This window comes from Micromonospora sp. DT233 (assembly GCF_049841815.1).
Lineage (GTDB): Bacteria > Actinomycetota > Actinomycetes > Mycobacteriales > Micromonosporaceae > Micromonospora.
In genome coordinates this window covers 57,672-113,040 of the sequence record NZ_JBNCLB010000003.1, presented here as the reverse complement: position 1 = coordinate 113,040, position 55,369 = coordinate 57,672, and the positions used below count along the sequence as shown (strand labels likewise).

Genomic DNA, 55,369 nt, shown 5'->3' with positions numbered 1-55,369 from the left:
GCGTTGCCACCGGCCGGCCCGCAGGGCGGCGCTGGCCTCGGGCAGGCCGCGCAGTCCCATCAGGGCCAGGGCGAGTGCGAGCTCGGCGACGCCCTGGGCGTTTGCGCCCCGGGCGGTGAGGACCTGCACGCCGGCCGCGTCGGCCGCCGTACCGTCGATGGCGTCGCGGCCGGCGCCGTTGCGGCTGATCACCTTAAGCGCGTCGGCGTGGGCGAGGATGCCCGCGTCGATCGTCTCGACGCCGGCGATCCAGCCGACGACGCCGGGCAGCGCGGCGGCGAGTTCCGCGGCGGTGGGCTGCCGCCCGGGGGCGGGGGTGACGACGTCCAGGCCGGCGGCCCGGAGCCGGTCGACGGCGGGCGAGCCCGGTGCCGACATCGACCGGGGGGTGACCAGGACCCGGGGCGCGCTCACGACCGCACCTCCTGCGGGCCGAGCAGGGTGATCAGGCGCGCGACCTCGGCCGCCATGGCGTCGCGGGCCGGCGCGACGTACTTGCGCGCGTCCAGCAGCTTGGGGTCGGCGGCGAGCCGCTCGCGCACCACGGCCGTGAAGACCTTGTTGAGGTGGGTGGCGATGTTGACCTTCGTCATCCCCCGGGTCACCACGGCCCGCAGGGTCGCGTCGTCGACGCCGGAGGAGCCGTGCAGCACCAGCGGCACCGGCACCGCCTCGGCGATCGCGGCGACCAGGTCCAGGTCGACCACCGCATCCCGGGAGGCCATCGCGTGCGAGGTGCCGACCGCGACGGCGAGGGAGTCGACGCCGGTCTCCGCGCAGAAGCGGCGGGCCTGGTCGGGGTCGGTGCGTACCCCGGGGGCGTGCACGCCGTCCTTGCCGCCGACCTCACCGAGCTCGGCCTCGACGGCGACGTCGTGGGCGTGGCAGTGCGCGACGACCCGGCGGGTGGTGGCCCGGTTCTCGTCGTCGGGCAGCCGGGAGCCGTCGTACATCACGGAGGTGAAGCCGAGCGCCACCGCCTGGTGGACCAGGTCGACGTCCTCGGCGTGGTCGAGGTGCAGCACCACGGGGACGGTGGCGGCCTCGGCGAGCGCCCGCGCGGCCAGCGCCAGGGGGCGCAGGCCGCCGTGGTAGCGCACGGCGTTCTCGCTGATCTGCAACACCAGTGGGGCGTGGGCCGCCTCCGCGCCGGCGATCAGCGCCTCGGCGTGTTCCAGCAGGGTGGCGTTGAACGCCCCCACGCCGTGCCGCGCGCTGCGGGCGGCGGCGAGGAGGGGGCGGGGATCGGCGAGGGGCACGGCGGTTCTCCTATGTCGTGGTGCGGGGCGGGTCGGTGGTCGCCGCCGCGTGGGCGCGGGTCGCCGCGCGGGCGGCGTCGAAGCGGGCGCGGGGCAGCGCGTAGGCGGCGGCGAGGTCCGGGCGCGGTTCGACGCGCAGCGCCGCGCGCCGGGCCGCGCCCAGGGGCGCGGTGTCGGCCCACGCCCCGGTGCCGAGCAGCGCGAGGGTCGCCGCGCCGAGCGCGGCGCCGTGCTGGGCGGCGTCCGGGCGGCTGATCGGCCGGCCGATCAGGTCGGCGAGGACCTGGAGCATCAGCTCACCCCGGGCCCCGCCGCCGATCGCGGTGAGTTCCGGGGCGGCGGGCACGGCGGCGAGCATCGACCGGGCCGCGTCGGCGAGGCTGAAGCCGATGCCCTCGATCAGGGCGCGGGCCAGGTGGCCGTGGGTGTGCCCGAGGTCCAGCCCGAGGTACGCGCCGCGCACGCCCGGCCCGCCCTCGGCGACGGTGCCGCCGGCGAGGGTGGGCACGCAGGTCAGCCCGTCCGCGCCGATGGGCACGGCGGCGGCGGAGTCGAGCAGGGCGTCGAGGTCGCCGTCGCGGCCGAGCACGCCGGCCAGCCAGCTCAGGCTGCTGCCGCCGCCGAAGGTCGACAGGCCCGAGATGTAGAGGCCGGGCAGGACGTGGTCGAAGACGAACGGCCGCCCGACCGGGTCGAGCACCGGGTCGGCGGCGGCCACCGTGACCCAGTTCGAGGAGCCCAGCGAGAGGTACGCGCCACCGGCGTGGTCGAGGCCCGCCCCGAGCGCCATGCACGAGTTGTCCACCCCGCCGGCGACCACGGGGGTCCCGGCGGGCAGCCCGGTGGCGGTCGCGGCGTCGGCGGTGAGTCGGCCGACGACCTCGGCGGCGGGCACCACGGTGGGCCACCACCGCGCCGGCAACCCGAGGGCGCTCAGCACGTCGGGCAGCATCCGCCGGGTACGCAGGTCGTAGGCGCCGCTGCCGGAGGCGTAGCTGGGGTCGGTGCGCTGCACGCCGGTGAGCCGGGCGTTGATCCAGTCCTTGCTGCCGAGGATCGCGGTGGTGCGGGCGGCCACGTCGGGGTGCGCGGCGCGCAGCCAGGCGGCCTTGAAGACGGTGTACATGCCGCGGGGGAAGCCGTTGCCGGTGCGCGCGTACCAGTCCGTCTCGTCGGCGTCGGTGAAGTACGCCGCCGCCGCGTCCTCGCCCCGGGTGTCCGACCAGATCGGCACCGAGTCCAGCAGGGACGTGCCGGCGTCGTCGACCGGGACCATCGCCAGGCTGTGCCCGGAGAGCCCGACGGCGACGACCCGGTGCCGGCCGGCGTCGGCGGCCAGCAGTTCCCGGGAGGACTCGACGACCGCCGTCCACCAGTGCGCGGGGCGCTGCTCGTGCCGCCCGGGGGCCGGGTAGGTCGTGGGATAGGGGGCGAACGCGGTGCCGACGACCTGGGCGGTCAGGTCGACCAGGGCGGCCTTGCAGCCGCCGGTGCCCAGGTCGAAGGCGAGTGCGACGTCGCTCATCGGCCCGCCCCGTCGCCGGTGCCGCCCTGGTGGGGCGTTGCGGTACGCATCTGCGCGAGCTGGCTCTTCATCTCCCGTACGTCGTGCAGCGCGGGCTCGCCCCGGCGCAGCAGGACCATGGTGGCGATGGTGTCGATGACGACGAGCTGGGCCAGCCGGGAGATCGTCGGGGTGTAGACGTCGGTGTTGTCGAGGGATTCGACGATCAGCGCGATGTGGCTCAGCTCGGCCAGCGGCGACGGGCCGCCGGTCATGCCGATCACGGTCGCCCCCCGCTCCCGGGCGAGCCGGACGGTGTCCAGGATCGACGCGGTGCGGCCGGTGTTCGAGATGGCCACCAGGACCGTCTGCGGGGTGCTGGTCGCCGCGGCGATGAACTGCTGGTGGGTGTCGATCGGCGCGGAGCACGGCACCCCGAGCAGCGGGAACTTCTGCTCCGCGTCCATGGCCACGATCCCGGAGGCGCCGAGGCCGATGAAGACGACCCGCCCGGCGGCGGTGATGGCCTCCACCGTGCGGTCCAGGGCATGCGGGTCGAGGTGGCGTCGCACGTGGTCCAGCGAGGTGATCGAGAAGTCGAAGACCTTGCTGACCAGGGTGGCCGTGCCGTCCTGGGCCTCGATCACGGACTGGGTGGCGGGGATGCCGAGCGCGACGCTCTGGGCGAGCTGGATGCGGAAGTCGTGGAACCCGTCGCAGCCGATCGCGTTGGCGAACCGGACGATGGTCGGCTGGCTGACCCCGACCGCCTCGGCGAGCTCGGCCAGCGTCATCCGGACCACCCCGTGCGGGTCGGCGAGGACGACGTCGGCGACCTTGCGTTCGGAGCGCCGCAGCGTCTCCAGGCCCTGGTTGATGCGTTCCAGCACCGTGCCGGCGTTCATCGGGTGGCCTCGAGGTGGCAGGTGCCGGCGTGGCGGGGCACCCGCACCGCGACGCCCCGGCGGGCGGCGGCGGTCAGGTCGAAGGTGGCCGGGTCGGCGGTGTTGAAGTCAAACATGCCCCAATGATGTGGCACCAGGGTGGGGATGCCGGCTGCCGCACAGAGCTCGACGGCCTCGGCGAAGTCGAAGTTGCCGGGCACCCCGTGGGCGAGCCGGTGGGTGTCGCGGCCGTTGACCGGCAGCAGCGCCACGTCGACGGCGAGGGCGGCGAGCCGTTCGGCCTGCCCGGCGAAGGGCACGCAGTCGCCGGAGTGGTAGACCCGGGTCCCGGCGGCCTCGACGACGTAGCCGAGGAAGTGGTCGTCGCCGCGGTCGTCGCGGCGGCGTTCCTCGTGGGCGGCGGGGAGCGCGGTGACGGTGAACGGGCCGTAGGAGATCCGGTCGCCGGCGGCGAGGCCGTCCACCCGGGACCGGTCGGCGGCGCTGCGGCGCAGCGCCTCGGCGAGGACGGCGCGGGGGCAGGCCAGCCGCAGTTGCGGCTGGGCGGCCAGCAGCGGGACCAGGGTGTCCGGGTCCATGTGGTCGGTGTGCGCGTGCGTGCAGAGCACCGCCCGCAGCGGCGGCAGCCCGGCCGGGGTCACCGGCGGCGGCAGGAGCCGGACGTGCGGGAACGTCGTGCCGGCGTACTTGTGGGCCAGCGAGTCCGACAGGTACGGGTCGACCAGCAGGTGCGCCGCGTCGTCGCCGTCGCCGACGGTGAGCTGGAACCCGGCCTGCCCGAGCCACCGCGCCCGCAGTGTCATCGCACCTCCTGGGCCGCGTCGTAGAGCCGCTCGAAGCCGGGGCCTTCGGTGGGGATGCCGAGGTCGAACACCGCGTCGATCGCCCGGGTCCAGCCGTGGACGAAGTACCGCCAGCCGTCGGCGACGGTCAGCGCGTCGGCCTCGGCGCGGCCCCGCGCCTGGCGCAGGAAGTCCAGCTCGCCCCGGTAGTTGAACTCCCAGGCGTACCCGCCGTGCGGGAAGGTGGCGTCGTCGCTCAGCGGCGAGCCGGGGCGGTCCTTGCCCATGCCGGTGGCGTTGACCACGAGCGCGCCGGGGGCCAGCGCCGCGACGAGGGCGTCGTGCGTCTCGCCGGGGGCCAACCGGTGGGTCTGCCAGGTGATCGCCGGGTTGCCGGTGGCGACCTCGGCGGCGAGGGCGTCGAGTCGCCGGTCGGCGATGTCGGTGACGACGACCCGGCCGGGCGCGTCGTCGCCGGCCCGGTGGGCGAAGTAGTCGCAGAGCGCGAGCGCGGCCCCGCCGGCCCCCATGACCAGCACGTCCCGGCCGGCGGTGTCGGGGACGATGGAGCGCAGGGCCAGCCGGCTGGTGACGGTGTCCAGGGCCAGACCGTCGATCCAGCCGTCCCGGGCCACCAGCGCGCTGACCTCGCGCAGCCGCCCGGCGTCGTCGTTGACCCGCCGCAGCAGGTCGCGGCTCGCGGCGTAGAGGTCGAGCTTGTGGGTGGTGACCAGGGCGCCCCGGGAGAGCGGGTCGTCACGCAGGTGCGCGACGACCCGCCGGTAGGCGGCCGGGTCGGCGCCGACGGGCACGTCGATGCCGACGAGGTCGACCTCGGTCAGGTCGAGCAGGGGACGCCAGGCCGCGAAGACCCGGTGGATCGCCGAGGACGCGGTGCTGACGCCGACGAAGTAGAGGGTGGGTCGGGCGGCCGGGCGCAGGTCGTCGGGGGTCACGCCGTCGCCTCCCCGGCCTGGGCGACCAGCCGGACGGCGTACGCGGTGTTGATGCCGAACCGGGTGGCCCCGGCGGCGCGCAGGGCGTGGAGCTGCTCCAGGGAGCGGATGCCGCCGGAGGCCTTGATCTCCCGGTGCGGCCCGGCGACCTCCCGGATGGCTCGGACGTGCTCGGGGGTGGTCGGCCGGGGCTGCCAGCCGGTGCCGGTCTTCAGCGAGGCGGCTCCGGCGTCGACGGCGGCCCGCGCCGCGGCGCGGAGCTGGTCCTCGTCGAGCAGGCCGACCTCGAGGATGACCTTGACGGGCACCCGCCCGTCGACGGCGGCCAGCACTGCGGCGACGTCGCGGGTGGCGGCGGCCAGCTCGCCGGAGCGGACCAGCCCGACGTTCATCACCACGTCCATCTCCTGCACGCCCGCGTCGAGCAGCCAGCGCGCCTCGGCGACCTTGACGCCGGTGGCGGTGCCGCCGGAGGGGAAGCCGACCGGGGAGCCGGCGTTGGTCTGCGAGCCGTCGAGCAGCGGGCGCAGCACGGGCAGCCAGGAGGGGAGCACGTGGGCGGCGACGAAGTCACCGCGTCGGGCGTGGCCGGCCAGCTCCTCGACGTCGGCGCGGCCGTGCTGGGCCTGCACGGCGCTGATGTCGATCATGCGGGCCAGCGCGTGGCCGGTGAGCTCAACGGGGGACATAGCTTCGGTTCTCCTCAAGCCGCCAGCCGTCGCCGTCGGCGACGGCCCGGTGCCGCATCCCGCCGGAGCGGGCGATGATGCCGTAGTCCTGGCCGGCGTCGGCCGGGTAGCAGAAGAGCGTGACCAGGTCGGTGTCGCCCAGGTTCACGCTGCGGTGGATGTGCACCGGCGGGACGTACGCGACGACGCCGGGGCGCAGCTCGGTCACGACGGTGCGCCCGTCGAGGGTCTCCATCAGCATCAGGCCGTGCCCGGCGAGGCAGTGGTAGATCTCCGTGCGGTCGTGCTGGGCGTGGATGTGCCCCCGGGTCAGGTGGAACTCCGTGCCGACCCGGCCGGGGGTCAGCGTGGAGATCCCGGTGATCAGGTCGCCGGCCCGGGTCGACGGGCGGAACTCGTCGACGTGGTAGATCACCCGGTCGGCTTCGGTCTCGAGGCGGGCGGCGAACGCGGCCTCGTCGGCGAAGAGCCCGCCGAGGTCGGCCAGCCTCTTCTCGTAGCGGCCGGTGCGGCCGAGCATCTCCCCGGGGGAGATGACCAGGCTCGGTCCCTGCTGCGGTGTGGTCACCGTGGCTCCTCCTGCTTGCGGTGCCGCAGACCGCGCGGCGCACCTCTCGACTTCGTTTGTAGCAAACTTACAGGAAGAAGTCACCCCCGCCGCCTGCCCGGCCGGGCGGTTCGTAGTGAAACAGTCCTCAATTCGCCCGATTGGTGTAATGAGCCGGGGTGCTATAACCGATATACACCGACAAGACGGACCAACCGGGGTAGCAAGGCTACTTACCTCCACCTCCTTAAGTAACGTTCGGGAAACCTCCCGTTGACAAGTGGGACGTCAAATGTAGTGTTGCTCCATCGGGTGTGCCCCAGGTCATTGACTGCCGGGACCACCGCGAACGCTCGAGGGCTGCTCCGCCGGTGCCCACGGGCCATGGCCCCCTCCGGCGGAGCACCGAGAACGCGCCGGAACGTCGCACCCACCACCCCCTGGAGGAAAGATGTCCAACCGGACACGCGGCAAGACGCTCGTCCGTGGCGTCGCCGCACTGCTGGCCGTCACCCTGGCCACCACCGCCTGCGGCTCCGACGACTCGGGCAGCACCGAGCCGGCCGACCCGATCGCCGGGCGACCCGTTCCCACCGACCAGGCGCCGGACTCCGAGGTCAAGATCGCCATGATCGGCTTCGCCAACAACCCGTACTGGGTCTCGGTGAAGGCCGGTGCCGACTACGCCGACCGGGTGCTGGGCTCGCGCAAGGGCAAGGTGGACTGGATCGTCGCGGGCGAGAACATCGACGTGCAGACGGTCTCCAGCGCCATCCGCGCCGCAGACGCGCAGGGCTACAAGGGCGTCGGGTTCTTCATCGCCGGCGAGGGCAACTGCGCCGACATCAAGAGCCTCTCCGCCAAGGGCATCAAGATGGGCGCGTACAACACGCTCTTCGACTGCGTCGGCAGCTCGGGCGGCACGATCAACTACGCCCAGGAGCAGTACAAGGCCGGGCAGACCGCCGCGCAGGAGATGATCAAGGCCGCCGGTGACAAGGCCGGCAAGGTCGGCATCATCGTCAGCCAGTTCACCGCCCCCGGCTCCGAGCAGCGCCGGCAGGGCTTCGTCGACGGCCTCAAGGGCTCCAAGCTGACCCCGGTCAACCAGGGCGTCGAGGCCAAGGACTCCGCGTCCAACACCTTCGCGGCGGCGCAGAACTTCCTCCAGTCCAGCGCCGACCTGGTCGGCATCTACGCCACCGCAGGCGGCCCGTTCGGCGCGGCCCAGGCCGTCGCCGCCGCCAACAAGCAGGATGCCGTCAAGGTCATCGGCTTCGACATCACCACCGAGAACATCGCGGCCATCAAGGACGGCTCGATGTACGGCGTGATCGGCCAGGACGCCTTCGGCCAGGGCTACAACGTCGCGATCGAACTGTTCAACGCGGCGGCGACCGGCCAGCAGCCCGCCGAGGTGAAGCAGGAGGCGATCGCCCCCTTCGTCACCAAGGAGAACCTGGCGGAGCACGACCCCTCGGTGAAGCCGCTCGGCGCCCCGGGCGCCTCCTGACCGGAAGAAGCCACTCCCCATGGAACCGACTACCCATGGCGACGACGTCAGGCCGGCGGCCCTCGCGGCCGCCGGGCTGACGAAGTCGTTCGGCGCCGTCAAGGCGCTACGCGATGTCTCGCTGGTCTTCCCGGCGGGCCAGGTCACCGGACTCCTCGGGGAGAACGGCGCCGGCAAGTCCACCCTGATCCGCCTCTGCTCCGGTCAGATGCGCCCCGACTCGGGCCGGCTCACCCTCGACGGCGTGGAGGTCTCCTTCGGCAGCCCGCTGGAGGCGATCGCCGCCGGTGTCGTGGTGGTGAACCAGGAGCCGCTGCTGATCAGCGAGCTGACCATCGCCGACAACCTCTTCCTCTACGACCTCGGCGAGCGGTCCGGGTTCTCCCGGGCCCGACGCGGGGCGAACGTCCAACGGGCCCGGGAACTGCTCGACCGGCTGGAGATGGCCGACTACCTGCCCGACCCGTCGACGCTCTGCCGCGAACTGTCGGCGGCGTCCCGGCAGATGGTCGACATCGTCCGGGCGCTCTCCCGCCAGCCGAAGGTCCTCTTCCTCGACGAGCCGAACTCCAGCCTCACCCACGAGGAGTCCGAGCGGCTCTTCGCGGTGATGGCCCGCCTACGCGACGAGGGCGTCGCGGTCGTGCTGGTCAGCCACCGGCTGGCCGAGGTCTACTCGATCGTCGACAACGTCATCGTGCTGCGCGACGGCACCTTCGTCGCCGCCGGCACGCCCAAGGAGATCGACCAGCGCCGGGCCGTCGCGTTGATGGCCGGCGAGCGGAAGCGGGCGGTCGTGGCGGAGGTCATGGCCGACCGGGCCGGGGCGATCGCACAGGCCGAGGTGGCGCTGGAACTGCGCGGGCTGACCGGCGAGGGCTTCAGCGACGTCAGCTTCGCGGTCCGCCGCGGCGAGATCGTCGGGATGTCCGGGCTGGTCGGCGCGGGTCGTACCGAGATCGCCGAGGGCGTGATCGGGCTGCGCCGGGCGACCGGCGGCACCGTCAGCGTCGCCGGCCGGCCCGTGCGCATCGGCGGGCCCGGCGCGGCCCAGCGGTTGGGGCTGGCCTACGTCGCCGAGGAACGCCGCACCGAGGTCTTCCACTCCCAGAGCGTCGGCTACAACCTCACCGTCCGGGTGCTCTCCGGCCTCGGCCGGCTCGGCTGGGTCTCCCCCCGCCGCACCACCGCCAAGGCGCGCGAGCTGACCGCACGCTTCGGCGTGAAGGCCGCCTCCACCGAAGCGCCCATCACCTCGCTCTCCGGCGGCAACCAACAGAAGGTCCTGCTCGCGCGGGCGCTGGCGGCCCAGCCGAAGGTGCTGATCCTCGACGAGCCCACCCGGGGCGTCGACGTCGGCACCAAGGCCGAGATCTACGCGACGCTGCGGGCGCTGGCCCACGACGAGGGCCTGGCCGTCTGGTTCATCTCCTCCGAGCTCGAAGAGATCATCGAGCTGGCCGACCGCGTCGTCGTCGTCCGTGGTGGACGCGTGACCCTCGACGCCCCGAACAACGCCGGACCCCAGCCCATCGTCGCCGCGGCCATGGGCACGACCGAAGGATCAGCATGAGTGCCACTCTCGCCCCACCAAGGCAGGAGCGCTCCTGGAAGAGCGGCGCCCTGTCACTCGTCAAGCGCCAGGAAACCGGGCTGCTCGGCGTGATCCTCGTGCTGGCGTTGATCGTCAGCGTGGCGAACGAGAACTTCCTGCGTAAGGACAACCTCTACAACGTCCTGCAGACCGTGGTCGTCGTCGGCATCATCGCCGTCGGGCAGACCTTCGTCCTGATCGCTAAGGAGATCGACCTCTCGGTCGGCTCGGTGCTGGCCCTCTCGGCGGTCACCGCCGGCTCGGTCTACGGCAGCGGGGCCAACCCGTGGTTGGCGGCGGCCGCCGGCATCGGCGTCGGCGCGCTGGCCGGCTTCGCCGTCGGCACCGTCGTGGTGCTCGGCCGGGTCAGCTCGTTCATCGTGACCCTCGGCATGCTCTCCATCGCCCGCGGCCTGACCCAGCTCATCACCGGCGGGCTGCCGCAGGCGATGCCGAGCGAGCTCTCCTTCATCGGCCAGGGCCGGGTCTTCGGCGGCATCCCGGTCAGCGTCATCATCTTCCTGGTGCTGGTCGTGCTCGGTCAGCTCCTGCTCACCCGCACCGTCTTCGGCCTGCGGGTCACCGCCATCGGTGACAACGACGCCGCCGCCCGCACCGGGGGCATCCCGGTGGCCTGGACCCGGGTGCTCACCTTCGTCCTGATCGGCACCCTCGCCGGCTTCGCCGGGATCGTCTTCTCGACCCAGGTCGGGGTGGCCGAGGCCCAGGCCGGCATGGGCTACGAACTGGACGTCATCGCGGCGGCCGTGATCGGCGGCGCCAGCCTCTCCGGCGGCCGGGGCTCGATCGTCGGCGCTTTCCTCGGCGCCTGCCTGCTGGGCGTGCTGCGCAACGCGTTCATCCTGCTGGCGCTGTCGCCGTTCCTCCAGCAGCTCAGCATCGGTCTGGTCATCGTCCTGGCGGCGGTGTTCGACCAGTGGCGCCAGGGCAACCTGGGCCACCTGCACCCGCGCAACCTGGGCCAGAAGTTCGCCCGCCGCAAGGCCTGACCTCCGCCCCCCGCGAAAGGACCGCACCATGAAGCCTCAACCCTTCCGCCTCCACGACCAACGGGTCGTCCGCGCGTTCGTCGAGGCCCGTCGGGGGCACACCGCGACGGAACCCCGACTGAAGTTCGGCTGGAGCAACTGGGGATTCGGCACCGAGGAGCTGGCCGCGACCGCGGCCCGGCTGGAGAAGAACGACGTGCGCCACATCGAGCTGCACGGCAACCTCTACTCCCCCGACCTCGGCTACCGGCCCGAGGAGACGCTGCGGGTGCTCGGCGACCACGGCATCACCGTCTCCGGGGTCTGCGGCATGGTCACCCCCGACCAGGAGTTCGCCCACAACCTGCCGCACGTCCGGGCCCGGGCGATCGAGTACTTCCGCCGGCAGGCGACCTTCACCCAGGCCGTCGGCGGCTCGTACCTGCTCTTCGGCGCCGGCTCGGTCGGCCGGCCCACGGTGCAGGACTCCTACGAGTTGGAGCGCTCCGCGCGTACCATGCGCCTGGTGGCCGACGACTTCGCCGCCGCCGGCATCCGGGGCGCGGTGGAGCCGATCCGGCCCGAGGAGACCAGCGTGGTGCACACCTTCGACGAGGCGCTGCGGCTGCTCGACCTGGTGGACCACCCGGCGATCGCGCACATCAACGGCGATCTCTACCACATGCTCAGCGGCGAGCGGCACATCGGCACCACGATCCTCGACCACGGCCACCGCATGATCAACCTGCACCTGGCGGACAGCAACCGGCGCGCCCTCGGCCACGGCCTGCTCGACCTCGACGTGGTGCTGATGGCCCTCTACGCCATCGGCTTCCAGCGCGGCGAGAACTACTGCTCGGCGGAGCCGCTGGGCGCCGGCGGCAACCCGTACGCGGCGATGAACCTGCCGCCGCAGCCCGAGCGGCTCGACGAGTTGGTGCGCGACACCGTGCGGACCTTCCGCGAGCGCGAGGACGAGATCCTGGGCGCCAGCGACGAGGAGCTCTACGCCCTCTACCAGATCGACTCCGAGTAGTCCGATGCCGGCGTTCACGCTGCACGTGGTCTGCCCCAACCCGGCCCTGGACCGACTCCAGGTGGTCGAGGAGTTCCGGCCGTTCGAGGTCAACCGGGTCGTCGAGGTCCGCAGCCTGGCCGGGGGCAAGGGCCTGATCGTCTGCCGGGGGGCCCGGCGGCTCGGCGCGACCGTCGCGGCGTACGGCTTCGTCGGCGGCGGCGTCGGCCAGGTGATCCGCGACGGTTGCGGCGAGCTCGGCGTGCGCGACCGGCACGTCGGCATCGCCGGCGAGACCCGGGTGACGCCGGTGGTGATCGACCGGAGCACCGGCCGGTCGACGGTGCTCAACGAGCGCGGGCCGCAGGTCACGGCCGACGAGCAGGAGCAACTGCTCGCCGGGCTCGACGCGGCGGTGGCCCCGGGGGACGTGGTGGTCGCCACCGGCAGCCTGCCCCCCGGGTGCGCCACCGACCTGCACGCCCGGGTCGCCCGGCTGGCGCTGGCCCGGGGGGCCACGGCGCTGGTCGACGCGCACGGCGAGCCCCTGGCCCGGGTCGTCGAGGACGCCGCGACCGCCCGGCCGGCGGGGCGGCTCGTGGTCAAGCCCAACGCCGAGGAACTGGCCGGCATCCTGGGCCGGCCGCTGCCGGACCGGGCCGCCACCACCGCAGCCGTACGCGAGCTGCACGCCCGCACCGGGGCCACCTTCGTGGTGACCCTCGGCACCGACGGGGCGGTCTGGGCCGACGGCGTCGCCGAGCTGGCGGTGGACGCCCCGGCGGTGCGGACGGTCAACGCCACCGGCTCCGGCGACTCGTTCCTGGCCGGCCTCGCGGTCGCCCTGGGCCGGGGCGAGGAGCCGGCGGCGGCCCTGACGCTGGCCTCGGCGATGGGCGCGGCCAACGCCGCCTCGCTCGACCCGGACGTCGACCCGGCGCTGGTCGAGCGGCTGCGTGGCACGGTGACGGTGACCGGAGGGACGATCGGCGGATGAGCCAGTTCATCGGCGTCGACATCGGCACCACCCGGACGAAGGTCGGCTGCTACGACACCGACGCCGGCCGGCTGGTGGCGCTGCGGCACGCCCCCACCGTCGTCGACCCCGACCCGTGGGGCGGGCGACGCGACGCCGACCGGCTCGCGGCGGCGGTCGGCGACCTGCTGGCCGACCTGCTGGCCGACCCGGCGGTACGCGCGGACGACCTCGCCGGGGTCAGCGTCGGCTCGGTCGGCGAGGAGGTCGTGCTCCTCTCCCTCGCCGGGGCGGTCACCGCCCCGGTGCTGGCCTGGTTCGCCGAGCACGGCCGGCAGGCCAGGGCCGCCCTGGGCGGCGCGAGCGGCTGGGCCGACGTCGACGAGACGTTCTCCGTGTTCAAGCTGCGCTGGCTGGCCGAGCACCTGCCCGACGAACTGGCGGCGGCGCGCACCTTCACCTCGCTGGCCGACTTCGTCGCCCGGGACCTGCTGGCCGACGCGGGCGCCCCGGTGTTCCTGAACGTCTCGCACGCCTCGCGTACCGGGCTGCTCGACATCCGCGCGGGCGCGCTGCGCACCGACGCGCTGCCGGAGCTGGGCCTGACCTCGCTGGCGCTGCCCGACCTGGTGGCCAGCGCCACCGTGGTCGGTCGCGCCTCGGGCGACGGGGCGCTGCCGGCCGGGGTGCCCGTGGTCGCCGGGGGCCACGACCACATGTGCGGCGCCTTCGGCACCGGCGTGCGCGCGGTCGGCGACGTGTACGTCTCGGTGGGCACCTCCGAGGCGCAGGTGCTGCTGGTCGACGAGCTGCCCGACGCGGTCGGGCCGGGCCTGGACACGGGGATCTTCGTGGCCGGCGGCCTGCGCTTCGTGCACCGCGCCACCCCCGCCGGCCGGTACTACCAGGCCTGGCACGACCTGCTCTACCCCGGCGTCGGTGACGCGACGCTCTGGGCGGAGCTGGCCCACGTCGTCGACGAGGTCGACCCGGCGGTGGTCGAGGCCGACCTGCGCCGCGTCCGGCTCGCCGCCCTGCCCATGGACGTCACCCGCGCCCACGCGATGGCCAGCCTGCTCAAGGGGCTCGCGGTGGAGGCCGAGGCGACCACCGGGCGGCTGGGCCGCCTCACCGGCGTCGAGATCACCGACGTGACCGTCGGCGGGGTGGCCGCCGGCTGGCCGACGTGGCGTCGGCTGCGCCAGGACGCCACCGGCCGCAGACTCAGTTTCGTGGACGAGCCCGAGGCGACCGTCCTCGGCGTCGCCGTCCTCGCCCAGCTCGGGGTCACCGGCCGGGCCGACGTCCCGGTGCGCCTGACCACCGCCGAACCCTCCGGAGGACACCATGAACACGCCTGACCTGCTGCGCGCGCACCGCCTGGTGCCGGTCGTCGTCCTCGACGACGCCGCGTCCGCCGAGCCGCTGGCCGAGGCGCTGGCCACCGGCGGGCTGCCGATCGCGGAGGTCACCTTCCGCACCCCGGCGGCGGCCGAGGCGATCGCCCGGATGGCCGCCCACGGCGGCGTCACGGTCGGCGCGGGCACGGTCACCAGCACCGAGCAGGTGGACGCGGCGGTCCGCGCCGGCGCCCGCTTCGTCGTGTCGCCGGGCTTCAGCGCGGCCGTGGTACGACGCTGCCAGGAGCACGGCATCTTCGTGCTGCCCGGCGTGAGCACCGCGACGGAGGTCATGACGGCCCTCGACGCGGGGGTGGACGTGCTCAAGTTCTTCCCCGCCGGCAGCTCCGGCGGCGCCCCGGCGGTCGCCGCCCTCTCCGCGCCGTTCGCCCAGGTCTCCTTCGTGCCGACCGGCGGCATCGACGCCGAGGCGGCCGGCGACTACCTGGCGCTGCCGTCGGTCCTGGCCGTGGGCGGGAGCTGGATGGTGCCCCGAGCGGCGATCAAGGCTGGCGAGTTCGACCGGGTCACCGAGCTGGTGGCGGCGAGCGTGGCGGCCGTCGCCCGCTGAGCCCGACCGGCTCCCGCCGCCTGCGCCGACGCGGCGCTAGGGTCGACACCGTGACCTACCTTGCCGCCGACGGGCGCTACCAGACCATGACGTACCGCCGGGCCGGGCGCAGCGGGCTGCGACTGCCGGCCGTCTCGCTCGGGCTGTGGCACAACTTCGGCCCGGACCGGCCCTTCGAGCGGCAACGCGACATCGTCCGGCGGGCCTTCGACCTCGGGATCACGCACTTCGACCTGGCGAACAACTACGGCCCGCCGCCCGGCGCGGCCGAGGAGGCGTTCGGCCGGCTGCTCGCCGGCGACCTACGGCCGTACCGGGACGAGCTGGTCGTCTCCAGCAAGGCCGGCTACGACATGTGGCCCGGCCCGTACGGCGAATGGGGCTCCCGAAAATACCTGATCTCGTCGCTGGACCAGTCGCTGCGCCGCCTCGGCCTGGAGTACGTCGACGTCTTCTACTCCCACCGGTTCGACCCGGACACCCCGCTGGAGGAGACGATGGGCGCGCTCGACGCCGTCGTCCGCGCCGGCAAGGCGCTCTACGTCGGCGTCTCCAACTACGACTCCGCGCAGACCGAGCGGGCCGCCGCCATCCTGCGCGACCTGGGCACGCCGCTGCTGATCAACCAGCCGGCGTACTCGATGCTCAACCGCTGGACCGAGCGCGACGGCCTGCTCGACACCCTGGAGCGGGTCGGCGCGGGCTGCATCGCCTACAGCCCGCTCGCCCAAGGGCTGCTCACCGACCGCTACCTGGGCGGCATCCCGGCGGACTCCCGGGTGCGCACCAGCGTCTTCCTGAACGAGAACGACCTCGACGAGAAGAAGATGGCCACCGTACGGGCGCTCGGGGCAATCGCCGCGCGGCGCGGCCAGTCCCTGGCCCAGCTGGCGCTCGCCTGGGCGCTGCGCGACCCCCGGATGACCAGCCTGATCATCGGGGCGAGCAGCGTCGCGCAGTTGGCGGCGAACGTCGCGGCCCTGGACACGCTCGACTTCACCGCCGAGGAGTTGGCCGAGATCGACGGCCACCTCGCCGACTGACGGTCGATTCACCCTCCGGCGGGCCTGGCGGCGCGGTTCGCGTAGGTCCAGATGTTCTGGATCATCGCCGAATTGTGGGTGTGGGCCGGCCGCTCGGTGAACAGCAGGTGCTCGAGCTCCGGCGACGGCCCCTGCTCCGCCAGCAGCCAGGCCCGCACCCGCCAGCCCCCGGCCCCGAGGATCTCCCCTCGATCGGCCCGCGCGAGGAGCGTCTCGCGGTCCAACAACAGCAGCAGATCCACCATGGTTTCGTCCAGCCGTCGCCGCGCCTGCGCCGACACCTCGGCGGCGGTGGCCTCGTCGGTGATCCGCCACTGGTCTCCGCCGGAGAGGGTGGTGAAGCCGATGCGGTGTCTCCAGAGGGCGTACACCGATCGGGGTTCCTCGGCGGCGGGCAGCCGGTAGCGCTGTCGCGCGTGTTCCCACGCAGGTGCCAGCACCAGGCCCACGTTCAGGTAGAAGAGCGTCTCCGCCCTGGTGGTGTGCTCGGACAGCTGGATCTCGACGACGAGCGCGTCACCCGCCGGGGAGTACCGGCGAAAGACGCGGCCTTTTCCCTGCGCGAAGCCGTACCCGGCCAACTGTTCCCGCAGGCCCCTGACGAAGCCGTTGAACGACATTTGCAGGGACACGGGTGAGTCCTTTCCGCCGACGCGGACGGCGACGGCGACGGCGACGGCGACGGCGAGACCTACGCGTCGGCGAAGACGGCCCAAACGCGGCGCGCGACCTCCGCACCGTGGATGCCGTGCTCCGCGAGGACCCCGGCGCGACCCTCCACACTGGTCACCCGGCTCAGGAGCGGCAGCAGCCGACCTGCAGCCGGCCGGTATTCGTCGTCGGGCGCGTGGATCGAGGCCCCCATGCCGAAGGGATCGCACTCGTAGAGCACGAGGGCCAGCGCGGCCAAGCGCCGCTGATAGGCCGACTTCATCGACACACCCTACTCAGCATGGAAGATCGGAGGTCTTGCGACCGAGCCGCCACGCGATCTCGCCCCCGGCGCAGTCGCCCTTCCGACACTCGGCGGCCCGCCCGTTGGACCACCCACGGTGGAAATATCCTCGGTGCCCCGTCAGCCCGGACCGCAAAGGAGTGCCTCATGCCGCAGCTCGCTCGACGTGCCCTGTCGGCCGTCGCCGTCACCGGTCTACTCGCCACGGCGGCCGGCGTCGCCGCCGCCCCGGCCGCCGCCGCTCCAGCCGCCCCGACGGGCACTCCGCCCGCGACGCCGTGCGTGGTCGAGACCCTGCCGGAGCCGGCGGGCATGTACCGGGCGGACGCATTGAACACCGATCCCACCGGCCGCTTCGTCATCGGCAGCGCCCTGCGGGTCACCGACCAGGGCACCGAGAACTTCATCCTGCGCTGGGACCGAGGAGAGCTGACCACCATCCCCGCGCCGACCGGGGAGAGCGCCTACGACGTCAACGCCCACGGCGTGATCGTCGGCAACCGGCAGGTCGACGGCACCAGCCAGCCTTGGGTCTACCGCAACGGCACCTTCGTCCGCCTGCCGGAGCCCGCGAACGCGCAGCAGACCTTCGTCTCGGCCATCAACCGGGCGGGCGACATCGTCGGGTACGCCTACGACGACGACACCGGCGAGGCCTCCGCGCTGCAGTGGCCGGCCGCCCGCCCGGGGACGGTCGTGAAGCTGCGCAGCACCCCGCCCGACGTCCTGGCGATGGACATCACCCGCAACGGCACCATCGTGGGCTTCACCAGGGAGGAAGAGACGGCGCCCCGGACGAGCTGGGTGCGGTGGCCCGGTGGCCGGTACGCCGCGCTGACCGTGCCGAATGCCGAATGGGCGCAGGTCGTGGCGGCCCAGGGCCGGTGGGCGGTCGGCGCGGCCAGCCTGATCGACGGTGACATCGTCGCCGTGCGGTGGAACCTGGGCACCGGCGGTTACACCAGGCTCCACCCGAACGCGCTGGGGGCCGCCGACATCAACTCGCGGGGGACGGCCATCGCCGGCCACTGGCTGATCCGTGGCAACACCTTCCGGGAGCTGCCGATGCCCGACGGCACGCGGACCGCCGCCGGTCGGGCGATCGCCAACGACGGCAGCATCGTGGGCTTCAGCAACACCAACGGCCGGGTGGCGGCGGTGCGCTGGACCGGCTGCTGACCGAATCGGCCGCGCCCCGTCAACGAGCCGTAGATATCGGGCCCGGCACCGTCAAAACCCCGTAGCGGGCGGTGCCGGGCCGTCCGCACCGGCGGCACCATCGAGTCATGGATGTTTCGCGGGTGCGGCGACGTAGGCCGCCCAACAAGCCGGTCTTCCCTGTCCCCCGGCCAGCGGCGCGCAGGTGGGCCCGATGACGCTCGGGCAGCTCCTCCCGTCGCTGCGCCCGTCGCTCTCGACCCAGCTCAGCGCCGACGTCTGGCCGGTGACCGCCCGGCGCGGCGAAGACGGCGACCTGCTGGTGGGCGGGGTCGGGCTGACCGCCCTGGCCGCCTCGCACGGCACCCCCAGCTACGTCGTCGACTCCGCCGACGTGCGGCTGCGCTGCCGGGAGTACGTGACGGCGTTCGGGCCGGGCAACGTCGCGTACACGGCCAAGGCGCTGTTGAGCTGCGGTGTCGCACGCTGGGTCGCCGAGGAGGGCCTGAGCCTCTACGCCGGCTCGGCGGGTGAGCTGCGGGTCGCGCGGGCGGCGGGCTTCTCGGGCGAGCAGATCGTCCTGTACGGCAGCGCGAAGACCCCTGAAGACCTAACCGCCGCGTACACCGGCGGGGTCGCCGCGATCGTCGCGGAGTCGCTCGGGGAGATCACCCGGCTGGCCGCGACCGCACCGCGTGGCCAGCGGGTGCTGCTGCGGGTCATCGCCGGCCCCGGGCCCGGCGTCGGGCTCGACAGCCGGTTCGGGCTGCGGATCGACACCGGCGAGGCGGAGACCGCCGTCGCCAGGATCGCGGCCCAGTCGGGGCTCACGCTGGTCGGACTCGACTGCTCCGTGGGCCACCAGGAGAACCGCTTCGGGGTGTACGAGGAGGAGCTGCGCCGGATCGTCGACTTCCTCGCCGCGATGCGCGACCGGCACGGCACCGAGCTGACCCGGCTGAACCTCGGCGGTGGACACGCCGTCGCGTACGCCGGGGGTGATCTCGGTTTCGCGCTCGCTGCCTTCGCCAACCGGATGCGGGGGGTGCTGCGCCTGCGGGCGGAGCAGCACCGCATCCCGGTGCCCCGGCTGACGGTCTCCCCCGGCCGGGCGCTCGTGTCCCGGGCCGGCGTGACGCTTTACCGGGTGCTCTCCACGGCGCACGGCCCCGACGGGCGTCGCCTGGTCGCCGTCGACGGCGGCATGACCGACTGCCCGCCCGCCGCGCTCTGCGGTGGTCACCACAGCGTGGCGCTCGTCGGGCGGACCAGCCGCGCCCAGCTCCAGCCGACGACGGTCGTCGGGCGGCACAACGAGGTCGACGACGTGGTGTCCCCAAGCGTCGACCTCCCCGCCGACGTGCACCCCGGCGACCTGCTCGCGGTCGCCGGCACCGGCGCGTACCACCACTGTCGGGCGTCCAACTACCACCTGGTCGGGCGGCCGGCGCTGCTCTCCGTGCAGGACGGACAGCTCGCCACGCTGGTCCGCCGCGAGTCGATCGCGGACCTACTCGCCCGCGACCTCGATCTCCCGCCGGACGCCGACGCCGTCCCGGCGACCGCTGTCCCCGCAACCGCCGGGCGGGGGATGGCCCGTGCCTGAGCCGGGCAGCCCCGCCGAGGCCGCCGGGGCCACAGCGACCGAAGGGACCGCAGGCTTTCCCGTCGAGGCGCCGGAGCGGCTGCACGAGGCCCTCGTCTGCGTACGGCTGGCCGCCGCGACGCCGGGCATCCGGCTGTTGGACTTCCTCCGGTCGGAGCCCTGCGCGGTGGGGGCCTGGTGGATCGCGACCGACCTCGACGCGGTGGTGCGGCTGGCGTCGCCGAGCCGGCCGGCGCTCAACCGGGCGGTGGCCGACCTGCGGCGGCGCGGCGGGGCCGAGGTGGTCGCCGTGCACACCATCCTCCGCGCCCTCGACCTGCCCGGCGTCCGGTGAGCTCTTCGTGGGCAAGGGCGGGCCGGCATGCCGGCCCGCCCTTGTGACCGGTCGATGTCCGCCCGGCTCGAACGGTTCAGACGGCGGGCGTCTCGTCCCCGTGGCCGGCCGGCACCGGACGGCGGCGGCGAGCGAGGAGCAGCATGATGCCGCCACCCGCCACCAAGGCCAGACCGGTTCCGGCGATCAGCCCGGCCGCCGGCCCGGTGATCGGCAACCCGCCACCGCCGCCGCCACCGCTACCGCCACCGTTCCCGTCGTCACCGTCACCGTTGTCCCCGCCGTCGCCGCCGTCGGCGGGCGCGGCGACCACGACGGCGTACCCGTCCTGGTTGTCGTCGGCGTCCACGTCGGCCGCGCGGACGGCGATAACGTTCGCCGGCAGCTCGGCCCGCTCCGCGGCGGAGCGCGCATCCGCCGACCCGGTCAGGCCCTCGACCTGCACGGTGCCGCCCGCCAGGGTGACGGGTGCCTTGGTGGCGGCCGGCACCGTCACCAGGTGGTGGAACTCGACGGCGGAGTACGTGCCGTCGTCCGGGTCGGTGTCCTGGCCGACCGGCACCAGCGGAAGCTTGTCGTAGGTGCAGACCGCCGACCGCTGGTCGGTGCCGACCGCGCACTCCTTCGGCGGTCGGGTGAATTGCGCGCCCTCGGGCAGCCGCAGCGTGGCCTTGATCCCGCCGACCGCCTTGCGGCCCTGGTTGACGACCCGGTACCGCACGGCGCCCGTCCCGCCCGGGTGCAACGCCCCGCTCAGCTCCAGCCTGCCGTCCGCGTCGACCCGGGCCGACTGCTTCACGTCCGGTGCCACCACCGACAGGTCGGCCTCGGGCTCGTCGACCAGCCGGAGCGTGACCCAGTCGCTGGCGGTGATCTGCACCTTCTCCCCGCCCCAGGCCATGCCGGCCTCGACGTGGAACCTGCCCTCGTACGGCTCATCACCGCGGACGTGGATGTCGAGGGGGAGGTCCACCGTCCCGCCGGGGGCCGGGAGCAGCTCCGGAGACGAGCTCGACCCGATGCGGCAGTAGAACCCCGCGGTGTCCCCGTCGCACTCCCCCGAGCCGCCGCCCTGCGGCCAGATGACATGGGCTCTGGCCTCGTCCAACTCCTTGGGCCGGACGTAGAAGAGGATCTCCGTCGGGGTCTCGTCGGTCAGGTTGGTGAGCTTCAGGTGGACCCGCTTCTTCGCGACCCCCAGCGGGATCGTCGTGTCGGGCAGGTCGAGCGCGAACGTCGGACTCGGCTCCACTGCGGAGGCGGGACCGGCGGGGGCCGCCATCCCGGCGAGGAGGAGCAGCGCGGCGGCGACTGATCGTGTCAGCCGGCGATGACCAACGGCCATGGTGGAACCCTTCGAATAGGCGGAGAGGCACGGCCGACGGGCTGACCCGTCCAGGCCGCAGGTGAGGGTCCGGGCAGCTCTGCGCCCGGGAGTGCGGCCGGAACGCTAGCTGGTCGGCGTGGCCTCTCCTTGGCGATCCGCCGGATCAGCGCCAGCGACTCCGCCGAGCCTAACGCCCGCTCTCGCGCCTCCGCGAAGGTCCCTGTCAGGGCTTCAGAAGATGTCGAAGATGTCGAGGAACGTCCGCTGCGGCTCATGCAGTGGGATCAGCAACGCCGACAGCGGGCCGAGGACGAAACCGGCGACTCCCGCCGCAGCCCCGATCACGACATCTCCGCTCTCGGTCCGTTCCAGGGCGGCGACGGCCGTGGCTACACCCCAGCCGGCCAGGCATCCGCATGGCGTGGTCAACAACGCCGGCCAGAAACGCTCTTTGGCCGCAACTATCGTTACCGCCGCCACGACTAAGACGGTGCCGCCACCGGCGGCATACGGATACCAATCTTCCTGGACATCGGTAACGATCAGGGCAAAGATCGCAACACTGTACGGCACGCCAAGCACGAAGCCCAGGAGGACGAGCAGGAAGTTCCCGAGGCGAGTCCGCATGGCTGAGGAGACTAGCGCCAGGGCGCAAGTGTCCGCTGTCGACGGTTACGGCATCAGTGCGGGATCGTTTCGATGATCGCTTTGACGGCGTCGGCCCGGAACTGCGGGCCGGACAGTCCACAGTGTTCCCGGCCTACCGTTTCCTCCCACGATTGGCCCGCCACGAGCGGGTCTCCAGCCGCACCAGGGCCATCCCGATCATCTTTGGCCGGAAGCCGTCGGGGTCGACCCCGGGCAGGGTTGCGTTCCTCCTGGCAGGGGATCTCTACCGCGCCCTTTGGAGCTGATGTCGTAGACGAATCATCGAGGTGATGTCGCAAACGACTCAGCTCCACAGCGTCCCGAACCATCCAAAGCCGTCCCGAGCACACGGCCCCGTCGGCTCTCGACGAGTTCAGCCGGATGAACGACGCCCGCGCCTCCTCGCCCACCGCCTCAGCCGGCACGCCAGGGCAGGAGTGGCACGACCAGGCACCAACCCACCTGCGGCGAGCACTCACCACCCCTTTCGCACGTGGACATCGCCGCTTGCCCAGCATGAGCTAACCAAGCCCATCAGCCCTCATGCCTGTTGACATCGTTCACAGCTACTGCTCTTATTGACGCCGACGCTTTCACCGCAGGAGGAACGATGCGCAAGACCACCACGCTCGCCCTGATCGCCACCGCCCTCGTCACCCTCGGCTGCGGCTCGGGCAGCGCCGACGACAGCAGCGGCGAGGCCGACGGCACCAAGGCCGACGCCGGCAGCGCCAAGGGCGACGACAAGCCGGCGAAGACCACGAAGGTCGGCCAGCCGGCCCGGGACGGGAAGTTCGAGTTCACGGTCAAGTCGTCCAAGTGCGGCGTCGCCAAGGTCGGCACGTCGATGCTCGGCGACAAGGCCCAGGGCCAGTTCTGCCTCATCACGATCAACGTCAAGAACATCGGCAAGGAGCCGCAGACCCTCGACGGCAGCAGCCAGAAGGCCTTCACCGCCGACGGCACCGAGTACTCCTCGGACAGCGAGGCCGGCCTCTACGCCAACGACGACCAGAGCACCTTCTTCGAGGAGATCAACCCCGGCAACCAGGTGACTGGCGTCTTCGTCTTCGACATCCCGAAGAAGGTCAAGCTCACCAAGCTGGAGCTGCACGACTCGATGTTCTCCGGCGGCGTGACCGTCTCCCTCGGCTGACACCGGCGCACACCGCTCCCGCCGGGGCGAGCAGCTCGCTCGGCCCGGCACCCTGCCCCAGGATCACCGCCCGCACAGGAGATCGCCATGACCGACCCGGCCAGCCCGATGCCGCCCGAACAGACCACCACCGCCGCCGCCGAACCCGCCGACGCATCACCACCGCCCCAGCCGGAGCCGGAGCCGCAGACGGAGCCGGAACCGGAGCTGCGACCGCAGCCGCAGCCCAGCCCGGCTCGCTCCGCCGTCCGCACCTGGGCCGTCGGCGGCGCGGCCCTCGTCGTCGCACTCGCCATCGGCATCGGTGGTGCCGTGACCGCCACGTCGGGCGACCGGGCGCAGCCCGCGAACGCGACCGCGCCCAGCACCCCGACCACCCCCACCACGGCCACGCCGACGACCGCCGCACTCACCACGGCCGCCCCGACCATCGCCGCGCCCACGCCGACGAAGAGCACCGCCGCGCCGAAGCCGAAGCCGCCGACCTACAAGAAGCTCAGCGCCCGGCAGTGGAAGCTCATCGCCAAGAACCCCGACGCCCACCTCGGCGAGCACTACGTCGTGTACGGCCGGGTCACCCAGTTCGACGCGGCGACCGGGACCGACTCGTTCCGGGCCGACGTCGCCCACCGGCGGATGTCCGACTCGTACGACTACGAGACCAACACCATGCTGTACGGCTCCGAGTCGGAGCTGGAGGACCTCGTCGAGGACGACATCTTCCGCGCCACCGTCATGGTCCTCGGCTCGCACAGCTACGACACCCAGGTCGGCGGCTCGACGACCGCGCCCCTGCTCCAGGTCGACTCGTTCAAGGTGCTCTGATCCCCCGGCGACCCGCTACCGCCGGCATATGCCGAGGGCGTAAGGGATCACGCAGCGCCCGCCGGGTCGACATGATGGGTCGTGTCGCACGCACCGGCACCGGTGCCGCCCGTCAGCTGGAGGCAGCACGTGACGTCCGCAGCCCGACAGCAGGAGACCGCCGTTCGTGGGGGTTGGCGGGAGAATCCCTGGGTCAGCCTGGTGGTGTTGGCCCTCGGGTTCTTCCTGACGATGCTCGACGTCTCCATCGTCAACATCGCCATCCCCGACATCCGCGCGGACTTCGGCACCACCTTGCCGACCGTGCTCTGGGCGGTCAACGCGTACGTGCTGGTGGTGGCCGTCCTGCTGATCACCGCCGGTCGGCTCGGTGACCTCTACGGCCCGCGTCGGCTCTTCGTGCTGGGCAGCACCGTCTTCACGGTGTCCAGCCTGCTCTGCGGGCTGGCCCAGGGTCCGGGCCAGTTGATCGCGGCCCGTGCCCTGCAGGGCCTGGGCGCGGCGCTGCTGCTACCGCAGACGATGGCGATGATCGTGAGTCTCTTCCCGCCCACCCGGCGGGGCCTGGCCATGGGCGTCTGGGGCGCGGTCGGCGGCATCGCGGCGGTCGCCGGCCCGTCCGTCGGCGGCCTGCTGGTCACCACGCTCGGCTGGCGGTGGATCTTCCTGGTCAACGTGCCGATCGGGGTGGCGACGGTGATCCTGGCCCTCGTCGCCGTGCCGGGCCTGCGCTTCGATCGCCGGCACCGGCTGGACGTCGGTGGCATCGTGCTCGCCTCGGCCGCCCTGTTCTGCCTGGCCTTCCCGCTGATGGAGGGGGAACGGTTCGACTGGGCACCGTGGACGCTGGTCATGCTGGGGGCGGCGGTCGCGCTCGGCCCGGCCTTCGTGGCGTACGAGCGCGGTCGCCAGGACCGCGAACCGCTGGTGCCGTTCGTGCTCCTCGGTATCCGCTCGTACGCCACGATGATCGTCGTGGCCGCGGCGGTCTCCTTCGGAATCATCGGCTTCATGCTGCTGATGACCCTGTTCTTCCAATCGGTGCTGGGCTTCTCCGCGCTCGCCGCCGGCCTGGCGCTGGCCCCACCGGCGTTGGTCTCCACCCTGCTCGCGCCCCTCGCTGGCAAGATCACCGACCGGCTCGACGGCCGGGTGGTCCTGCTGGTGGGGTTGCTGCTGACCCTGGCCGGGATGGGCTGGACCGCCGGGGTGATGCAACCCGGCGCGGCCTGGTTGACCTTTCTCGGCCCGATGCTGCTGATCGGGCTCGGCAACGGGCTGCTGATCGCCCCGATGGCCGCGGTGGCGATGCGCGAGGTGCAGCCGGTCCTGGCCGGCGCCGCGTCGGGGCTGCTGAACACCGTCCGCCAGCTCGGGCCGGTCCTGGCGGTCACCCTGGTGGGCCTGCTGCTGGCCCGGCGACTGTCCGACTGGCCGGACGGTGCCGCGCCGACGGACCGGTACGCGGACGCGCTGCGGCTGGGCATGTGGCTGCCGACGGCGGCGATCCTGGTCGGCGTCCTCGCCTGCCTGCCCGGCGCGCTGCGCACGTTGCGGGGCACCAGCCCGGCGGGAGGCTCGGCATGAGGGTGGGCTTCTGGTTCGAACCTGATGCCGGAGCAGCGGGCCACCGTACGGGGTGAAGAGGCAGCCCGGATGACCCAAGGAGCTAGGACCGTAGAACATTTAGTTCTACACTCGTGCCCATGGAACGCATCGGTGTCCGGGAGCTGAACCAGAACACCAGCCAGGTGTTGGCTCGGGTGAGTGGCGGCGAGACCGTCGAGATCACCGATCGCGGGCGCCCGATCGCCCGACTTGTGCCGGTAGGCGACGACAGATCGATATTGGCCAAGTTGGTAGCGGCAGGGCGAGCCGTCGCCCCTACCGGTGGCGGCCCTGTGCCGCTTCCACCGAAGCTCGGTGACGAGAACGTGGACGTGGCTGCCTCGCTCGCTGCGATGCGTGATGAGGAGCGCTGGTGATCTATCTCGATTCCGCTGCTGTCGTGAAGCTGGTTCGGCAGGAGATGTGCAGCGCCGACCTTGTCTCCTGGCTCAACAAGCACGACGACGTGCCGCTTGTCTGCTCCGCTCTGGTCGAGGTGGAAGTACCCAGAGCGCTGCGCCGATCAGCTCCGCAAGCGTTGATCGGCGTGCCGGCTGCGGTCGGGCGGCTGTTCCGACTGGAGATCGACAGCACGATCCGTGCGACCGCAGCCGCGTTCGCCGAGCCGACGCTCCGCAGCCTCGACGCCATCCACCTGGCCACCGCCCAGGTGCTGATTAACGAGTCCGGCACGGCACTCACCGCCTTCGTCACCTACGACCGGCGGCTTCTCGAATGCGCCAAGGAAGCAGGACTACCGGTAGCAAGCCCCGGCCAGGACTGACCCACGGATTCCCCACCCTGGCCCAGGCCCAGCCACCGTACGGCAGCGCACGAGTCGTGCCCGCATCCAGGATCCCCGCCGACACGACAATGCCCCCGCCCGAAACGGACGAGGGCATTTCAGGAGTACCACCGGTTCGCACAATAGTGCGGTCGGTGGAGCCGAGGGGACTCGAACCCCTGACCCCCACACTGCCAGTGTGGTGCGCTACCAGCTGCGCCACGGCCCCTTGCTGTCGTCCCCGGTCACCCGGGCACGGAGAGAACTATACACACGCCCGCTCGCATGGTCATCTCGCGGGGGCCCCGCGCCGCGGGGTCAGTTGAGCGCGACGTCCGGCGGGAAGTGGGCCACCGCCGCCATCATTCCGCCCTGCCGGCGCAGCACCATCGGCCACAGGTCGTCCGGGCGGTCGACGAAGGCGTCCCCGGGCAGCGCGTCGAGCACGAACCAGGAGCCCTGGGCGATCTCCTGCTCCAGTTGGCCGCTTCCCCAGCCGGAGTAGCCGGCGAAGACCCGGATGCTGCCGATGTTCTCCCGCAACCGCTCCGGGTCGGCGGAAAGGTCGATGGTGCCGACGGCGCCGGAGACCTGGTGGAAGCCCCGCAACCGCTTGACCGGGGTACGCATCCGGGCCAGGCAGATCGCCGAGTCCGGCTGCACCGGGCCACCCTCGAAGAGCACCGCCGGGTCGCGGGCCAGGTGACTCCAATCGCCGAGGACCTCGGCGACCGGCACCTCGGTGGCCCGGTTGAGCACCACACCCAGCGCCCCACCCGCCTCGTGGGCCACGAGCAGCACCACCGTGCGGTCGAAGTTCGGGTCCTTCAACGTCGGGGTCGCGACCAGCAGCCGTCCGGTCATCGACTCCATCGCCCGCCCGCCGATCGCCTGGTTCTCTCCCTGCATGTCAGACATCCCTCAGCCGTGCACCGGGGAACGGCGACCGTCGCCCCGGCCGAGGACGGCGCCGCCGGAGCGGGCGACGGCACCACTGGAGCGGGCGGCATCGCCGTCGGGGCCGACCAAGGATGCGACCGGCGGCGATGTGGCCGGCCACACCCGGTCGGCACGGGACTCCGCGCTCAACCATGCTGTCAACGCCATGCCTGGCACCATAGCTTGCGCCCGTCGCGCTGGCTAAGGTCTGAGCGGTGGGTGATCCGGCGCGACGGGAAGGGGCGACGATGGGGCCGACGGCGGACATTGCGGTGATTGGCGGGTCGGGGCTCTACGCGCTCCTGGAGGGCGCGACCGAGCACCGGGTGCAGACCCCGTACGGGGAGCCGTCCGACGCGATCACGATCGCCGAGGTGGGTGGCCGACGGGTGGCGTTCCTGCCCCGTCACGGCCGCGACCACCGGCACCCGCCGCACCTGATCCCGTACCGGGCGAACCTGTGGGCGCTGCGGTCGCTCGGGGTGCGCCAGGTGCTCGCCCCCTGCGCGGTCGGCGGGCTCCGCCCCGAGCTGGGGCCGGGCACCTTCGTGGTGCCGGACCAGCTCATCGACCGCACCAGCGGCCGACCGCAGACCTACTACGACCAGGGCGCCGTGCACGTGACCTTCGCCGACCCGTACTGCCCGGTGGGGCGTCGGACGCTGCTCGACTCGGCGGCCGGTCGAGGCGTGCCCGCGGTCGACGGCGGCACGATGGTGGTGGTGGAGGGGCCGCGCTTCTCCACCCGCGCGGAGTCGCGCTGGTTCACCGCGATCGGCGGGGCGGTGGTCAACATGACCGGTCACCCGGAGGCGGTGCTGGCCCGGGAGCTGGCCCTCTGCTACACCCCGATCGCGCTGGTCACCGACCTCGACGCGGGCGTGGAGAGCGGCGAGTCGGTGACCCAGGAGGAGGTCTTCCGGGTCTTCGGCGAGAACACCGAGCGGCTGCGCGGGGTGCTGCTGGACGCGGTCGCCGCCCTGCCGGCCGAGCGGGGCTGCCCGTGCGGGCAGGCGCTGGACGGGATCAAGCTCCCCTTCGCGCTCCCCTGACGGCCCCGCCCCCTCCTGCTGATCGGCTCCGGGCTGGGCGAATCGCCCGATAGGCGAGCCCGGCCCGGCTAGATTCGGCAGGTCGGGGGCCGGTCGCGGCGTGGTCCCCGGCACGCAGGCCGCCCCGCGCCGCGCCCCGGAGGCCCACCGATGGCAACGGTCCGCGACACGACCTACGACCTGCTCCGCGCGCTGGGCCTGACCACCGTCTTCGGCAACCCCGGCTCCACCGAGGAGCCCTTCCTGACCGACTTTCCCGCCGACTTCCGCTACGTGCACGCCCTGCAGGAGGCGTCGGCGGTGGCGATGGCCGACGGGTACGCCCAGGCCACCGGCCGCCCCGCGCACGTCAACCTGCACACCGCGCCGGGCACCGGCAACGGCATGGGCAACCTGGTCACCGCCTGGCACAACAAGACGCCGCTGATCGTCACCGCCGGGCAGCAGACCCGGGAGATGCTGCTGCTCGAACCCCGGCTGACCAACCTGCGGGCCGCCGAGCTGCCCCAGCCGTACGTCAAGTGGGGCTACGAGCCGACCCGCGCGCAGGACGTCCCGGCGGCCTTCATGCGGGCGTACGCCACGGCGGTGCAGCCGCCGGCCGGGCCGGTCTACCTCTCCCTGCCGCTGGACGACTGGCACCAGCCGTCGTCCGGCCCGGCCGAGGTCCGCACGGTGGCCACCCGGTACGCCCCCGACCCGTCCCGGCTGCGCGAGTTCGCCGCCCGGATGGCCGCCGCCCGCTCCCCCGTGCTCGTCCTCGGCGCGGCGGTCGACCGGGCCGGGGCGTGGCCGGCCGCCGTCGCGCTGGCCGAGCGGCTGGCGGCCCCGGTCTGGTCCGCGCCGGCCCCCGAGCGGGCGGTGTTCCCCGAGGACCACCCGCACTTCCGGGGCGTGCTGCCGTACGCGATCGGGCCGCTGGCGGAGGCGCTGCGCGGGCACGACCTGGTGGTGGTGGTCGGCGCGCCGGTGTTCCGCTACTACCCGCACGTGCCGGGGGACCACCTGCCGCCCGGGGCCCGCCTGCTGCACGTCACCGACGACCCGCAGGAGGCCGCGCGGGCGCCGGTCGGGGAGAGCCTGCTCGGCGATGCCGGCCTGACCCTGGCGGCCCTGCTCGACCTGGTCCCGGCGGCCCAGCGCCCGCCACCGCCGCCCCGGCCCGCCCCGGCGTCGCCCGAGGCCGGCACCCCGCCGAGCCCGGACGCGCTCTTCGCCGCCCTGGCCCGGCACTGGCCGCCCGACGGGGTGCTGGTGCAGGAGTCGCCGTCCAACCTGGCGGCGCTGCGCCGCCGACTGCCGATCACCCGACCCGCGTCGTACTTCACGATGGCCAGCGGTGGGCTCGGCTTCGGACTGCCGGCGGCGGTGGGGATCGCGCTGGCCGAGCGGGACACCGGACGGGGCCGCCCGGTGGTCGCGGTGATCGGGGACGGCTCGTTCCACTACTCGGTGCAGGCCCTCTGGACGGCCGCGCGGCTGCGCCTGCCGCTCGCCGTCGTGGTGCCGGTCAACCAGCAGTACGCGATCCTCAAGTCGTACGCCGAGCTGAAGCACACCCCCGGCGTTCCGGGCCTGGACCTGCCGGGCCTGGACCTCACCGCGCTGGCCCGGGGGTACGGGTGCGCCGCGACGGTCGTGACGGAGCTCGACGGGCTGGGGGACGCGCTGCGGGCGGCGCTGGCCGAGCAGCGACCCACCGTGCTGCCGGTGCCGATCAGCACCGACGTGCCGACACTGCTCTGAGCCCTCCCGCACTGCTCTGAGCCCTCCCGCACTGCTCTGAGCCTCCCCAGCGCCGCCCCGAGCCCGGCAAGCGACACCGCCGCGGCTCAGTTCCGGGGCGACGCCGCGGCGGGTCAGGGGCGCACGATCAGCGGCGTCCCGGTGGCCACGTCGAGCACCGGCCGGTCGCCGAGGGGCCGCTGGAGGGTGGCGGTGACCGGCTTGATCAGGAGCTGGTCGGTGCAGATGCCGGTGGCCCGGGTGACGCCGCCGCCGACGACCACCACTTTGTCGTCCTCCCGCACCAGCGGGGTGATCGCCGTGTCGCAGGCGCCCACACCGATCCGGAAGGTCAACTCGGCCCCGTTGACGGCCTGGACGTCCTGGGCGCCGACCACGGCATCCGGCACCGGGCCGGTGGGCGCGGCGGTGTCGGGCACCGGCCCGGTGGGCGCGGTGCCCCGGGGCACGGCGGTGACCGCGCCGGGCGCGACCGCGAGCCGGGCCACCGGGGCCGTCAGCTCTGCGACGGTGAAGACCCAGGCGGGGACCTGTGCCATGCCCCGGCTGGTCCGCACCGGCGCGGTGCCGAGCCGCACGGCGGTGACGGTCAGTGACACGCAGGCGGCCTGCGCCGCGCTGGTCGACGGCCCGTCCGGGCCCGGCTCGACGGTCGGACCCGCCGGACCCTCCGCGCTGGGCGGGCTGGGCGGGTTGGGCGTCGATGTCGGCCCGTCCGGGCCGGGCTCGACCGTGGGGCCGGCCCCTGGGGCCTGCCCCGACCCTGCCGTCTGCCCCGGCCCTACGGTCGGCACCACCGGCCCCGGCCCGCCGATCGGGCCCTCCGGCTTCGGGCTGACGATCGGGCCGTCCGGGCCCGGCTCGACGATCGGGCCGTCGGTGGACTTGTTCCGGGGCCGCACGCTCGGCCGGTTCTCAGGCGTCGGGGCCGGCGGCCGGCCCGCGCAGGGCGGCGGGTCGCCCCGGTCGAGCTGCCGGTAGGCGGTGGCGGCGCTGACCAGCGGCACGCTCAGTGCCCCGGCCGGGAAGCGAATCGTGGCATCGGCCGGCGCGGCGCCCGGCACGTCGATCCGCTCCCGGTACCAGCCGTTGCGGAACGCCTGCTCGGTCTCGGGCGTGAAGCCGGGGTCACCGAGCGGCACGGTCGGGTCCTGCAACGGCACGTATCCGCTGGACCACTCCGGTCCCGGCCGCCACGCCTCGGCCACCTCGCCGGCCCGTTGGTGGAACGACTCCCACCGGCCCTCGCCGCCGCCGGCGGCCGACCCCGACCCGCCCGAGCCACAACCGCCCGCGACGAGGACGAGTGGCAGGCCCACCAGGGCGACAACGAAACGCATACCCCTTCGACGCACTCGCCCCGCCCCGGGTTCCGACCACCACCGCAGTACGCGGCCCCGCGCACGTCGACACCCCTCGCCGATCATGGACCCGTGGTGCCCGGTCGGAAGGCATTCGCCGCGTTCATCCCCCACCACAACTCCATGATCGGCGGGGCGGGGCGGGGGGGTGGGGGTGGGGTGGGGTGGGGTTAGACGGGTGTGCGCCCCTGGCCGGGGGCCAGGGGCGCACAGTGTGGTGGTGGAGGTGCCGGGAATCGAACCCGGGTCCTTCGCCGGTTTGACAGGACTTCTCCGAGCGCAGCTCGCTGTGCCTCTACTCGGCCCCACCGCTCACGCGAGCGAGTTGGTGTGACGGGCCCAGTCGCTGATTAATCTCGCCGCACGGACCCCGCGACCGGGTCCGATTGGCCAGCCTTCTAGCTGATGCCGGCTACTGGGACGAAGGCGTTCCCAGGCCGACAGACTTAGCTACTCGCCTCAGGCGGCGAGAGCGAAGTCAGCGCGATTGTTCTTGGCGCTTATAATTTTCCGACGACCGATTATCGAGACGACGTCGGCTTCCTCGGCTCGCTTCCCCTGCCGCAACGTACGAAGTCGAAACCAGTCACCCCCTCGAAGCGCCGCCCCTGTCGGCGGCACACCAAGCCTAACGCCTGCCGCAACAGGTTTCATCCCGAGCCCCACGCCCGGCGCGTCGGCCGGACAAACAGGGACGAATCAGTCGTCCATTCCCTTGCCGCGCCGGCCGACGACCCGGGCGATCTCCCGGTCCGCGTCCCGCTTGGCGAGGTCCTGGCGCTTGTCGTACGACTTCTTGCCCTTGGCCAGGGCGATCTCCACCTTGGCCCAGCCGTCGTTGAAGTAGACCTGCAACGGGACCATGGTCAGGCCACCCTCGCGGGTCTTGCCGATCAGCCGGTCGATCTCCAGGCGCTTGAGCAGCAGCTTGCGGGTGCGCCGGGGCTCGTGGTTGGTCCAGGTGCCCTGCGTGTACTCCGGGATGTGCATGCCGTGCAGGAAGAGCTCGCCGTCGCGTTCCTGGGCGAACGCGTCCACCAGCGACGCCCGCCCCGCGCGCAACGACTTCACCTCGGTGCCGGTCAGCGCCATGCCCGCCTCGTACGTGTCGAGGATGGCGTAGTCGTGGCGGGCCTTGCGGTTGGAGGCGACGACCTTGCGCCCCTTCTCCCGTGGCATCGGCGCCACCTCCCCTCGTCGTGACCTCCGGCCGGGGCCGGAAGCGTGACCTCCGGCCGGGGGCCGGAAGCGCTGATCATGCTACCCGAACGACAAGGACCCTCCGGCGCGGATTGTTCCCGCGCCGAAGGGTCCGGGCGTCGACGGACCCGCAGGTGGCTAGACCCGCAGGTAGAACCGGAGGGTGACCCAGGCGGTGACGGCGCTGACCAGACCGCCCACGCCGGCCATGATCGGGAAGATCACCCCGATGTCGCCCCAGGTGACCGGGGAGAGCAGCCCCTGCAGGTCGCTGAGCGCGCCGTCGAAGAGCAGCAACTTCGCCGCGATCAGGGCGACCAGGGCGAGCAGCGAGCCGATCAGGCCCGCCACCACGGCTTCCAGCACGAACGGCGCCTGGATGAACCAGTTGGACGCGCCGACCAGCTTCATGACCGCGACCTCACGTCGCTTGCTGTACGCGGCGACCTGGATGGTGTTCGCCACCAGCAGCAACGCGGCGACGGCCATCACCGCCGCGGCCGCCAGGGCGATGTTCTGCACCGCGGTGAGGATGTTGAAGATCTTGTCCAGCAGTTGGCTCTGGTCGACGATCTCGTCGACGCCCTCGGTGTCCTTGTACTGGTTGTAGATGTCCCGATACTGTTCGGGGTTGACCAGCTTCAGCCGGAACGACTCGGGCAGGCTGTCCGCCTTGACCGCGCTCAGCAGGTCCGGCGCGTCCTGGAACATCTCCTGGAAGCGCTTGTACGCCTCGTCCTTGTTGACGAAGACGACCTCCTTGACCAGGGGGTCGCTCTTGAGCTTGGCGTCGATGTCGTTGCGCTGCTGCTCGTTGGCCTCCTTGGTCAGGAAGATCGAGACCTCGATGTTCTTGTAGTACATCTCCTTCATGTCGTTGACCTGGGTGTACATGAGGGCGCTGGCACCGAGCATGGTCAACGACACGGCCATCGTGATGATCATCGCGATGGTCATGGTCACGTTGCGCCACAGTCCGACCAGTACCTCGGACAGGACGTATTTCACGCGCATCGGGAATTCCTCCGGGTCTCCGGCGTGAGGTGATCGTCAGGCTGCACAGAAGCGGAGCGCCGGCTCACCCGTAGACGCCGCGGGCCTGGTCGCGCACGATGCGTCCGCTCTCGATCTCGATGACCCGACGCCGCATCTGGTTGACGATGTTGGAGTCGTGCGTGACCATCACGACCGTCGTGCCGGTGCGGTTGATCCGGTCCAGCAGGCGCATGATCTCGATCGAGGTGTCCGGGTCCAGGTTTCCGGTGGGCTCGTCCGCCAGCAGGATCAGCGGGCGGTTCACGAACGCCCGCGCGACCGCGACCCGCTGCTGCTCACCACCGGAGAGCTCGTGCGGGTAGCGGTGCTCCTTCCCACCGAGCCCCACCAGCTCCAGCACCTCGGGCACGACCCGGCGGGCGACGGCCTTGGTCTTGCCGATCACCTCCAGGGCGAACGCCACGTTCTCGTACGCGGTGCGGTTCGGCAGCAACCGGAAGTCCTGGAAGACGCAGCCGATCGAGCGCCGGAAGTGCGGCCGCTTCCACGAGCGCATCGACGTCACGTCCTTGCTGTTGACGACGACCCGCCCCTTGTTGGGGGTCACCTCGTGCAGCAGCAACTTGATGATGGTGGACTTGCCGGAGCCGGATGGACCGATGAAGAAGACGAACTCGCCCTTCTCGATCGAGACGGACACGTTGTCGAGCGAAGGCCGGGACGCCTTCGGGTACGTCTTCGTCACTTGCTCAAGCTGAATCACGGGTCGTGAGTCTACGCGGTGTAACGGATGAGCCAAGCCCCCCGCCCCGTCTATGCGAGGCGCGTCCTCGAATCACCCGGTCAGGGGTGGCCCGGCGACGCGCCTCGATGCGCTCCGCCCGCAAACGATCACGCAGCGTCGTTGGCGAGCTGCCGCTGCTTGCGCCACCGGATGCCGGCCTCGATGAAGCTGTCCAGCTCACCGTCGAAGACGGAGCTCGGGTTGCCGGTCTCCTGCTCGGTGCGCAGATCCTTCACCATCTGATACGGGTGCAGGACGTACGAGCGCATCTGGTCGCCCCAGGAGCCGGCGGCGTTCTCCTTGAGGCCCTCCAGCTTGGCCTGCTCCTCCTGGCGCTTGCGCTCCAGCAGCCGGGACTGCAGCACCCGCAGCGCGGAGGCCTTGTTCTGCAGCTGCGACTTCTCGTTCTGGCAGGTCACCACGATGCCGGTGGGGATGTGGGTGAGCCGCACCGCCGAGTCGGTGGTGTTGACGCTCTGCCCACCCGGCCCGGAGGAGCGGTAGACGTCGACGCGCACCTCGTTCTCGGGGATGTCGATGTGGTCGGTCTGCTCGGTCACCGGCAGCACCTCGACGCCGGCGAAGCTGGTCTGCCGGCGCCCCTGGTTGTCGAAGGGGCTGATCCGCACGAGGCGGTGGGTGCCGGACTCCACGCTGAGCGTGCCGTAGGCGTACGGGACCTTCACGGCGAAGGTGGCGGACTTCAGCCCGGCCTCCTCGGCGTACGAGGTCTCGTAGACCTCGGTCGGGTAGCCGTGCCGCTCGGCCCAGCGCAGGTACATCCGCAGCAGCATCTCGGCGAAGTCGGCCGCGTCCACCCCGCCGGCGCCGGCCCGGATCGCCACCAGCGCCTCCCGCGAGTCGTACTCGCCGGAGAGCAGGGTGCGGACCTCCATCTCCTGGATGGCCTTGGTCAGGCCGCCGATCTCCGTCTCCACCTCGGTCAGCACCCCGGGGTCGTCCTCGGCCTCGGCCAGCTCCAGCAGCACCCCGGCGTCGTCGAGGCGGGACCGCAGGCTGCCCAGCTTGCTGATCTCGCCGTTGACGTACGACAACTGGGAGGTCACCTGCTGCGCCTTGGCCTGGTCGTCCCAGAGGTCGGGCGCGGAGGCCTGCTCCTCGAGCCGGGCCTTCTCCTCGTGCAGCCGGTCGAGGTTGAGCACGGCCTCGATGTTGCGCAGGATGGCGTCGAGTTCCTTGAGCTGTTCGGCGTAATCGGCAGCGGTCACGACATCACAGCGTACTGCGGGTACGGCGGTCGGGCTTGCGAGCCCCGCAGGCGCGGGCGAAAAGTATCCCGGCGTGGGGGTGGCAGGCGCCTACCGGCCGTGCTGGTCAGGGCGCGCGGATGCGGTGCCGGGCCGGCCCGATGGCGGGGTGGCGGGCCGGCGGGCCGTCAGCCGACCGGGGCCGTCTTCAGCCAGGAGAGGGCGGCCTTGTGGTAGGCCACGGCGAACTCCAACGCGCTGGCGTCGTACGAGTCGCCCTCCTTCTTGGCGTTCTTGACCTGCTCGCGCACCCGGGCCAGCGCCTCGCTGTGGTACTCGTTCGCGGCGGCCTGGAGGGTACGCAACTGGGCGGGCGAGTGCAGGCCGCCGAAGGCGATCCGCAGGGCGATCGGGTTGCGGATGGTGTCCCGCCCCGGCTCCTCGGCCAACCAGCGGGAAAATGTCCGTTTTCCCGCCGCGGTGATCGCGTACGGCTGACTGGACCGGGGGCCGGGCTTGCCCAGCCGCACCAGACCGCGCTCGGCCAGCACCGGGAGCTCCCGGTAGACCTGGCTGCGTGTCATCGACCAATACGGGGCGAGCTTGCGCTCGGCGGCGGCCATCAGTTGACCGCCTGTCATGGGACCCTCGTGGAGCAGCCCGAGGAGGGCCGCCGCCGTAGGGTTCACTCCGGAATCCGCCATGCCCATTACGCTGCCACTTTGCAGACCCGACGTCCAGGATTTGACGTTTTCGCCACCTCCGGGGTCTTCCTATGTGCACTGTCGGCCGGCGACAGTCCGTTGAGGGAGCGCTCACGCACCGCACCGAGGGCCCCCGCCGCCCGCGCGGCGGGCCCCGCGCGGAGCGCGGGAGCCCTCCGCCGGGAGCGTCAGCCCATGTGGGGGTACGTGTGGTCGGTCGGTGGGACGAAGGTCTCCTTGATCGTCCGGGGGGACATCCAACGGACCAGGTTGTGCCACGAGCCGGCCTTGTCGTTGGTGCCGCTGGCCCGCGCGCCGCCGAAGGGCTGCTGCCCCACCACCGCCCCGGTGGGCTTGTCGTTGATGTAGAAGTTGCCGGCCGCGTACCGCATCCGCTCGGCCACCGCGTCGACCACCCGGCGATCGGTGGCGAAGATCGACCCCGTCAGCGCGTACGGGGCGATCGACTCGGCCTGGGCCACGACGTCGTCGAAGCGGGCGTCGTCGAAGACGTGCACGCCCAGGATGGGCCCGAAGTACTCGGTGGTGAACGTCTCGTGCGCCGCGTCGGCGCACTCGAAGAGCGTCGGGCGGACGAACCAGCCGACGGAGTCGTCGGCGGTGCCGCCGGCCAGCACGGTGCAGGAGGCGTCACCGTTGATCAGCTCCAGCGCGGCGGTGTGCCGGTCGAACGCCCTGGCGTCGATCACCGCGCCGCCGAAGTTGCCGAAGTCGGTCACGTCGCCGTAGGTCAGCGACTCCGCGGTGGCGGCCAGCCGGTCGCGCAGCCCACCCTCCCAGATCGACCTCGGCACGTACGCCCGGGAGGCCGCCGAGCACTTCTGGCCCTGGTACTCGTACGCCCCCCGGATCAGCGCGGTGTGCAGCGCGTCGGCGTCGGCGCTGGAGTGGGCGACCACGAAGTCCTTGCCGCCGGTCTCCCCGACGAGCCGGGGGTAGCCCCGGTAGCGGTGGATGTTCTCCCCCACGGTGCGCCAGAGCTGCTGGAAGACCTTCGTGGAGCCGGTGAAGTGGATGCCGGCCAGGTCCGGGTCGGCCAGCACCACGTCGGAGACCTCCTCGCCCCGACCGGTGACCATGTTGATCACACCGGGCGGGAGGCCGGCCGCCTCGAAGAGCCGCATGGTGAAGTGCGCGGCGAACTGCTGGGTCGGGCCCGGCTTCCAGACCACCGTGTTGCCGACCAGGGCCGGCGCGGAGGGCAGGTTGGCGGCGATGGCGGTGAAGTTGAACGGGGTGACCGCGTAGACGAAGCCCTCCAGGGGGCGGTGGTCGAAGCGGTTCCACACCCCGGGCGAGGAGAGCGGCTGCTCCTCCAGCAGGCCCCGGGCGAAGCTCACGTTGAACCGGAGGAAGTCGATCAGCTCGCAGGCCGCGTCGATCTCGGCCTGCACGACCGTCTTGGACTGACCGAGCATGGTCGCCGCGTTGAGGGTGTCCCGCCAGGGCCCGGCCAGCAGCTCGGCGGCGCGCAGGAAGATCGCCGCGCGCTCCTCGAACGGCAGCGCCCGCCACATCGGGGCGGCCTCCTTGGCGGCCCGGACGGCGGCGCGGGCATCGTCGTGGGTGGCGTGCCCGGTGACGCCGAGCACGTGCGCGTGCCGGTGCGGCTGCACCACGTCGATCGACTCGCCGCCGGCCATCCGCTGCCGGCCGGCGACGGTCATCGGCAGGTCGATGCGCTCGGCGGCCAGCTCGGTCAGCCGCCGCTGCAGCCGCTCCCGGTCGGCACTGCCCGGCTCGTAGGTGCGGACCGGCTCGTTGCGCGGCTCGGGTACGGAGAACACGGCGTCCATCGGAGGCTCCTGGCGATCTCGGCTGCGGTGGCTCGGTGGCGGAATCGGACCCGCAGGACGCCGGCCGGGGCGGCCGGTCGCCGGGCACCGCGCGGTGGGGCCGGTCGCGGCGGCGGGACCTGCCGCCGATTCTCCCACGCGCGGCCCCCCGCGCCGCCCCACCCCGGCCCCGCTCCACCGCCCCTTTGGCCGACCGCTCCCTGCGAATCGTCGACCGGGCGGCTCTCGTAGTGACGGAATCCACTCTCAAGGCCGACGGCTCCTTACGATCACTCACTCGCCCGTCGCCCCCCGCGCCCCCGCGTCGCCGCCTGACCGCGTCGCGCACGCCACCGCGCCACCGCGTCGCCGAACGCCACCGCGTCGCCCGCGCCACCGCGTCGCCGAACGCCCCGCCCGAGCCGACGCCAAGCGCCTCCGCCCGAGCCGACGCCAAGCGCGTCGGCGGGAGGACGGGCCAGCAGGCCGCCGCCGCAGGGCGGGCGGCTCCTCGGCGCGAGGGGCCACCACCTTTGGGCGCCCTTCTTGTCGTCCTGGCGACAAGAAGGGCACCCAACGACCGGCATGGCGATGCATCGATCACCTTGGGGTTGGGGCGACCCAGCGGACCATGCCCCGGAGGCGGCATGTGTCGGGTTTGTCGGCAGGTCCGGCGCGGCGGCGGGATTCGGATGGGAGGCGGGGCCCGGGCGACGCGTACCCTGGATGGCCGGTGACCAGCCCCGCCCCGCGCCGCCAGAGCCGGCCGACCTTCGGGCGTGGCGTCGCGAAGGGGACACGATGAGCAACCAGCCCGGCAGCTCCACCGCCGCGGAGCCGGACCAGCCGGTGCGGGACGCCCCGGCCGAGGCCGACCAGCCGGGCCCCGCCGCGTCGGCCGCCGCACCGCAGCCCGCCGCACCGCAGCCCAGCACCCCGGCCGGCACGCCCAGTGGCGACCGCGCCGGCCCGGCGGCAGCGCAGCCCAGCACCTCCGCCGAGGCCCGTTGGGCGGGCGACGACCGCGCCGGGCCGACCACAGCCGCAGACGGGGGTACGACGCCGACGCGCGCCCCCGGGGCCGTCGTGCTGGCGGCGCTGGCCGTGGGTTGGCTGGCCGCGATGCTCTGGTCGACCCGCGCGGCGATCACCTCCGCCGAGGCGGGGGTCACCGCGATCAGCCTCTCCGCGTTCGCACTGCCCGGGGTCATCTCGGCCGCGCTGGTGGCCGGCGCGGCGGTCGCCCTCGCGGCGACCAATTTGCTGGCGCGGCGCGGTATCGACCGGGCCACCCTGCGCTTCGTCGTCGCGGTCGGCGCCGGCCTGCTGGTCGGGCTGGTCGCGGCCCTGGTGATCAACCTGACCTACTTCGACAACTCGACCACCAACGTGATCGCCGGCAGCGCCGCCGCGGCGGCGATCATCGGCGGCGCGGTGGCCGGGGCCGGCAGCAGCCGGGTCGCGGGCGCGGTCGTCACCGCCGCGCTCGGCACACTGATCTTCGTGGTGGCGTTCAGCCGGGCCCGCGACCCGCTCTCCGGCCTCTTCGGCGCGGGCGACACCCAGGAGTCGCTGATCTCCGCCGCGAAGTGGGTGTCCCGGACGGAGTCCCTGCTGGCCGGGCTACTGGCCGGGCTACTGGCCTTCGGCTACCTCACCTGGGCCCGGCGGCGCGCGCGGCGGTACGACCCGGCCGCCCAGTCCCCCCGCTGGCCCGGTTACCTGCTGGCCGGGGCCGGGCCCGGCCTGCTCCTGCTGCTCGCTGAGATCATCATTCGGGTGGGCGGACGGTCGCTGCTCGATCTGGCCGGCGCGTTGAGCGAGGCCGACGCGGTGGCCCAGACCTCGCTGGGCACCTCCCGGATCGACAACGGGATCTGGGTGCTCTTCGTCGGCGCGCTGACCGCGCTGATCGCCTTCGGCCGCACCCTGGGCCCCGCTCCGGTCGACGACGACGCCAACGACGAGGCCACCGACGAGGCCACCGAGCCAGCGCCCACCCGCTGAGCGGCCCGGTCACGGCCGCCGAGAGGGCAGTGCGAGAGGGGGCAGCGCCCGAGAGGCACAGCGCCCGCGCCACGCTGCGCCAGGCCCCTCAGGACGCGCCGCGGTCCTCAGGACGCGCCACACCCTCAGGACGCGGCGCGCAGCAACTGCTCCAGCTCGGTGGAGTCGTACCACTCCAGGTCGTGATCCTCCGCCCCGTCCACGGTGAACTGGGCGTCCGGGTCGCCGGCGAGGGCCTCGGCGGCCACCGAGGCGGCGGCGGCCACGTCGTCGCGGGCGTCGTCGCCGTCGACGTGCAGCGCGGCGACCGCCGTGACGGGGACCGGCCGGACCAGCCGGACCGCGCTGGAGCCGAGCTCGTCGTCGGTGCGGCGCAGCGCCGAGGCGGGTACGTCGACGGAGATCACGACGCGGCGGCGGGGCGCGGCCGGGTCGTTGCGGAGCAGCAGCAGGGCATCCTGGGCGGCCCGGACGAACGCGACGTACTCCAACTCCTCCTCGTCGCCCTCCGCGTACCACTCGCGCAGCGCGGGGGTCACGGCGTGGGCGTCGGCCTCGGGCAGCCCCTGCTCGGGGAGGCGGGCCAGCATCGGCACGATGGCCGGCACGTACACCCGGACAAGCTCGTCGGTCACCGGTCGTCTCCCCCGCTCCACCTCCGGGCCGACGTGCGCCGACCCGGGCGCCGATCATGCCGTACGCCGTGACCGTCATACACCGCGCACCCACCGGGGCGGAAGGTTGCCGCGCGGGCGGCACGGCGCGGAGCTGGGCCGACGCTGCGCGGCGGTGTCGGCACCGGATGGCAAACTGAAGCAAACGACCCCAACACCGGGAGTTTCCGTGGAGCCGAGGTTCCTGCTGCTCTCCGACGTGGCCGCCGAGCTCAACGTGTCGGACTCGCAGGTGTACCACATGGTGCGCAGCGGCGAACTGCCCGCGATCAAGATCGGCGGTCGGGGGCAGTGGCGGGTCGAGCGCGCCCGGCTGGAGGAGTACATCCAGCACAAGTACGCCGAGACCGCCGAGTGGGTCCGGGGCAATCCGTTGACCGACCGCGACGGCGAGTAGCGCTCTCCTCGCCCCAGGCATTGACCCCGGCCCCGCCCTGTCCGAGAATCGAAGCTGTCGGAGGCAAACGAAAGCAAACGCAAGCTTTGGGGGTTACAGATGATCGATTCCCGCCGACCCGGGCCCCTCCGTCCACCGGTCCGGGTGCGGCCGGCGCCCCCGCTCGACCCGCCGTTCACCGAGGAACCGGCCGAGGGCTGGCCCCGGCCGGTCGCCGCCCAGTTGGCCCTCGACCTCTTCGAGGCGCACCGCCGCGCCCCCGCCCGCCCCGGAGGCCGCCCGCACGACCCCCGCCCGCCCCTCGGCGGGCGACCGCGCGACCCCCGCCCCACCCCCGGCAGGGCCGCCGCGCCGGCCCCGCCGCTCACCGCGCTGGTCACGGCCACCCCCGAGGCGACCCGCGCCGTCCAGCGCTTCGTCTCCACCTGCCTGGAGGTCCTCAACGGGTACCGTCCGCTCGGGCAGATCCGCCCGTTGAGCGAGCCGGCCTGCTCGGCCGACGTGGTCGACGCGTTGACCAGGGCGGCGGCCAACACCGGCCCGGTCCGCCGCCGCTCGACCCGGCCGACCGTGCGGCTGCGCCGGCTGCGGCTCTGCGAGCCCCGTCCCGCCGCGGTGGAGGCCGCCGCCGTCCTCTCCGGCGCCGCCGGGCGCACCTGGGCCCTGGCGGTACGCCTGGAACACCGGCGCGGCCGGTGGCTCTGCACCGTCCTGCAGGTGGTCTGACCGCGCCGCACCCGCCTGCGGTTCGTGATCGACTTCATGTGCGGCACGTGGCGGCTTGCCCGGCCGACGTTGCCCCCGCGTGCCGCATACGAAGTCGATCAAACCCCCGGCCGGCGAGTGAGCAGGCCCGGCAGCGGACGACGAGGCGCGACGGGGCGGGCGGCAGCGGGCGGCGGCAGCGGCAACGGCAGCAGTAGCGGTAGCGGTAGCGGCAGCGGTGGGGCGGGGCGGCAGCGGCAGCGGCAGCGGCAGCGGCAGCGGGAAGACGGAACGGGCCCCGGCGGTCGCCGGGGCCCGTTTGTAGCAGTCGGTCGGTCAGTTGCCGCCGTTGGCGGAGCCGTGGCAGCGCTTGTACTTGCGGCCGGAGCCGCAGGGGCAGGGCGCGTTGCGCGACGGGCCGCCGCTTGCGGTCGCCTGGCCCGGGGCGGTGCGACGGGCGGAGCTGGCCGCGACGGCCTGCCCGCTGCCGCCGAAGGCGGCCGGTCGACGCGACGCCTCGGTGGCGGGCGGGGCCGCCGGCCGGGCCGGCTTCTCCGAGCGGGGCGCCCGCACCGGCGGGGCCTGCTCCTCGGGCCGCTCCACGACGACCGAGCCGGCACCCGCCTCGCCGTCGATGGCGGGCGCGGAGTATTGCAGGCCCTGCTGTGCGGGAGCGCGGCCCAGGCCCTTGGCCCGGATCTCCACCGGCTTCTCCAGCAGCTCGACCTCGTCGGCGGCGGCCTCGGGCTCCTCCTCCTGGACCTGGACCTCCAGGTTGTAGAGGAAGCCGACCGTCTCCTCCTTGATGCCGTCCATCATGGTGGCGAACATGTCGAAGCCCTCGCGCTGGTATTCCACCACCGGGTCGCGCTGGGCGTACGCCCGCAGGCTGATGCCCTCCTGGAGGTAGTCCATCTCGTAGAGGTGCTCACGCCACTTACGGTCGATGACCTGGAGCATCACCATCCGCTCGAGCTGACGGGTGCCCTCCTCGCCGAGCTGCTCCTCACGCCGGTCGTACGCGGCGTGCGCGTCCTCCTTGAGGCGGGCGACCAGGAAGTCCTGGTCCATGCCGGCGCGGGAGCCGACCTCCTCCTCCAGCTCCTCCAGGGTGACGCCCACCGGGTAGAGCTGCTTGAGGCTGGTCCAGAGCTGCTCGAGGTCCCAGTCCTCGGCGTAGCCGTCGCTGGTGGCACCCACCACGTACGCGCCGACCACGTCGTCGATCATGTTGCGGACCTGGTCGGAGAGGTCCTCGCCGTTGAGCACCCGCAGGCGCTCGGCGTAGATGACCTGGCGCTGCTTGTTGAGCACCTCGTCGTACTTCAGGACGTTCTTGCGGATCTCGGCGTTCTGGCCCTCGATCTGGGCCTGGGCGCTCTTGATCTGGCGGGTGACCATCTTCGACTCGATGGGCACGTCCTCCGGGATGTTGAAGCGCTCCATCACCGCCTCGACCGCGCCGGCCCGGAAGCGCTTCATCAGCTCGTCCTGCAGGGAGAGGTAGAAGCGGGACTCGCCCGGGTCACCCTGCCGGCCGGCCCGACCGCGCAGCTGGTTGTCGATGCGCCGGGACTCGTGCCGCTCGGTGCCCAGCACGTAGAGCCCGCCGGCGGCGGCGACCTCCTCCGCCTCGGCCTCGCAGGTCTGCTTCCACTTGGGCAGCACCTCCTCCATGGCCTTGGCGTACTCCTCCTCGTTCTCCGCCGGGTCGAGGCCGCGCTGGCGCAGCTCGTCGGCGGCGCGGAACTCGGGGTTGCCGCCCAGCAGGATGTCGGTGCCTCGGCCGGCCATGTTGGTGGCCACGGTGACCCCGCCCTTGCGCCCGGCCTGGGCGACGATCTCCGCCTCCTTGGCGTGGAACTTGGCGTTCAGCACGGAGTGCGGGATGCCCCGGCGGCGCAGCAGCTGCGAGATGATCTCGGAGTTCTCCACCGAGACCGTGCCGACCAGCACCGGCTGGCCGGCGTGGTGCCGCTCGGCGATGTCGTCGACGACCGCGTTGAACTTGGCCTTCTCGGTCTTGTAGATGACGTCGGGGAGGTCCAGGCGGACCATCGGCCGGTGGGTCGGGATGGTGACCACCCCGACCTTGTAGACCTTGTTGAACTCGCCCGCCTCGGTCTGGGCGGTGCCGGTCATCCCGGAGAGCTTCTCGTAGAGGCGGAAGTAGTTCTGCAGGGTGATGGTGGCCAGGGTCTGGTTCTCCTGCTTGATCTCCACCCCCTCCTTGGCCTCGATCGCCTGGTGCATGCCCTCGTTGTAGCGGCGGCCGTGCAGGATGCGACCGGTGAACTCGTCGACGATCAGGACCTCGCCGTCGCTGACGATGTAGTCCTTGTCGCGCTTGTAGAGCTCCTTGGCCTTGATCGCGTTGTTCAGGTAGCCAACGAGGGGGGTGTTCACCGACTCGTAGAGGTTGTCGATGCCGAGGCGGTCCTCCACCTTGGCCACGCCGCGCTCGGTGACCGCGATGGTGCGCTTGGCGTAGTCGACCTCGTAGTCGCCCTCGCCGTCCTTGCCGGGCTGCAACCGGGCCACCACGCCGGCGAACTCGCCGTACCACCGGGCCGAGTGCTCGGCCGGGCCGGAGATGATCAGCGGGGTGCGGGCCTCGTCGATCAGGATCGAGTCGACCTCGTCGACCACCGCGAAGTTGTGGCCGCGCTGGACCAGCTCGTCCTTCGACCAGGCCATGTTGTCGCGCAGGTAGTCGAAGCCGAACTCGTTGTTGGTGCCGTAGGTGATGTCGCACTCGTACGCCGCGCGGTGCTCGACCGCCGGCCGGTTGGGCAGCACCACGCCGACGGTGAGGCCGAGGAACTCGTGCACCCGGCCCATCCAGGCGGCGTCGCGCTGGGCCAGGTAGTCGTTCACCGTGACCACGTGCACGCCCTTGCCCGAGAGCGCGTTGAGGTAGACCGCCATGACCGAGGTCAGCGTCTTGCCCTCACCGGTCTTCATCTCGGCGATGTTGCCGAAGTGCAGCGCCGCCCCACCCATCACCTGCACGTCGTACGGCCGCTGGCCGAGCACCCGGGCCGCCGCCTCGCGCACCGTGGCGAACGCCTCCGGCAGCAGGTCGTCGAGGGTCTCGCCGTCGGCGAGCCGCTCGCGGTACTGGTCGGTGAGGGCGCGTAGCTCATCGTCGGTGAGGTTGACGTAGTCGTCCTCGATCGAGTTGACGGCGTTGGCGATGGCCTTCAGCCGGCGCACCATGCGACCCTCGCCGGCGCGAAGGACCTTTTCCAGAATCGACACGGATCAACGCTCCCCTAGACAGTCTCGACCCATCGTAGGCGCTCCGTCGGCCCGATGGTCACTGGTGGCGGCGCTCTGATTCGCCGAAAGCGACATAACACTCGGGCTGCGGGGCCGGCGGTGGGTAATTTGGTTACGCCCAGCGCGAACGGTCCGGCACGATGGCTCGGGTGGAACCCCCTGTGGAACTCATCGAGGACGGGCTGCTGCTGCGGCCCTGGCAGGCGGCCGACGCGGACGCCGTGCACCGGGCCTGCCAGGATCCGGACATTCAGCGCTGGACCACCGTACCTCGCCCCTACCTGCCCGAACACGCCTGCGGCTTCGTCACCGACTTCAGCGAGGCCGCGTGGCGGGACGGCACCGGCGCCCCGTTCGCGGTCTGCGACGCCGCCACCGGCGAGCTGCTGGCCTCCTGCGGGCTGGTCGTGGTCACCCCGGCGCTGGAGACCGGCGAGATCGGCTACTGGGTGGCGCCGTGGGCGCGCGGCCGGGGCGTCGCCACCCGGGCGGTCCGGGTGCTCGCCCGGTGGGCCTTCGACGCGCTGCGGCTGCGCCGGCTGATCTGGCAGGCCGAGATCGGCAACCACGCCTCCCGGCTGGCCGCGCTGCGCGCCGGGTTCCGGGTCGACGGCGAGCTGCGGCTGGCCCACCCGTCGCCCGGCGGGCGACCGGAGGCCTGGGTCGGCTCCCTGCTCCCCGCCGACCTGCCCGCGCCGCAGGCACCGGACGCGCCGGGCGCGCCGGGCGCGCCGCAGGCACCGGGCGCGCCGGACCCGGCCGGGCCGGGAACCCTGCTGGCCCGCCGGGCGGCGGTCTTCGGCCGCCCCCAGCCCGTCCTCTTCGCCACCGTCGGCGACGAGGAGCTGCGGCTGCGGCCGATCGAGGAGCGCGACCTGGACGCCATCGCCGAGACCTGCCGCGACCCGGACACCGCCCGGTGGAGCACCGTGCCGCAGCCGTACCAGCGGGCGCATGCCGAGGGCTTCAAGCGGGACGTCGCCGACCTGGCGTGGGCGCGCGGCACCGGGGCGTACTTCACCGTCGCCGACGGCGACGACCGCTACGTCGCCTCGGTCGACCTGCGGATCGCCGCCGCCGACCCGGTGCAGGGCTCGGTCGGCTTCATGACCGCGCCGCACGCCCGGGGGCGCGGGTACATGCCGGCGGCGACCGCTGCCCTGGCCGCCTGGGGTTTCACCAGCCTCGGCCTGGCCCGGGTCGAGTGGCGGGCGCTGGTCGGCAACACCGCCTCCCGGCGGGTGGCGGAGAAGGTCGGCTTCACCATGGAGGGCGTCGCCCGAGCGGCGCTGCCCACCCGCGCCGGCGACCGGGCCGACGCCTGGGTCGCCGCCCTGCTCCCCGAGGACCTGGCGTGAGCGCGCTGCCCGACGTCGTCGAGGGCGACGGGGTCCGGCTGCGGCCGTTCCACCTCGACGACCTCGCGGCGACGGCGACGGCCTGCGCCGACCCGCTGACCCAGCGGTTCATCTCCGGGGTGCCCAGTCCGTACACCGAGGCCGACGCCCGGTCGTGGATCACCGAGGGCGCCCCGGCGGCCCGGGCCGCCGGCGGGGTCGCGTACGCGGTCGCGGACCCGGCGACCGGCCGGCTGCTCGGCTGCGTCGGCCTGAGCAACCCGGTGCCGGCGCGGACGCAGGCGGAGATCGGCTACTGGGTGACGCCGGCCGCCCGTGGTCGCGGCGTGGCCACCGCCGCGACCCGGGCGCTGGCCACGGCGGCGTTCGCGCACGGCACGGCCCGGCTGGAGCTGCTCACCCGCGCGGAGAACGCGGCCAGCCAGCGGGTCGCGCTCGCCGCCGGCTTCCACCCCGAGGGGGTACGCCGGGCGGCGAGCCCGGACCGCTCCGGCGGCGGCCGGCACGACCTGCTCTGCTGGGTACGACTGGCCGACGACCCGCCCGGCCCGACGACCCGGGCGCTGCCCGACCTGCCCGACGGCCGGCTCACCGACGGCGTGGTGACCCTGCGCCGGCTCGCCCCCGACGACGCGGAGCTGATGTTCCGGCTGCACACCCGGCCCGAGGTGGTGGCGAACCAGGCACCGCCGGTGCCGCCGACGCGGGAGGCGGTCCAGCGCCGCTGCCGGGACGCGGAGAGCAACTGGCTGACCGGCGACATCGCCCGGCTGCTGATCGTCGACGCGGCGACGGGCGAGCCGGCGGGCAGTTGCGGGCTGTCGATAACCGACGCGAGCGCCGGCGAGGGCTCGGTGGGCTACGCGTTGCTGCCGGCGTGGCGGGGCCGGGGGCACGCCACCCGGGCCGTCCGGTTGCTCGCCGGCTGGGCGTTCGGGCCGGCCGGGCTGGCCCGGCTGACCGCCGGCACGGTGCCGGAGAACAGCGCCTCGCACCGGGTGCTGGAGCGGGTCGGCTTCCACCGCGAGGGGCTGCTGGTGGGCCGCCTGCCCGGCCCGGCCGGCACCCGCCTCGACGACCTCGTCTTCGCCCTGCTCCCCACCGGCCTGCGCTGACCGGTCCGGCGGCGGCCTGCTGACCGGTCCGGCGGCGGCCTGCGCTGACCGGTCCGGCGGCGGTGTGGGTGGGCCACACCACCGCCGGGCCGGCGCGGCGGGCCGGGATCAGGCGTCGAGGGAGATGATGCCGTAGTCGTAGGCGTGCCGGCGGTAGACGACGCTGGGGCGGCCGGACTCCTTGTCGTGGAAGAGATAGAAGTCGTGCCCGACCAGTTCCATCTGGAACAGGGCGTCGTCGACGGTCATCGGCTCGGCGGGGTGGACCTTCGCGCGGGCGATGTGCCAGGGCTGGTCGTCGTGCTCCTCCTCGACCCGTTCGGCGACGGCGGTCGCCGTGCCCGCGCCCGCGCCGTCGAGGGCCGCGACGGGGGTGTCCAGGACCGCCACCGGCAGGTCGGCGGTGGCCTCCGCCACGGAGATCGGCGCGTGTCGGCCCCGGTGGACCCGGCGGCGGTCCGCCGCCCGGCGCAGTCGGTTGTCGAGCTTGGCGATCGCGGCGTCGAGCGCGCTGTAGAAATCGTCGGTGCAGGCTTCGGCCCGAATCACCGGACCACGGGAAATGCACGTTATCTCGACCCGCTGGCAATGGTCGGACTGGCGGGGATTCCGCTCGTGGAACAACTCGACATCAACACGAATAAGTTTGTGATCGTACCGTTCGATCTTGGCGAGCTTCTCCGCGACGTGCACCCGGTAGTGCTCCGGGACCTCCACGTTACGGCCCTTGACCACGATGTCCATCTGGACCTCCCTCGTCGGATGGCCTTCGATCCGGAAATCCCGGTCGCCCGCCCTGGTCGGGAGATCCCGTCGGCGTCGACCGGGTCAGTGCGGCTGCACCTCCTCTCACCGCCGGGGGCTGGTGGGAATTTCTTCCTACCCCCGACAAGAAAACGCTAACCCCTGCGCGCCTCCGAGTCACCCCCGCCGCGCAAAGCTTCAGGTTTCTCACAGGCCGTTAACGCACGGGAAAAAAAGCGGCACGACCGGTTACGACCGGTGGCGTTTCCGCGTCGCCGCCAGCACGGCGGCGACGGTGGGCGGCAGGCCGGCCCCGCGCAGCACCCGGGCGGCGGCGGCCAGGGTGACCCCGGTGGTCACGATGTCGTCGAGGAGCACGACCACCGGCGTCGCCGCCCCGGGGCGGGGCCGCCCGGCGGCCCCGGGGCGGGCCCGGAAGGCGCCCTGGGCGGCCCGCGCGCGGGCCGCCTGGTCCAGGGTGGTCGAGTCCGGCCGGGGCGAGGCCCGCAGCGGCCGGGACACCCGTACCGGCCAGCCGGCGCGGCGCAGCCGCACCGCCGCGTGCCGGGCGAGCCGGCCCAGGTGGTCGCCGTAGCGGGCGCGGGCCGCCGCCGCCGTGTCCGGCACCGGGACCAGCAGCACCGGCCGGGGCCCGCCCACCGCCTCGGCCACCACCTCCGCCAGCAGCCCGCCCAGCGGCCGGGCCAGCCCGTGCCGGCCCCGCTCCTTGTACGCCAGCAGCGCCTCCCGCAGCACCCCGCCGTACGGGCCGAGCGCGACGCAGGGCGGCAGCCCGGCCGGGGCCGGGGTCGGGCGTACGGGGCCGGGGCGCAGCGCCTCCAGCGCCGCCACGCAGCCGGGGCAGAACCCGTGCCGGGTGGCCGCCGCCCGCTCCCGGCAGCCGGCGCACCCCGTCGGCAGCACCAGGTCGGTGAGGTCCGCCCAGAGCCCGCCGACGCCGCGCACCGCGCCCGCCGTCAGTAGAGGAAGAAGGGGGCGGTGGGGTTGCCGGCCCGCGCCCCGTCCTGCGGCGGGGTGACCTCCAACACCTGGTCCCGCTTGATCGTGTCGAACAGGTTGTTGCGGTACGCGACCCCGTTCGCCTCGTACATCAGGTTGGCGTTGGAGAACGGCACCACCAGGTTGACCGGGTACGCCGACAGGTGGCTGACCCGGGCGCCGACGTCCTTGCGCAGCGCCGTCTCCAGCGCGCCGTCCACGCTGATCTCGTAGATCGCCGGCCGGCCCACCGAGCCGGCCAGGTCCAGGATGTTCTCCCCCGCCCAGTCCACGGCGGAGAGGTCGGTCAGCGAGGTGGCCAGCCGGCGGGCCGGGCCCACGGAGACCACCCCGCCGTTGAGGTTGACCGCCGCGACGTAGAGCGCGCCGCCGACGATCGCCGCGAGGCGGTGCCCGTCCAGGGAGAGCGCCACCGCCGTCACCGCGCCCTGGGCGGTCAGCGGCACCGGCCGGAGCTGGGCGGTGCCGTCGAAGCGGTGCAGCCGGCCCTCGGCCACCACCAGCCCCTGCGGGCGGTCCGGGCTGAGCGAGCGCAGCCAGACCGGCCGCCCCATCGAGGCGTACGACCGGGGGCTCTGCTGGAAGACGCTGACCGGCACCGCGCCCGCGCCGACCGTGAGCCGGCGGCGGCCGTCCGGCCCGGCGGTCACCAGGGCCGCCAGCAGGCCGTCGGCGGTCCGGCTGAGCCCGGCCGAGACGACGCCCCGGTTGACGGCCTGGATGACCGGCACCGGGCCGCTGGCCTCGCCGGGGAAGTTGAGCGGGTGGATCGCCCCGTCGTAGACGCAGAACCGCTGCGGATCGGCCGTCAGCGGGTACGCCGGGCGGGCCTCACGGTGCGCGGCGAGGTCGGAGACCTTCTTGCGGGACTGGTTGTGGATCTTCAGCTCCAACGCGCCGTCCAGCTCGGGCAGCGACCAGGCGAGCTGGTCGACGAACTGCTCGACCCGCTTGTCGTCCGCGTCGACGGGCATGTCGAGGTTGACCTCCCACTGCCCGTCGGTCTCGGTCGCGTTGTTGATCAGTCGGGTGCCGTCGGGCAGCCGGCCGGCACCCGGCTCCAGCCACTCCGGCGGCCCGGCGGTGAGCCACTTCACCACCTCGGTGACGCGCCGCTCGTCCGGCACGGTCAGCGGCAGGTAGCGCTGGTCGGGCACCAGCCGGGTGCGGTCGGAGTTCCAGAAGTAGACCGGGTGGGTCCGGTAGTACCGGCGCAGCGCGTCGTCGCTGACCAGCAGGACGTTCGGCGGCGGGTCGGTGACGTACCACCCGGCGTCCGGCTTGTCCTCCTGGGCGGCGCTGAGCCTGAACCGGTACTCCGACTCGGTGGCCACCGGCGGGACCAGCGTGCCGTCGGCGCGCAGCAGGCCGACCTGCTGCACCCGGATGGTGACCTGGATGCCGTCGGTGGTCTCGGTGATCACCGGGGTCTCGCGCAGCCGCACCACGGTCAGGGCCACCTCGGAGGGCTGCTTCTCCTGGATCTGGCTGCGCCCGTCGGGGGCGACGAACTGCTTGACCCGGTAGTAGGCCCGGTCCGCCTCGCCCGCCGCCGCCGCGAGGAAGTTCGTCACGAAGGTGATCCGGTCGGTGCCGCTGGCCTTCTGGCTCGGCGGCTCGTCCCGCTGGAAACTCGACGAGCCCGACTTGCCGGCGGCCACCTGCCCGTCGACCTTGACCTCGGACTCATTCGGGATGCCGCAGCCGGTCGCCCCGGCGAGCAGGAGCGCCCCGGCGAGGGCGGCGGCGAGTCGGCGGCGCGGCGTCACGACGGCAGCTCCGCGCGGTCGTCGGCGGGACGTCACGAGCTCACCTCGGCCCGGTCGGCAACGATTGGCGCCGGGCCGACGGCCAGCGCGCCCTCGCTGCCCGGTCCGATGGCCAGCGGCCCGCCGCTGCGGGGGCCGCCGAAGGGCGGGGCGGCGTCGGCGGGGACCAGGCGCAGCGGGGAGCCGGTCAGCCGGTCGCCGGCCCGCGCGGGCAGGGTGAGCCGGAACTGGGCGCCCTGGCCCGGAGCGCCCCAGGCCTCCAGCCAGCCGCCGTGCAGCCGGGCGTCCTCGAGGCTGATGGAGAGACCGAGGCCGGTCCCCCCGGTCTGCCGGGCGCGGGACGGATCGGCCCGCCAGAACCGGTTGAAGACCAGCTTCTCCTCGCCGGGCCGCAGCCCCACCCCGTGATCGCGGACGGTGACCGCGACCGCCGTCTGGTCGTGCCGCAGGGTGATCAGGACGGGTTGGGCCTCGCCGTGCTCGACGGCGTTGCCGACCAGGTTGCGCAGCACCCGCTCGACCCGGCGCGGGTCCACCTCGGCGATCACCGGGGCGTCGGGCACGTCCAGCTCGATGGTCACCCCGACCCGCTGCGCCAACCCGGCGAGCCGGTCGGCGACCCGGTGCACCACCGGCACCAGGTCGGTGGGCTCGGCGTCCAGCATGGCGAACCCGGCGTCGAAGCGGCTGATCTCCAGCAGGTCGGTGAGCAGTTCCTCGAAGCGGTCCAGCTCGGCCTGGAGCAGCTCGGCGCTGCGGGCCACCGCCGGGTCGAACTCGTCGCGCTCGGCGAAGATCAGGTCGGCGGCCATCCGGACCGTGGTCAGCGGGGTGCGCAGCTCGTGGGAGACGTCGGAGGTGAACCGGCGCTGCAACCGCGACATCTCCTCCAGCCGGAGGATCTGCCGTTGCAGGTTGGTCGCCATCTGGTTGAACGAGGCGGCCAGCAGCGCCAGGTCGTCCTCCCCGTCGACCACCATCCGCTGGTCGAGCAGGCCGGCGGAGAGCCGCTGGGCCGTGCGGGCGGCGACCCGCACGGGCGTCACCACCAGCCGGGTGACCAGGGCGGCCAGCAGGCCGAGCAGGAGCACCAGCGCCGCCCCCGTGGCCACCACGGTGGCGCGGGCGTCCGCCGCGGTGGCGTCCTGCCGGGTCAGCGGGACGAGGTAGTACAGCTCCACCTGGCCGAAGCGGGTCGGCACCGGCGAGCCGTACACCAGGTATTTGGTGGGGCCGTCGGCCAGCCGGCCGGTGCGGATCTGGCTGGCGATGCTGCCCCCGGCGACCGCGGCCCGCAGCTCCCGGCTGAGCAGCGACCGGACCTCGACGTCCGGGGAGAAGCGCGGCTCGATGATCCCGGTGTAGCCGTCGGCGACGATCCCGACCACCACCCCGCTGGTCTGCTGCGGGTCGCCGCCGGCCAGGTAGTTGACCGTGCCGTCGATGGTGTCCTGCAGCTGGGCCTCCTGCGGCTGGCTGTAGAGGCTGAACTGCTTCGCCGCGTAGTCGCTGCCGCTGCTCACCCGCGCCCGCACGTCGGTCTCGGCGTTCTCCACCAGGATGGTGGTGATCTTGTCGGCGATGAGGTACGCGAACCCGCCGACGAGCAGGCTGGAGGTCGCCAGGGTGATGCTGACCACCCGGACCTGCAGCGAGCGGCGCCAGGTCTGGTGCAGGCCCGAGACCAGCCGCGCCGCCCGACCGCTCAGGACGCGCCACAGCTCCCGCGCGGCGGGTGGCCGGGCGGTGACGGGGGCGCGACCGGAGGTCGGGGAGGTGGTCACAGCGTGACCCAGGCTATCCGGTGCCGGCCTTGTAGCCGACGCCCCGGACCGTCAGGATGATCTCCGGGCGCTCCGGGTCCGGCTCGATCTTGGCCCGCAGCCGCTGCACGTGCACGTTGACCAGCCGGGTGTCGGCGGCGTGCCGGTAACCCCAGACCTGCTCCAGCAGCACCTCGCGGGTGAACACCTGACGCGGCTTACGGGCGAGCGCGACCAGCAGGTCGAACTCGAGCGGCGTCAGCTTCACCTCCTCGCCGTTGCGGCTGACGGTGTGCGCCGGCACGTCGATGCTGATCTGGTTGCCGGGCGGCCCGATGGTCAGCAGCTCCGGCGCCACGTCCTCGCCGCGGCGCAGCCGGGCCCGCATCCGGGCCACCAACTCCTTGGGCTTGAACGGCTTGACCACGTAGTCGTCCGCGCCGGACTCCAGCCCCAGCACGATGTCGACCGTGTCGCTCTTGGCGGTGAGCATCACGATCGGCACGCCGGACTCGGCCCGGATCGCCCGTGCCACGTCGATGCCGCTCATGCCGGGCAGCATCAGGTCGAGTAGGACGATGTCCGGTCGGCTCTCGCGGAACGCCGCCAGCGCCCGCTCCCCGTCGGCGACGAACGAGGGCAGGAAGCCGTCGCTGCGCAGGACGATGCCGAGCATCTCGGCAAGCGCGGGGTCGTCGTCGACCACCAGTACCCGGGCTCTCATGGGATTGATACTTCCATCCCCGTTCGTCTCGGAGGAATCGGCGTCGCCCTGGCCAGCGCCGACGGGTCGTCGGCCACCGGGATCGGCGTCATCCGGCACGGTACTGCCGCAAACCCGTCCTCCGCATCCCCTGGCGTGGGGATCTCGTCACCACGATCGGCCACGGGCAGCCGACGGGGGGTCACCGGTCGGCTGCCCACGGGCGAGGGACCGGGCCCGCGCTCGCGGCCCCGGTCCCTGTCGACGGGTCAGTAGCGGTAGTGCTCGGGCTTGAACGGGCCCTCCGGAGAGATGCCGAGGTAGGCGGCCTGCTCCTTGGTCAGCGTGCTCAGCTTCGCGCCGAGCGCGCCCAGGTGCAGCCGGGCCACCTTCTCGTCCAGGTGCTTGGGCAGCACGTAGACGCCGACCGGGTACTCCTCGGTCTTGGTGAAGAGCTCGATCTGGGCGATCGTCTGGTTGGCGAACGAGTTCGACATCACGAAGCTCGGGTGCCCGGTGGCGTTGCCCAGGTTCAGCAGGCGGCCCTCGGAGAGCACGATGATGGCGTGCCCGTCGGCGAACTTCCAGAGGTCGACCTGGGGCTTGATGTTGACCCGCTCGACGTCCGAGCGCTTGGCCAGGCCGGCCATGTCGATCTCGTTGTCGAAGTGGCCGATGTTGCCGACGATGGCCTGGTGCTTCATCCGGGCCATGTGCTCGTTGGTGATCACGTCGTAGCAGCCGGTGGCGGTGACGAAGATGTCGGCCTGCTCGACCACGTCGTCCAGGGTGGCGACCTGGTAGCCGTCCATCGCCGCCTGGAGGGCGCAGATCGGGTCGACCTCGGTCACCACGACCCGGGCACCCTGGCCGCGCAGCGACTCGGCGCAGCCCTTGCCCACGTCGCCGTAGCCGAGCACGACGGCCATCTTGCCGCCGATCAGCACGTCGGTGGCCCGGTTGATGCCGTCGATCAGCGAGTGGCGGCAGCCGTACTTGTTGTCGAACTTGCTCTTGGTCACCGAGTCGTTGACGTTGATGGCCGGGAAGAGCAGGGTGCCGTTGCGGTGCATCTCGTAGAGCCGGTGCACGCCGGTGGTGGTCTCCTCGGTCACGCCCCTGATGCCGGCGGCGATCCGGGTCCAGCGCTGGGCGTCGGAGGCCAGGGAGCGGTGCAGCACCTCCAGGATGACCGCGTACTCCTCGGAGTCGGCGGACTCGACCGGCGGGACCACGCCGGCCTTCTCGAACTCGACGCCCTTGTGCACGAGCAGGGTGGCGTCGCCGCCGTCGTCGAGGATCATGTTGGGGCCCTCGCCGTCGGGCCACGCCAGCGCCTGCTCGGTGCACCACCAGTATTCCTGGAGGCTCTCGCCCTTCCAGGCGTAGACCGGGACGCCGGCCGGGGCCTCGGGGGTGCCCTCGGAGCCGACGACGATCGCGGCGGCGGCGTGGTCCTGGGTCGAGAAGATGTTGCACGAGGCCCAGCGGACCTGCGCGCCGAGCGCGGCCAGGGTCTCGATCAGCACGGCGGTCTGGATCGTCATGTGCAGCGAGCCGGTGATCCGCGCCCCGGCCAGCGGCTGCGCCGCGGCGAACTCGCGGCGAATCGCCATCAGGCCCGGCATCTCGTGCTCGGCGAGCTGGATCTCCTTGCGGCCGAACTCGGCGAGCGACAGATCCGCCACCTTGAAGTCGCCCTCGGCGAGACTGCTCGGCCGGGCCTCGCCGCTGGTGGCGGCCGGGAGGGTGCTGGTCATGAAAGCTCCTGTCGGACGAACGGAGTGCTGCGCGACCCTCCATCTTACGCGCGGGGCCGACAGCGCACGGGGCGGTCGGTCGTGAACGGTCTTCCCGTCCACGCTCGGCCGCCCCGTGCATCCCCCCGGTTTGGTTCCCCGC

52 protein-coding genes, 1 tRNA gene and 1 other RNA gene (1 of these 54 running past the window's edge) are annotated in these 55,369 nt (G+C 73.0%); 23 read left to right on the top strand and 31 right to left on the bottom strand.

The genetic code is table 11. The features are described from left to right. The 8 genes in view from ACLQ2V_RS08500 to ACLQ2V_RS08465 are tightly spaced (at most 10 nt apart) and all read right to left on the bottom strand, a layout consistent with a single transcriptional unit that may run on beyond the window. On the bottom strand, positions 1 to 414 hold the 5' end (the start) of the coding sequence (locus tag ACLQ2V_RS08500) for an NAD(P)-dependent oxidoreductase (protein WP_425717842.1). Its footprint begins 501 nt before the window's first position; only the first 414 of its 915 coding nucleotides appear in the window; the start codon lies at positions 412 to 414; its stop codon lies beyond the left edge, outside the window. Further along, entirely contained in the window at positions 411 to 1,259 is an 849-nt protein-coding gene (locus ACLQ2V_RS08495; RefSeq protein ID WP_425717841.1) for a class II fructose-bisphosphate aldolase, read from the bottom strand. Before ACLQ2V_RS08495 ends, ACLQ2V_RS08500 begins: the two co-directional genes overlap by 4 nt. A 10-nt stretch (positions 1,260 to 1,269) precedes the next feature. Further along, complete coding sequence (locus ACLQ2V_RS08490) at positions 1,270 to 2,784, bottom strand: xylulokinase (RefSeq protein ID WP_425717840.1); 1,515 nt, start codon at positions 2,782 to 2,784, stop codon at positions 1,270 to 1,272. After that, positions 2,781 to 3,668, bottom strand: a complete 888-nt coding sequence (locus ACLQ2V_RS08485; protein WP_425717839.1) for a MurR/RpiR family transcriptional regulator — start codon at positions 3,666 to 3,668, stop codon at positions 2,781 to 2,783. The genes ACLQ2V_RS08490 and ACLQ2V_RS08485 overlap by 4 nt, the downstream gene beginning before the upstream one ends. Continuing rightward, complete coding sequence (locus ACLQ2V_RS08480) at positions 3,665 to 4,471, bottom strand: MBL fold metallo-hydrolase (protein WP_425717838.1); 807 nt, start codon at positions 4,469 to 4,471, stop codon at positions 3,665 to 3,667. Before ACLQ2V_RS08480 ends, ACLQ2V_RS08485 begins: the two co-directional genes overlap by 4 nt. Continuing rightward, positions 4,468 to 5,406 (bottom strand): hypothetical protein, encoded by a 939-nt coding sequence (locus ACLQ2V_RS08475; protein WP_425717837.1) that lies wholly within the window; start codon positions 5,404 to 5,406, stop codon positions 4,468 to 4,470. The genes ACLQ2V_RS08480 and ACLQ2V_RS08475 overlap by 4 nt, the downstream gene beginning before the upstream one ends. Next, positions 5,403 to 6,095 (bottom strand): deoxyribose-phosphate aldolase, encoded by a 693-nt coding sequence (deoC, locus tag ACLQ2V_RS08470; protein WP_425717836.1) that lies wholly within the window; start codon positions 6,093 to 6,095, stop codon positions 5,403 to 5,405. The genes ACLQ2V_RS08475 and deoC overlap by 4 nt, the downstream gene beginning before the upstream one ends. Beyond that, complete coding sequence (locus ACLQ2V_RS08465) at positions 6,082 to 6,663, bottom strand: glucose-6-phosphate isomerase family protein (RefSeq protein ID WP_425717835.1); 582 nt, start codon at positions 6,661 to 6,663, stop codon at positions 6,082 to 6,084. The genes deoC and ACLQ2V_RS08465 overlap by 14 nt, the downstream gene beginning before the upstream one ends. Positions 6,664 to 7,093: 430 nt before the next feature. Between ACLQ2V_RS08465 and ACLQ2V_RS08460 the strand changes: the two genes are divergently transcribed. From ACLQ2V_RS08460 to mgrA, 8 genes are read left to right on the top strand one after another with little or no spacing between them, the layout of a single operon-like run. Continuing rightward, positions 7,094 to 8,155 carry a sugar ABC transporter substrate-binding protein gene (locus ACLQ2V_RS08460; RefSeq protein ID WP_425717834.1) on the top strand — a complete coding sequence of 354 codons (1,062 nt, stop codon included), beginning with the start codon at positions 7,094 to 7,096 and terminating at the stop codon, positions 8,153 to 8,155. 19 nt (positions 8,156 to 8,174) lie between these two features. Next, on the top strand, positions 8,175 to 9,728 hold the full coding sequence (locus ACLQ2V_RS08455; RefSeq protein ID WP_425717833.1) for a sugar ABC transporter ATP-binding protein: 1,554 nt from the start codon (positions 8,175 to 8,177) through the stop codon (positions 9,726 to 9,728). Beyond that, positions 9,725 to 10,759: an ABC transporter permease gene (locus ACLQ2V_RS08450; protein ID WP_425717832.1), complete on the top strand. Its 1,035-nt coding sequence runs from the start codon at positions 9,725 to 9,727 to the stop codon at positions 10,757 to 10,759. Before ACLQ2V_RS08455 ends, ACLQ2V_RS08450 begins: the two co-directional genes overlap by 4 nt. 28 nt (positions 10,760 to 10,787) lie before the next feature. Then, positions 10,788 to 11,774, top strand: coding sequence for a sugar phosphate isomerase/epimerase family protein (locus ACLQ2V_RS08445; protein ID WP_425717831.1), 987 nt, complete (start codon positions 10,788 to 10,790; stop codon positions 11,772 to 11,774). A 4-nt stretch (positions 11,775 to 11,778) separates the two neighbouring features. Beyond that, on the top strand, positions 11,779 to 12,750 hold the full coding sequence (locus ACLQ2V_RS08440; protein ID WP_425717830.1) for a 1-phosphofructokinase family hexose kinase: 972 nt from the start codon (positions 11,779 to 11,781) through the stop codon (positions 12,748 to 12,750). Then, the gene (locus ACLQ2V_RS08435; protein WP_425717829.1) at positions 12,747 to 14,090 is read left to right on the top strand and encodes an FGGY-family carbohydrate kinase; all 1,344 of its coding nucleotides are present in this window, start codon (positions 12,747 to 12,749) and stop codon (positions 14,088 to 14,090) included. The genes ACLQ2V_RS08440 and ACLQ2V_RS08435 overlap by 4 nt, the downstream gene beginning before the upstream one ends. After that, positions 14,077 to 14,700, top strand: coding sequence for a bifunctional 4-hydroxy-2-oxoglutarate aldolase/2-dehydro-3-deoxy-phosphogluconate aldolase (locus tag ACLQ2V_RS08430; RefSeq protein WP_425717828.1), 624 nt, complete (start codon positions 14,077 to 14,079; stop codon positions 14,698 to 14,700). Before ACLQ2V_RS08435 ends, ACLQ2V_RS08430 begins: the two co-directional genes overlap by 14 nt. Positions 14,701 to 14,750: 50 nt before the next feature. Further along, positions 14,751 to 15,743 carry an L-glyceraldehyde 3-phosphate reductase gene (gene mgrA, locus ACLQ2V_RS08425; RefSeq protein ID WP_425717827.1) on the top strand — a complete coding sequence of 331 codons (993 nt, stop codon included), beginning with the start codon at positions 14,751 to 14,753 and terminating at the stop codon, positions 15,741 to 15,743. 8 nt (positions 15,744 to 15,751) lie between these two features. Here mgrA and ACLQ2V_RS08420 read toward each other — a convergent pair whose 3' ends face one another. Continuing rightward, entirely contained in the window at positions 15,752 to 16,375 is a 624-nt protein-coding gene (locus tag ACLQ2V_RS08420; protein WP_425717826.1) for a DUF4304 domain-containing protein, read from the bottom strand. A gap of 59 nt (positions 16,376 to 16,434) precedes the next feature. Then, positions 16,435 to 16,677 (bottom strand): hypothetical protein, encoded by a 243-nt coding sequence (locus tag ACLQ2V_RS08415; RefSeq protein ID WP_425717825.1) that lies wholly within the window; start codon positions 16,675 to 16,677, stop codon positions 16,435 to 16,437. Positions 16,678 to 16,845: 168 nt separating this feature from the next. Between ACLQ2V_RS08415 and ACLQ2V_RS08410 the strand changes: the two genes are divergently transcribed. The 3 genes from ACLQ2V_RS08410 (at position 16,846) to ACLQ2V_RS08400 (ending at position 19,796) form a co-directional block, all read left to right on the top strand. After that, entirely contained in the window at positions 16,846 to 17,877 is a 1,032-nt protein-coding gene (locus ACLQ2V_RS08410) for a hypothetical protein (protein ID WP_425717824.1), read from the top strand. A 193-nt stretch (positions 17,878 to 18,070) separates the two neighbouring features. Further along, positions 18,071 to 19,462, top strand: coding sequence for a diaminopimelate decarboxylase family protein (locus tag ACLQ2V_RS08405; protein WP_425717823.1), 1,392 nt, complete (start codon positions 18,071 to 18,073; stop codon positions 19,460 to 19,462). Then, positions 19,455 to 19,796 (top strand): hypothetical protein, encoded by a 342-nt coding sequence (locus ACLQ2V_RS08400; RefSeq protein WP_425717822.1) that lies wholly within the window; start codon positions 19,455 to 19,457, stop codon positions 19,794 to 19,796. The genes ACLQ2V_RS08405 and ACLQ2V_RS08400 overlap by 8 nt, the downstream gene beginning before the upstream one ends. A 76-nt stretch (positions 19,797 to 19,872) precedes the next feature. Here the strand turns inward: ACLQ2V_RS08400 and ACLQ2V_RS08395 are convergent, their stop codons facing one another. Together ACLQ2V_RS08395 and ACLQ2V_RS08390 are read right to left on the bottom strand one after the other, a co-directional pair. After that, complete coding sequence (locus tag ACLQ2V_RS08395) at positions 19,873 to 21,141, bottom strand: hypothetical protein (RefSeq protein WP_425717821.1); 1,269 nt, start codon at positions 21,139 to 21,141, stop codon at positions 19,873 to 19,875. A gap of 213 nt (positions 21,142 to 21,354) precedes the next feature. Continuing rightward, entirely contained in the window at positions 21,355 to 21,750 is a 396-nt protein-coding gene (locus ACLQ2V_RS08390) for a hypothetical protein (RefSeq protein ID WP_425717820.1), read from the bottom strand. A 631-nt stretch (positions 21,751 to 22,381) separates the two neighbouring features. On the opposite strand from ACLQ2V_RS08390, the gene ACLQ2V_RS08385 reads away from it, so the two are divergent. The 5 genes from ACLQ2V_RS08385 (at position 22,382) to ACLQ2V_RS08365 (ending at position 26,144) form a co-directional block, all read left to right on the top strand. Beyond that, a complete protein-coding gene (locus tag ACLQ2V_RS08385; protein ID WP_425717819.1) occupies positions 22,382 to 22,927 on the top strand; it encodes a DUF4352 domain-containing protein in 546 nt (181 codons plus the stop codon). 87 nt (positions 22,928 to 23,014) lie between these two features. Then, positions 23,015 to 23,752: a hypothetical protein gene (locus tag ACLQ2V_RS08380; protein ID WP_425717818.1), complete on the top strand. Its 738-nt coding sequence runs from the start codon at positions 23,015 to 23,017 to the stop codon at positions 23,750 to 23,752. 129 nt (positions 23,753 to 23,881) lie between these two features. Then, positions 23,882 to 25,339: a DHA2 family efflux MFS transporter permease subunit gene (locus tag ACLQ2V_RS08375; protein WP_425717817.1), complete on the top strand. Its 1,458-nt coding sequence runs from the start codon at positions 23,882 to 23,884 to the stop codon at positions 25,337 to 25,339. A 119-nt stretch (positions 25,340 to 25,458) separates the two neighbouring features. Beyond that, the gene (locus ACLQ2V_RS08370; RefSeq protein WP_425717816.1) at positions 25,459 to 25,737 is read left to right on the top strand and encodes a type II toxin-antitoxin system Phd/YefM family antitoxin; all 279 of its coding nucleotides are present in this window, start codon (positions 25,459 to 25,461) and stop codon (positions 25,735 to 25,737) included. Beyond that, on the top strand, positions 25,734 to 26,144 hold the full coding sequence (locus ACLQ2V_RS08365) for a type II toxin-antitoxin system VapC family toxin (protein WP_425717815.1): 411 nt from the start codon (positions 25,734 to 25,736) through the stop codon (positions 26,142 to 26,144). The genes ACLQ2V_RS08370 and ACLQ2V_RS08365 overlap by 4 nt, the downstream gene beginning before the upstream one ends. A 156-nt stretch (positions 26,145 to 26,300) precedes the next feature. Here ACLQ2V_RS08365 and ACLQ2V_RS08360 read toward each other — a convergent pair. The 3 genes from ACLQ2V_RS08360 to ACLQ2V_RS08350 all read right to left on the bottom strand — a co-directional run bounded on the left by ACLQ2V_RS08360 (position 26,301) and on the right by ACLQ2V_RS08350 (position 27,251). After that, positions 26,301 to 26,373 (bottom strand) — tRNA-Ala (locus tag ACLQ2V_RS08360). A gap of 89 nt (positions 26,374 to 26,462) precedes the next feature. Further along, entirely contained in the window at positions 26,463 to 27,062 is a 600-nt protein-coding gene (locus ACLQ2V_RS08355) for a YqgE/AlgH family protein (RefSeq protein ID WP_425717814.1), read from the bottom strand. A gap of 3 nt (positions 27,063 to 27,065) precedes the next feature. After that, positions 27,066 to 27,251: a hypothetical protein gene (locus ACLQ2V_RS08350; RefSeq protein ID WP_425717813.1), complete on the bottom strand. Its 186-nt coding sequence runs from the start codon at positions 27,249 to 27,251 to the stop codon at positions 27,066 to 27,068. A gap of 80 nt (positions 27,252 to 27,331) precedes the next feature. Between ACLQ2V_RS08350 and ACLQ2V_RS08345 the strand changes: the two genes are divergently transcribed. Further along, the gene (locus ACLQ2V_RS08345) at positions 27,332 to 28,135 is read left to right on the top strand and encodes an S-methyl-5'-thioadenosine phosphorylase (protein WP_425717812.1); all 804 of its coding nucleotides are present in this window, start codon (positions 27,332 to 27,334) and stop codon (positions 28,133 to 28,135) included. A 150-nt stretch (positions 28,136 to 28,285) separates the two neighbouring features. Next, a complete protein-coding gene (gene mdlC, locus ACLQ2V_RS08340) occupies positions 28,286 to 29,881 on the top strand; it encodes a benzoylformate decarboxylase (protein WP_425717811.1) in 1,596 nt (531 codons plus the stop codon). 113 nt (positions 29,882 to 29,994) lie between these two features. Here the strand turns inward: mdlC and ACLQ2V_RS08335 are convergent, their stop codons facing one another. From ACLQ2V_RS08335 to pruA, 8 genes are all read right to left on the bottom strand, one after another. Beyond that, entirely contained in the window at positions 29,995 to 31,221 is a 1,227-nt protein-coding gene (locus ACLQ2V_RS08335; RefSeq protein WP_425717810.1) for a hypothetical protein, read from the bottom strand. Between the two features lie 239 nt (positions 31,222 to 31,460). Further along, positions 31,461 to 31,836: a transfer-messenger RNA gene (gene ssrA / locus ACLQ2V_RS08330) on the bottom strand. Positions 31,837 to 31,941: 105 nt separating this feature from the next. Then, positions 31,942 to 32,421 carry an SsrA-binding protein SmpB gene (gene smpB / locus ACLQ2V_RS08325; protein WP_425717809.1) on the bottom strand — a complete coding sequence of 160 codons (480 nt, stop codon included), beginning with the start codon at positions 32,419 to 32,421 and terminating at the stop codon, positions 31,942 to 31,944. A gap of 159 nt (positions 32,422 to 32,580) precedes the next feature. Beyond that, positions 32,581 to 33,456 (bottom strand): permease-like cell division protein FtsX, encoded by an 876-nt coding sequence (gene ftsX / locus ACLQ2V_RS08320; protein ID WP_425717808.1) that lies wholly within the window; start codon positions 33,454 to 33,456, stop codon positions 32,581 to 32,583. Positions 33,457 to 33,520: 64 nt separating this feature from the next. Continuing rightward, a complete protein-coding gene (gene ftsE, locus ACLQ2V_RS08315; RefSeq protein ID WP_117665857.1) occupies positions 33,521 to 34,201 on the bottom strand; it encodes a cell division ATP-binding protein FtsE in 681 nt (226 codons plus the stop codon). A 128-nt stretch (positions 34,202 to 34,329) separates the two neighbouring features. Then, entirely contained in the window at positions 34,330 to 35,451 is a 1,122-nt protein-coding gene (gene prfB, locus ACLQ2V_RS08310; protein WP_425717807.1) for a peptide chain release factor 2, read from the bottom strand. A gap of 167 nt (positions 35,452 to 35,618) precedes the next feature. Beyond that, positions 35,619 to 36,134: a PadR family transcriptional regulator gene (locus tag ACLQ2V_RS08305; protein WP_425717806.1), complete on the bottom strand. Its 516-nt coding sequence runs from the start codon at positions 36,132 to 36,134 to the stop codon at positions 35,619 to 35,621. A gap of 188 nt (positions 36,135 to 36,322) precedes the next feature. Further along, the gene (gene pruA / locus ACLQ2V_RS08300) at positions 36,323 to 37,951 is read right to left on the bottom strand and encodes an L-glutamate gamma-semialdehyde dehydrogenase (RefSeq protein ID WP_425717805.1); all 1,629 of its coding nucleotides are present in this window, start codon (positions 37,949 to 37,951) and stop codon (positions 36,323 to 36,325) included. Positions 37,952 to 38,731: 780 nt separating this feature from the next. Between pruA and ACLQ2V_RS08295 the strand changes: the two genes are divergently transcribed. After that, entirely contained in the window at positions 38,732 to 39,937 is a 1,206-nt protein-coding gene (locus ACLQ2V_RS08295; protein WP_425717804.1) for a hypothetical protein, read from the top strand. Between the two features lie 125 nt (positions 39,938 to 40,062). Here the strand turns inward: ACLQ2V_RS08295 and ACLQ2V_RS08290 are convergent, their stop codons facing one another. Continuing rightward, positions 40,063 to 40,572 carry a DUF6912 family protein gene (locus tag ACLQ2V_RS08290; RefSeq protein ID WP_425717803.1) on the bottom strand — a complete coding sequence of 170 codons (510 nt, stop codon included), beginning with the start codon at positions 40,570 to 40,572 and terminating at the stop codon, positions 40,063 to 40,065. Positions 40,573 to 40,780: 208 nt separating this feature from the next. Between ACLQ2V_RS08290 and ACLQ2V_RS08285 the strand changes: the two genes are divergently transcribed. Further along, positions 40,781 to 41,008, top strand: a complete 228-nt coding sequence (locus ACLQ2V_RS08285; protein ID WP_425717802.1) for a helix-turn-helix transcriptional regulator — start codon at positions 40,781 to 40,783, stop codon at positions 41,006 to 41,008. A 99-nt stretch (positions 41,009 to 41,107) separates the two neighbouring features. Continuing rightward, the gene (locus ACLQ2V_RS08280) at positions 41,108 to 41,734 is read left to right on the top strand and encodes an Rv3235 family protein (protein WP_425717801.1); all 627 of its coding nucleotides are present in this window, start codon (positions 41,108 to 41,110) and stop codon (positions 41,732 to 41,734) included. Positions 41,735 to 42,049: 315 nt separating this feature from the next. Here ACLQ2V_RS08280 and secA read toward each other — a convergent pair whose 3' ends face one another. Then, positions 42,050 to 44,974 carry a preprotein translocase subunit SecA gene (gene secA, locus ACLQ2V_RS08275; RefSeq protein ID WP_425717800.1) on the bottom strand — a complete coding sequence of 975 codons (2,925 nt, stop codon included), beginning with the start codon at positions 44,972 to 44,974 and terminating at the stop codon, positions 42,050 to 42,052. 161 nt (positions 44,975 to 45,135) lie between these two features. Here secA and ACLQ2V_RS08270 point away from each other — a divergent pair, with 161 nt between their 5' ends. Both ACLQ2V_RS08270 and ACLQ2V_RS08265 read left to right on the top strand, forming a co-directional pair. Next, entirely contained in the window at positions 45,136 to 46,353 is a 1,218-nt protein-coding gene (locus ACLQ2V_RS08270) for a GNAT family N-acetyltransferase (RefSeq protein ID WP_425717799.1), read from the top strand. Beyond that, positions 46,350 to 47,468 carry a GNAT family N-acetyltransferase gene (locus ACLQ2V_RS08265; RefSeq protein WP_425717798.1) on the top strand — a complete coding sequence of 373 codons (1,119 nt, stop codon included), beginning with the start codon at positions 46,350 to 46,352 and terminating at the stop codon, positions 47,466 to 47,468. The genes ACLQ2V_RS08270 and ACLQ2V_RS08265 overlap by 4 nt, the downstream gene beginning before the upstream one ends. 108 nt (positions 47,469 to 47,576) lie before the next feature. On the opposite strand, the gene hpf is transcribed toward ACLQ2V_RS08265, so the two are convergent. From hpf to ahcY, 6 genes are all read right to left on the bottom strand, one after another. Then, positions 47,577 to 48,212, bottom strand: a complete 636-nt coding sequence (gene hpf / locus ACLQ2V_RS08260) for a ribosome hibernation-promoting factor, HPF/YfiA family (RefSeq protein ID WP_425717797.1) — start codon at positions 48,210 to 48,212, stop codon at positions 47,577 to 47,579. 249 nt (positions 48,213 to 48,461) lie between these two features. Beyond that, positions 48,462 to 49,136 carry a ComF family protein gene (locus ACLQ2V_RS08255; protein WP_425718312.1) on the bottom strand — a complete coding sequence of 225 codons (675 nt, stop codon included), beginning with the start codon at positions 49,134 to 49,136 and terminating at the stop codon, positions 48,462 to 48,464. Positions 49,137 to 49,189: 53 nt separating this feature from the next. Then, on the bottom strand, positions 49,190 to 51,001 hold the full coding sequence (locus ACLQ2V_RS08250; RefSeq protein WP_425717796.1) for an LpqB family beta-propeller domain-containing protein: 1,812 nt from the start codon (positions 50,999 to 51,001) through the stop codon (positions 49,190 to 49,192). A 32-nt stretch (positions 51,002 to 51,033) separates the two neighbouring features. Beyond that, positions 51,034 to 52,710 carry an MtrAB system histidine kinase MtrB gene (gene mtrB, locus ACLQ2V_RS08245; RefSeq protein WP_425718311.1) on the bottom strand — a complete coding sequence of 559 codons (1,677 nt, stop codon included), beginning with the start codon at positions 52,708 to 52,710 and terminating at the stop codon, positions 51,034 to 51,036. Positions 52,711 to 52,798: 88 nt separating this feature from the next. Then, a complete protein-coding gene (gene mtrA / locus ACLQ2V_RS08240) occupies positions 52,799 to 53,488 on the bottom strand; it encodes an MtrAB system response regulator MtrA (protein WP_425717795.1) in 690 nt (229 codons plus the stop codon). Between the two features lie 248 nt (positions 53,489 to 53,736). Beyond that, entirely contained in the window at positions 53,737 to 55,227 is a 1,491-nt protein-coding gene (gene ahcY / locus ACLQ2V_RS08235) for an adenosylhomocysteinase (RefSeq protein WP_425717794.1), read from the bottom strand. Positions 55,228 to 55,369: the final 142 nt, after the last annotated feature.

What these genes read in the sequence shown, in the direction of transcription:
- pruA (WP_425717805.1), bottom strand. Translation starts at nt 37,951, where the DNA reads ATGGACGCCGTGTTCTCCGTACCCGAGCCGCGCAACGAGCCGGTCCGC.
- ACLQ2V_RS08280 (WP_425717801.1), top strand. Translation starts at nt 41,108, where the DNA reads ATGATCGATTCCCGCCGACCCGGGCCCCTCCGTCCACCGGTCCGGGTG.
- ACLQ2V_RS08390 (WP_425717820.1), bottom strand. Translation starts at nt 21,750, where the DNA reads ATGCGGACTCGCCTCGGGAACTTCCTGCTCGTCCTCCTGGGCTTCGTG.
- ACLQ2V_RS08335 (WP_425717810.1), bottom strand. Translation starts at nt 31,221, where the DNA reads ATGCGTTTCGTTGTCGCCCTGGTGGGCCTGCCACTCGTCCTCGTCGCG.
- ACLQ2V_RS08305 (WP_425717806.1), bottom strand. Translation starts at nt 36,134, where the DNA reads ATGGCGGATTCCGGAGTGAACCCTACGGCGGCGGCCCTCCTCGGGCTG.
- mdlC (WP_425717811.1), top strand. Translation starts at nt 28,286, where the DNA reads ATGGCAACGGTCCGCGACACGACCTACGACCTGCTCCGCGCGCTGGGC.
- ACLQ2V_RS08345 (WP_425717812.1), top strand. Translation starts at nt 27,332, where the DNA reads ATGGGGCCGACGGCGGACATTGCGGTGATTGGCGGGTCGGGGCTCTAC.
- ACLQ2V_RS08455 (WP_425717833.1), top strand. Translation starts at nt 8,175, where the DNA reads ATGGAACCGACTACCCATGGCGACGACGTCAGGCCGGCGGCCCTCGCG.
- ACLQ2V_RS08430 (WP_425717828.1), top strand. Translation starts at nt 14,077, where the DNA reads ATGAACACGCCTGACCTGCTGCGCGCGCACCGCCTGGTGCCGGTCGTC.
- hpf (WP_425717797.1), bottom strand. Translation starts at nt 48,212, where the DNA reads ATGGACATCGTGGTCAAGGGCCGTAACGTGGAGGTCCCGGAGCACTAC.
- ACLQ2V_RS08350 (WP_425717813.1), bottom strand. Translation starts at nt 27,251, where the DNA reads ATGGCGTTGACAGCATGGTTGAGCGCGGAGTCCCGTGCCGACCGGGTG.
- ACLQ2V_RS08385 (WP_425717819.1), top strand. Translation starts at nt 22,382, where the DNA reads ATGCGCAAGACCACCACGCTCGCCCTGATCGCCACCGCCCTCGTCACC.
- ACLQ2V_RS08435 (WP_425717829.1), top strand. Translation starts at nt 12,747, where the DNA reads ATGAGCCAGTTCATCGGCGTCGACATCGGCACCACCCGGACGAAGGTC.
- ACLQ2V_RS08355 (WP_425717814.1), bottom strand. Translation starts at nt 27,062, where the DNA reads ATGTCTGACATGCAGGGAGAGAACCAGGCGATCGGCGGGCGGGCGATG.
- ACLQ2V_RS08440 (WP_425717830.1), top strand. Translation starts at nt 11,779, where the DNA reads ATGCCGGCGTTCACGCTGCACGTGGTCTGCCCCAACCCGGCCCTGGAC.
- ACLQ2V_RS08395 (WP_425717821.1), bottom strand. Translation starts at nt 21,141, where the DNA reads ATGGCCGTTGGTCATCGCCGGCTGACACGATCAGTCGCCGCCGCGCTG.
- mtrA (WP_425717795.1), bottom strand. Translation starts at nt 53,488, where the DNA reads ATGAGAGCCCGGGTACTGGTGGTCGACGACGACCCCGCGCTTGCCGAG.
- ACLQ2V_RS08270 (WP_425717799.1), top strand. Translation starts at nt 45,136, where the DNA reads ATGGCTCGGGTGGAACCCCCTGTGGAACTCATCGAGGACGGGCTGCTG.
- ACLQ2V_RS08480 (WP_425717838.1), bottom strand. Translation starts at nt 4,471, where the DNA reads ATGACACTGCGGGCGCGGTGGCTCGGGCAGGCCGGGTTCCAGCTCACC.
- ACLQ2V_RS08445 (WP_425717831.1), top strand. Translation starts at nt 10,788, where the DNA reads ATGAAGCCTCAACCCTTCCGCCTCCACGACCAACGGGTCGTCCGCGCG.
- smpB (WP_425717809.1), bottom strand. Translation starts at nt 32,421, where the DNA reads ATGCCACGGGAGAAGGGGCGCAAGGTCGTCGCCTCCAACCGCAAGGCC.
- ACLQ2V_RS08380 (WP_425717818.1), top strand. Translation starts at nt 23,015, where the DNA reads ATGACCGACCCGGCCAGCCCGATGCCGCCCGAACAGACCACCACCGCC.
- deoC (WP_425717836.1), bottom strand. Translation starts at nt 6,095, where the DNA reads ATGTCCCCCGTTGAGCTCACCGGCCACGCGCTGGCCCGCATGATCGAC.
- ACLQ2V_RS08370 (WP_425717816.1), top strand. Translation starts at nt 25,459, where the DNA reads ATGGAACGCATCGGTGTCCGGGAGCTGAACCAGAACACCAGCCAGGTG.
- ahcY (WP_425717794.1), bottom strand. Translation starts at nt 55,227, where the DNA reads ATGACCAGCACCCTCCCGGCCGCCACCAGCGGCGAGGCCCGGCCGAGC.
- ACLQ2V_RS08485 (WP_425717839.1), bottom strand. Translation starts at nt 3,668, where the DNA reads ATGAACGCCGGCACGGTGCTGGAACGCATCAACCAGGGCCTGGAGACG.
- ACLQ2V_RS08450 (WP_425717832.1), top strand. Translation starts at nt 9,725, where the DNA reads ATGAGTGCCACTCTCGCCCCACCAAGGCAGGAGCGCTCCTGGAAGAGC.
- ftsX (WP_425717808.1), bottom strand. Translation starts at nt 33,456, where the DNA reads ATGCGCGTGAAATACGTCCTGTCCGAGGTACTGGTCGGACTGTGGCGC.
- ACLQ2V_RS08490 (WP_425717840.1), bottom strand. Translation starts at nt 2,784, where the DNA reads ATGAGCGACGTCGCACTCGCCTTCGACCTGGGCACCGGCGGCTGCAAG.
- ACLQ2V_RS08415 (WP_425717825.1), bottom strand. Translation starts at nt 16,677, where the DNA reads ATGAAGTCGGCCTATCAGCGGCGCTTGGCCGCGCTGGCCCTCGTGCTC.
- ACLQ2V_RS08295 (WP_425717804.1), top strand. Translation starts at nt 38,732, where the DNA reads ATGAGCAACCAGCCCGGCAGCTCCACCGCCGCGGAGCCGGACCAGCCG.
- ACLQ2V_RS08460 (WP_425717834.1), top strand. Translation starts at nt 7,094, where the DNA reads ATGTCCAACCGGACACGCGGCAAGACGCTCGTCCGTGGCGTCGCCGCA.
- ACLQ2V_RS08405 (WP_425717823.1), top strand. Translation starts at nt 18,071, where the DNA reads ATGACGCTCGGGCAGCTCCTCCCGTCGCTGCGCCCGTCGCTCTCGACC.
- ACLQ2V_RS08410 (WP_425717824.1), top strand. Translation starts at nt 16,846, where the DNA reads ATGCCGCAGCTCGCTCGACGTGCCCTGTCGGCCGTCGCCGTCACCGGT.